Origin of the sequence: Nostoc sp. WHI, from assembly GCF_015714725.1 — a bacterium.
Classification (GTDB): domain Bacteria; phylum Cyanobacteriota; class Cyanobacteriia; order Cyanobacteriales; family Nostocaceae; genus Nostoc.
This window is the reverse complement of record NZ_WBKM01000121.1, coordinates 1-56,361: the sequence shown is the minus strand read 5'-3', so window position 1 is coordinate 56,361 and position 56,361 is coordinate 1. Positions and strand designations below refer to the sequence as shown.

59 protein-coding genes are annotated in these 56,361 nt (G+C 42.2%); 24 read left to right on the top strand and 35 right to left on the bottom strand.

The annotated features are described in order from the left end of the window. Window positions 1-69 precede the first annotated feature (69 nt). Complete coding sequence (locus tag F8S12_RS12500) at window positions 70-333, bottom strand: ParB N-terminal domain-containing protein (RefSeq protein ID WP_196515949.1); 264 nt, start codon at window positions 331-333, stop codon at window positions 70-72. Window positions 334-448: 115 nt separating this feature from the next. On the opposite strand from F8S12_RS12500, the gene F8S12_RS12495 reads away from it, so the two are divergent. Continuing rightward, the gene (locus F8S12_RS12495) at window positions 449-2,116 is read left to right on the top strand and encodes a SpoIID/LytB domain-containing protein (protein ID WP_196515948.1); all 1,668 of its coding nucleotides are present in this window, start codon (window positions 449-451) and stop codon (window positions 2,114-2,116) included. A gap of 788 nt (window positions 2,117-2,904) precedes the next feature. On the opposite strand, the gene F8S12_RS12490 is transcribed toward F8S12_RS12495, so the two are convergent. Both F8S12_RS12490 and F8S12_RS12485 read right to left on the bottom strand, forming a co-directional pair. Beyond that, window positions 2,905-3,204: a ferredoxin gene (locus tag F8S12_RS12490; RefSeq protein ID WP_196516594.1), complete on the bottom strand. Its 300-nt coding sequence runs from the start codon at window positions 3,202-3,204 to the stop codon at window positions 2,905-2,907. A gap of 487 nt (window positions 3,205-3,691) precedes the next feature. Continuing rightward, window positions 3,692-4,882, bottom strand: coding sequence for an RNA-guided endonuclease InsQ/TnpB family protein (locus tag F8S12_RS12485; RefSeq protein ID WP_196516593.1), 1,191 nt, complete (start codon window positions 4,880-4,882; stop codon window positions 3,692-3,694). Window positions 4,883-5,065: 183 nt separating this feature from the next. Here F8S12_RS12485 and F8S12_RS12480 point away from each other — a divergent pair, with 183 nt between their 5' ends. The 3 genes from F8S12_RS12480 to F8S12_RS12470 all read left to right on the top strand — a co-directional run bounded on the left by F8S12_RS12480 (window position 5,066) and on the right by F8S12_RS12470 (window position 7,883). Next, a complete protein-coding gene (locus F8S12_RS12480; protein WP_196516600.1) occupies window positions 5,066-6,082 on the top strand; it encodes a Gfo/Idh/MocA family protein in 1,017 nt (338 codons plus the stop codon). Continuing rightward, window positions 6,082-6,870 (top strand): type I methionyl aminopeptidase, encoded by a 789-nt coding sequence (gene map / locus F8S12_RS12475; RefSeq protein WP_196516592.1) that lies wholly within the window; start codon window positions 6,082-6,084, stop codon window positions 6,868-6,870. Before F8S12_RS12480 ends, map begins: the two co-directional genes overlap by 1 nt. Window positions 6,871-7,211: 341 nt before the next feature. Then, entirely contained in the window at window positions 7,212-7,883 is a 672-nt protein-coding gene (locus tag F8S12_RS12470) for a rhomboid family intramembrane serine protease (RefSeq protein WP_196516599.1), read from the top strand. A 43-nt stretch (window positions 7,884-7,926) separates the two neighbouring features. Here the strand turns inward: F8S12_RS12470 and F8S12_RS12465 are convergent, their stop codons facing one another. From F8S12_RS12465 to F8S12_RS12440, 5 genes are all read right to left on the bottom strand, one after another. Then, window positions 7,927-10,101: a GumC family protein gene (locus F8S12_RS12465; protein ID WP_196516591.1), complete on the bottom strand. Its 2,175-nt coding sequence runs from the start codon at window positions 10,099-10,101 to the stop codon at window positions 7,927-7,929. A gap of 410 nt (window positions 10,102-10,511) precedes the next feature. Further along, window positions 10,512-11,867, bottom strand: coding sequence for a polysaccharide biosynthesis/export family protein (locus F8S12_RS12460; RefSeq protein WP_196516590.1), 1,356 nt, complete (start codon window positions 11,865-11,867; stop codon window positions 10,512-10,514). Window positions 11,868-12,098: 231 nt separating this feature from the next. After that, window positions 12,099-12,821 (bottom strand): cyanoexosortase B system-associated protein, encoded by a 723-nt coding sequence (locus tag F8S12_RS12455; protein WP_196516589.1) that lies wholly within the window; start codon window positions 12,819-12,821, stop codon window positions 12,099-12,101. Between the two features lie 443 nt (window positions 12,822-13,264). Further along, window positions 13,265-14,158, bottom strand: coding sequence for a cyanoexosortase B (gene crtB, locus F8S12_RS12445; protein WP_196516587.1), 894 nt, complete (start codon window positions 14,156-14,158; stop codon window positions 13,265-13,267). Between the two features lie 72 nt (window positions 14,159-14,230). Beyond that, window positions 14,231-15,415, bottom strand: coding sequence for a DegT/DnrJ/EryC1/StrS family aminotransferase (locus F8S12_RS12440; protein ID WP_196516598.1), 1,185 nt, complete (start codon window positions 15,413-15,415; stop codon window positions 14,231-14,233). Window positions 15,416-16,072: 657 nt separating this feature from the next. Between F8S12_RS12440 and F8S12_RS12435 the strand changes: the two genes are divergently transcribed. Further along, the gene (locus tag F8S12_RS12435; RefSeq protein ID WP_196516597.1) at window positions 16,073-17,620 is read left to right on the top strand and encodes a GAF domain-containing sensor histidine kinase; all 1,548 of its coding nucleotides are present in this window, start codon (window positions 16,073-16,075) and stop codon (window positions 17,618-17,620) included. Between the two features lie 252 nt (window positions 17,621-17,872). Next, window positions 17,873-19,291, top strand: a complete 1,419-nt coding sequence (locus F8S12_RS12430) for an IctB family putative bicarbonate transporter (RefSeq protein WP_196516586.1) — start codon at window positions 17,873-17,875, stop codon at window positions 19,289-19,291. 76 nt (window positions 19,292-19,367) lie between these two features. On the opposite strand, the gene F8S12_RS12425 is transcribed toward F8S12_RS12430, so the two are convergent. Together F8S12_RS12425 and smpB are read right to left on the bottom strand one after the other, a co-directional pair. Then, window positions 19,368-19,655 (bottom strand): WGxxGxxG family protein, encoded by a 288-nt coding sequence (locus F8S12_RS12425; RefSeq protein WP_196516585.1) that lies wholly within the window; start codon window positions 19,653-19,655, stop codon window positions 19,368-19,370. A gap of 183 nt (window positions 19,656-19,838) precedes the next feature. Further along, window positions 19,839-20,306, bottom strand: a complete 468-nt coding sequence (smpB, locus tag F8S12_RS12420; protein ID WP_196516584.1) for an SsrA-binding protein SmpB — start codon at window positions 20,304-20,306, stop codon at window positions 19,839-19,841. Window positions 20,307-20,801: 495 nt separating this feature from the next. On the opposite strand from smpB, the gene F8S12_RS12415 reads away from it, so the two are divergent. Further along, window positions 20,802-21,485, top strand: a complete 684-nt coding sequence (locus F8S12_RS12415; RefSeq protein ID WP_196516583.1) for a response regulator transcription factor — start codon at window positions 20,802-20,804, stop codon at window positions 21,483-21,485. 38 nt (window positions 21,486-21,523) lie between these two features. Here F8S12_RS12415 and F8S12_RS12410 read toward each other — a convergent pair whose 3' ends face one another. The 5 genes from F8S12_RS12410 to murC form a co-directional block, all read right to left on the bottom strand. Further along, window positions 21,524-22,465, bottom strand: coding sequence for an RNA-guided endonuclease InsQ/TnpB family protein (locus F8S12_RS12410; protein ID WP_230967973.1), 942 nt, complete (start codon window positions 22,463-22,465; stop codon window positions 21,524-21,526). 66 nt (window positions 22,466-22,531) lie between these two features. After that, on the bottom strand, window positions 22,532-23,017 hold the full coding sequence (locus F8S12_RS12405; protein ID WP_196516582.1) for a low molecular weight protein-tyrosine-phosphatase: 486 nt from the start codon (window positions 23,015-23,017) through the stop codon (window positions 22,532-22,534). Between the two features lie 657 nt (window positions 23,018-23,674). Further along, entirely contained in the window at window positions 23,675-24,022 is a 348-nt protein-coding gene (locus tag F8S12_RS12400) for a YbaB/EbfC family nucleoid-associated protein (RefSeq protein ID WP_196516581.1), read from the bottom strand. A 250-nt stretch (window positions 24,023-24,272) separates the two neighbouring features. Continuing rightward, window positions 24,273-25,319 carry a UDP-N-acetylmuramate dehydrogenase gene (murB, locus tag F8S12_RS12395; RefSeq protein WP_196516580.1) on the bottom strand — a complete coding sequence of 349 codons (1,047 nt, stop codon included), beginning with the start codon at window positions 25,317-25,319 and terminating at the stop codon, window positions 24,273-24,275. Window positions 25,320-25,442: 123 nt separating this feature from the next. Next, entirely contained in the window at window positions 25,443-26,906 is a 1,464-nt protein-coding gene (gene murC / locus F8S12_RS12390; RefSeq protein WP_196516579.1) for a UDP-N-acetylmuramate--L-alanine ligase, read from the bottom strand. Window positions 26,907-27,309: 403 nt separating this feature from the next. Between murC and nadD the strand changes: the two genes are divergently transcribed. Both nadD and F8S12_RS12380 read left to right on the top strand, forming a co-directional pair. After that, a complete protein-coding gene (nadD, locus tag F8S12_RS12385; protein WP_196516596.1) occupies window positions 27,310-27,960 on the top strand; it encodes a nicotinate (nicotinamide) nucleotide adenylyltransferase in 651 nt (216 codons plus the stop codon). A 116-nt stretch (window positions 27,961-28,076) separates the two neighbouring features. After that, on the top strand, window positions 28,077-29,090 hold the full coding sequence (locus F8S12_RS12380; RefSeq protein ID WP_196516578.1) for a type I glyceraldehyde-3-phosphate dehydrogenase: 1,014 nt from the start codon (window positions 28,077-28,079) through the stop codon (window positions 29,088-29,090). Window positions 29,091-29,233: 143 nt separating this feature from the next. On the opposite strand, the gene thiL is transcribed toward F8S12_RS12380, so the two are convergent. Beyond that, window positions 29,234-30,256, bottom strand: a complete 1,023-nt coding sequence (gene thiL / locus F8S12_RS12375) for a thiamine-phosphate kinase (RefSeq protein ID WP_196516577.1) — start codon at window positions 30,254-30,256, stop codon at window positions 29,234-29,236. 88 nt (window positions 30,257-30,344) lie between these two features. On the opposite strand from thiL, the gene F8S12_RS12370 reads away from it, so the two are divergent. Together F8S12_RS12370 and F8S12_RS12365 are read left to right on the top strand one after the other, a co-directional pair. Next, a complete protein-coding gene (locus F8S12_RS12370) occupies window positions 30,345-30,926 on the top strand; it encodes a Uma2 family endonuclease (protein ID WP_196516576.1) in 582 nt (193 codons plus the stop codon). Window positions 30,927-30,976: 50 nt separating this feature from the next. Further along, entirely contained in the window at window positions 30,977-31,558 is a 582-nt protein-coding gene (locus F8S12_RS12365; RefSeq protein ID WP_196516575.1) for a Uma2 family endonuclease, read from the top strand. A 53-nt stretch (window positions 31,559-31,611) separates the two neighbouring features. On the opposite strand, the gene F8S12_RS12360 is transcribed toward F8S12_RS12365, so the two are convergent. Then, window positions 31,612-32,718 (bottom strand): peptidylprolyl isomerase, encoded by a 1,107-nt coding sequence (locus F8S12_RS12360; protein ID WP_196516574.1) that lies wholly within the window; start codon window positions 32,716-32,718, stop codon window positions 31,612-31,614. A gap of 295 nt (window positions 32,719-33,013) precedes the next feature. Here F8S12_RS12360 and efp point away from each other — a divergent pair, with 295 nt between their 5' ends. From efp to F8S12_RS12345, 3 genes are all read left to right on the top strand, one after another. Further along, the gene (gene efp, locus F8S12_RS12355; protein WP_196516573.1) at window positions 33,014-33,571 is read left to right on the top strand and encodes an elongation factor P; all 558 of its coding nucleotides are present in this window, start codon (window positions 33,014-33,016) and stop codon (window positions 33,569-33,571) included. Between the two features lie 90 nt (window positions 33,572-33,661). After that, complete coding sequence (gene accB, locus F8S12_RS12350; protein ID WP_196516572.1) at window positions 33,662-34,216, top strand: acetyl-CoA carboxylase biotin carboxyl carrier protein; 555 nt, start codon at window positions 33,662-33,664, stop codon at window positions 34,214-34,216. Between the two features lie 62 nt (window positions 34,217-34,278). Further along, complete coding sequence (locus tag F8S12_RS12345) at window positions 34,279-34,632, top strand: ArsR/SmtB family transcription factor (RefSeq protein ID WP_196516571.1); 354 nt, start codon at window positions 34,279-34,281, stop codon at window positions 34,630-34,632. Between the two features lie 74 nt (window positions 34,633-34,706). On the opposite strand, the gene F8S12_RS12340 is transcribed toward F8S12_RS12345, so the two are convergent. Together F8S12_RS12340 and F8S12_RS12335 are read right to left on the bottom strand one after the other, a co-directional pair. Then, window positions 34,707-35,324 carry a GerMN domain-containing protein gene (locus tag F8S12_RS12340; protein ID WP_196516570.1) on the bottom strand — a complete coding sequence of 206 codons (618 nt, stop codon included), beginning with the start codon at window positions 35,322-35,324 and terminating at the stop codon, window positions 34,707-34,709. A gap of 327 nt (window positions 35,325-35,651) precedes the next feature. Next, window positions 35,652-37,466, bottom strand: a complete 1,815-nt coding sequence (locus tag F8S12_RS12335; protein WP_196516569.1) for a proline--tRNA ligase — start codon at window positions 37,464-37,466, stop codon at window positions 35,652-35,654. Between the two features lie 204 nt (window positions 37,467-37,670). Between F8S12_RS12335 and F8S12_RS12330 the strand changes: the two genes are divergently transcribed. The 3 genes from F8S12_RS12330 to F8S12_RS12320 all read left to right on the top strand — a co-directional run bounded on the left by F8S12_RS12330 (window position 37,671) and on the right by F8S12_RS12320 (window position 40,287). Next, window positions 37,671-38,240, top strand: a complete 570-nt coding sequence (locus F8S12_RS12330; RefSeq protein WP_196516568.1) for a Uma2 family endonuclease — start codon at window positions 37,671-37,673, stop codon at window positions 38,238-38,240. A gap of 138 nt (window positions 38,241-38,378) precedes the next feature. Next, the gene (locus F8S12_RS12325; RefSeq protein WP_196516567.1) at window positions 38,379-38,642 is read left to right on the top strand and encodes a hypothetical protein; all 264 of its coding nucleotides are present in this window, start codon (window positions 38,379-38,381) and stop codon (window positions 38,640-38,642) included. Between the two features lie 262 nt (window positions 38,643-38,904). Further along, window positions 38,905-40,287 carry a 1-acyl-sn-glycerol-3-phosphate acyltransferase gene (locus F8S12_RS12320; protein ID WP_196516595.1) on the top strand — a complete coding sequence of 461 codons (1,383 nt, stop codon included), beginning with the start codon at window positions 38,905-38,907 and terminating at the stop codon, window positions 40,285-40,287. 86 nt (window positions 40,288-40,373) lie between these two features. Here F8S12_RS12320 and F8S12_RS12315 read toward each other — a convergent pair whose 3' ends face one another. Then, window positions 40,374-41,162 carry a Uma2 family endonuclease gene (locus tag F8S12_RS12315; protein ID WP_196516566.1) on the bottom strand — a complete coding sequence of 263 codons (789 nt, stop codon included), beginning with the start codon at window positions 41,160-41,162 and terminating at the stop codon, window positions 40,374-40,376. Between the two features lie 291 nt (window positions 41,163-41,453). Here F8S12_RS12315 and F8S12_RS12310 point away from each other — a divergent pair, with 291 nt between their 5' ends. The 3 genes from F8S12_RS12310 (at window position 41,454) to F8S12_RS12300 (ending at window position 42,208) form a co-directional block, all read left to right on the top strand. Further along, complete coding sequence (locus F8S12_RS12310) at window positions 41,454-41,681, top strand: type II toxin-antitoxin system Phd/YefM family antitoxin (RefSeq protein WP_196516565.1); 228 nt, start codon at window positions 41,454-41,456, stop codon at window positions 41,679-41,681. 63 nt (window positions 41,682-41,744) lie between these two features. Continuing rightward, on the top strand, window positions 41,745-41,948 hold the full coding sequence (locus F8S12_RS12305) for a hypothetical protein (protein WP_196516564.1): 204 nt from the start codon (window positions 41,745-41,747) through the stop codon (window positions 41,946-41,948). Further along, window positions 41,945-42,208: a type II toxin-antitoxin system RelE family toxin gene (locus F8S12_RS12300; protein ID WP_196516563.1), complete on the top strand. Its 264-nt coding sequence runs from the start codon at window positions 41,945-41,947 to the stop codon at window positions 42,206-42,208. Before F8S12_RS12305 ends, F8S12_RS12300 begins: the two co-directional genes overlap by 4 nt. 45 nt (window positions 42,209-42,253) lie before the next feature. Here F8S12_RS12300 and F8S12_RS12295 read toward each other — a convergent pair whose 3' ends face one another. From F8S12_RS12295 to cysE, 9 genes are all read right to left on the bottom strand, one after another. Continuing rightward, entirely contained in the window at window positions 42,254-42,838 is a 585-nt protein-coding gene (locus tag F8S12_RS12295) for a Uma2 family endonuclease (protein WP_196516562.1), read from the bottom strand. A 169-nt stretch (window positions 42,839-43,007) separates the two neighbouring features. Beyond that, entirely contained in the window at window positions 43,008-44,399 is a 1,392-nt protein-coding gene (locus F8S12_RS12290) for a hypothetical protein (RefSeq protein WP_196516561.1), read from the bottom strand. Window positions 44,400-44,647: 248 nt separating this feature from the next. Further along, on the bottom strand, window positions 44,648-45,187 hold the full coding sequence (locus F8S12_RS12285; protein WP_196516560.1) for a (2Fe-2S) ferredoxin domain-containing protein: 540 nt from the start codon (window positions 45,185-45,187) through the stop codon (window positions 44,648-44,650). Between the two features lie 149 nt (window positions 45,188-45,336). Further along, a complete protein-coding gene (gene nifT / locus F8S12_RS12280; RefSeq protein WP_196516559.1) occupies window positions 45,337-45,540 on the bottom strand; it encodes a putative nitrogen fixation protein NifT in 204 nt (67 codons plus the stop codon). Beyond that, complete coding sequence (locus F8S12_RS12275; protein WP_094327372.1) at window positions 45,515-45,802, bottom strand: nitrogen fixation protein NifZ; 288 nt, start codon at window positions 45,800-45,802, stop codon at window positions 45,515-45,517. The genes nifT and F8S12_RS12275 overlap by 26 nt, the downstream gene beginning before the upstream one ends. Further along, window positions 45,789-46,922: a homocitrate synthase gene (nifV, locus tag F8S12_RS12270; protein WP_196516558.1), complete on the bottom strand. Its 1,134-nt coding sequence runs from the start codon at window positions 46,920-46,922 to the stop codon at window positions 45,789-45,791. The genes F8S12_RS12275 and nifV overlap by 14 nt, the downstream gene beginning before the upstream one ends. 371 nt (window positions 46,923-47,293) lie before the next feature. Continuing rightward, a complete protein-coding gene (locus F8S12_RS12265) occupies window positions 47,294-47,491 on the bottom strand; it encodes a DUF2949 domain-containing protein (RefSeq protein WP_196516557.1) in 198 nt (65 codons plus the stop codon). Window positions 47,492-47,778: 287 nt separating this feature from the next. Beyond that, window positions 47,779-48,024 carry an Asr1405/Asl0597 family protein gene (locus tag F8S12_RS12260; RefSeq protein ID WP_196516556.1) on the bottom strand — a complete coding sequence of 82 codons (246 nt, stop codon included), beginning with the start codon at window positions 48,022-48,024 and terminating at the stop codon, window positions 47,779-47,781. Between the two features lie 80 nt (window positions 48,025-48,104). Continuing rightward, on the bottom strand, window positions 48,105-48,860 hold the full coding sequence (gene cysE, locus F8S12_RS12255; protein ID WP_196516555.1) for a serine O-acetyltransferase: 756 nt from the start codon (window positions 48,858-48,860) through the stop codon (window positions 48,105-48,107). 946 nt (window positions 48,861-49,806) lie between these two features. On the opposite strand from cysE, the gene F8S12_RS12250 reads away from it, so the two are divergent. The 3 genes from F8S12_RS12250 (at window position 49,807) to F8S12_RS12240 (ending at window position 52,366) form a co-directional block, all read left to right on the top strand. After that, complete coding sequence (locus tag F8S12_RS12250; RefSeq protein WP_196516554.1) at window positions 49,807-51,153, top strand: NAD(P)/FAD-dependent oxidoreductase; 1,347 nt, start codon at window positions 49,807-49,809, stop codon at window positions 51,151-51,153. A gap of 576 nt (window positions 51,154-51,729) precedes the next feature. After that, a complete protein-coding gene (locus tag F8S12_RS12245; protein WP_196516553.1) occupies window positions 51,730-51,840 on the top strand; it encodes a WD40 repeat domain-containing protein in 111 nt (36 codons plus the stop codon). 250 nt (window positions 51,841-52,090) lie between these two features. Then, window positions 52,091-52,366 (top strand): prevent-host-death protein, encoded by a 276-nt coding sequence (locus F8S12_RS12240; protein ID WP_196516552.1) that lies wholly within the window; start codon window positions 52,091-52,093, stop codon window positions 52,364-52,366. Window positions 52,367-52,506: 140 nt separating this feature from the next. Here the strand turns inward: F8S12_RS12240 and F8S12_RS12235 are convergent, their stop codons facing one another. Beyond that, window positions 52,507-52,647 (bottom strand): type II toxin-antitoxin system HicA family toxin, encoded by a 141-nt coding sequence (locus F8S12_RS12235; protein WP_196516551.1) that lies wholly within the window; start codon window positions 52,645-52,647, stop codon window positions 52,507-52,509. A gap of 272 nt (window positions 52,648-52,919) precedes the next feature. Between F8S12_RS12235 and F8S12_RS12230 the strand changes: the two genes are divergently transcribed. Continuing rightward, complete coding sequence (locus tag F8S12_RS12230; protein WP_196516550.1) at window positions 52,920-54,545, top strand: PQQ-dependent sugar dehydrogenase; 1,626 nt, start codon at window positions 52,920-52,922, stop codon at window positions 54,543-54,545. A 238-nt stretch (window positions 54,546-54,783) separates the two neighbouring features. Here F8S12_RS12230 and F8S12_RS12225 read toward each other — a convergent pair whose 3' ends face one another. The 5 genes from F8S12_RS12225 to F8S12_RS12210 form a co-directional block, all read right to left on the bottom strand. Continuing rightward, window positions 54,784-55,008, bottom strand: a complete 225-nt coding sequence (locus tag F8S12_RS12225) for a type II toxin-antitoxin system HicB family antitoxin (RefSeq protein ID WP_196516549.1) — start codon at window positions 55,006-55,008, stop codon at window positions 54,784-54,786. Next, the gene (locus F8S12_RS12220; protein ID WP_196516548.1) at window positions 55,005-55,229 is read right to left on the bottom strand and encodes a type II toxin-antitoxin system HicA family toxin; all 225 of its coding nucleotides are present in this window, start codon (window positions 55,227-55,229) and stop codon (window positions 55,005-55,007) included. Before F8S12_RS12220 ends, F8S12_RS12225 begins: the two co-directional genes overlap by 4 nt. Before the next feature lie 23 nt (window positions 55,230-55,252). After that, window positions 55,253-55,501 carry a DUF6887 family protein gene (locus tag F8S12_RS12215; RefSeq protein ID WP_196516547.1) on the bottom strand — a complete coding sequence of 83 codons (249 nt, stop codon included), beginning with the start codon at window positions 55,499-55,501 and terminating at the stop codon, window positions 55,253-55,255. After that, a complete protein-coding gene (locus F8S12_RS42300) occupies window positions 55,485-55,676 on the bottom strand; it encodes a DUF6888 family protein (RefSeq protein WP_442946799.1) in 192 nt (63 codons plus the stop codon). Before F8S12_RS42300 ends, F8S12_RS12215 begins: the two co-directional genes overlap by 17 nt. Before the next feature lie 88 nt (window positions 55,677-55,764). Continuing rightward, on the bottom strand, window positions 55,765-56,361 hold a 597-nt coding region (locus F8S12_RS12210), incomplete at its 5' end, for a HEAT repeat domain-containing protein (RefSeq protein ID WP_196516546.1).

Below are 56,361 nucleotides of genomic sequence, written 5' to 3'. Positions count from 1 at the left end.
TATTGGGCATTGGGCATTGGGCATTGGGCATAGGTAGGTTATTCTCCTTGTCCCCCGGCTCGCCACTCTCTATGCCAAGTGCATCTTCAAAACGCTGCGGTTAGCTTTACGGACTCTGGCTAAAATGGTTTCTTTGCCTAAACGCTGGCAAGCTTCATACCGATGGCAACCAGAAAAGCCATAATATTGTCCATCTACTTCTAGGACATCAATGGGTTCTTGCTGCCCAATCTCCGCAATCGATTCCATTAAAGCTTGCACTTTATTTGGATCGTTTGCACGGGGCAACGGCCGTTTAATTTGGTTTAATGGAATCGATTGGACTCTGACCATAAAAAGTTTATCCAACTATTTCTGTTTTGTGTCTCTAGCTAAATCATAGTCATTATGACTTCATTTTGCAACTAATGTTTGGAGCAAAACTGGTAATGGTATCATTGGAGCATTCATGCGACAAAAACACCGAACTAAAAAGCAATTGGAAAATCAGCTCCAACGCCGCATCAAGGGGCAGAATGAGGCAGCCATGAAATTTTCGTTTTGGCGTTTTTCCTACACTGTACTGACAACATTTTGCCTTTTGGGACTGACTGCTGCATCAGGGCCTAAGAGCGACATCCGGGATGTAGAACTGAAAATTGGGATTGTGCAGCGATTTGGCGAACAACCCACAGCCAAGCTGCAACTGGAACCAACAAAAGGCGATCGCTTAAAACTAAAATTTAAAACGGGCAACAAGCAGCAAGTCCTGGTTACTAAAAATCCTGTAAAGCTGGAAACTCTCATGCAAGCTTTACCCCAGGCAGCAGTTGAAGAAGTGATAGTTTTAGGCACATACCGTACTTTTGAAACTGCGGAAGACAGCGCTAACAAATGGCGTTCTCAAGGAATGAAGGTAGAAATAGCCCAGCCAGAACGCTGGCAGGTTTGGGCGAAACGGGATGTTTACAGCACTCCTTTACTGCGACGCTTGTTATTGCAGAACATCCAAGCTGCTACTCAAGAAAAAGTATATCTTGATACTAAGATTTTAAAACAAGTGCCGCGCGTGAGTTTGGTGGTGGATGGCAAGCGCTACAGCCAGAATGGTTTAGAAATCAGCACTGATAAAAACTTGATTCGGGTGAATAAAACCGAAAAATCAGAGAATGCTCGTCTTTATGCAGGGCGACTGAATTTGCAGTCAAATGCCTATGGCACATACACTCTAGTTAATCAAGTACCCTTAGAAACTTATTTGCGTGGAGTTGTACCTTACGAAATAGGCACGGATGCACCAGCAGCAGCGCTAGAAGCCCAGGCAATTCTCGCCCGCACTTATGCCTTGAGAAATTTACGCAGGTTTGCCGCAGATAACTATCAGTTATGTGCTGACACTCACTGCCAAGTTTATTATGGGCTGAATGGAGCAGCTGCCAAAACAGACCGAGCGATCGCTTCAACTAGAGGCAGGGTACTAACTTATAAAGACCAGCTAGTAGATGCCCTGTATTCTTCTACTACTGGCGGCGTTACCGCCTCTTTCAGCGATGTCTGGAATGGTGAAGATCGTCCTTATCTCCGCCCTGTACTGGATGCTGCGACTAATTTTTGGAACTTGTCTAAGCAGAGTTTAGCAGATGAAAAGAACTTCCAAAAGTTTATTAATAGGCAACAAGGATTTAATGAAAGCAAGTGGGATATGTTTCGTTGGCACAAGGAAACCCCGTTAAAGGATATTACCAAGGACTTGCAGAAGTTTTTGCTGGTGAAAAGTAGTCCGCATGGCAAATTTAAAACAATTCAGGCTATGGCAGTAGTTAAGCGAAGCCAAAGTGGACGTATCCTCGAACTTGCAGTTAAAACGGATAACAGTACCTTTATTCTTCACAAAGACGAAGTTCGCAGTGCCTTTGCCGCTCCTACAAGCACGCTTTTTTACATAGAACCTTTGAATAAAGGCAAATCAGAACTGTGGGGATACGCCTTTATTGGTGGTGGATTAGGACATGGAGTAGGCTTGAGTCAAACTGGCGCTCAAAATTTAGCTAAATTAGGTTGGTCGAGTCCGAAAATTCTGCAATTTTACTATCCCGGTACTCAGATTCAAGTTCTCAGTGAGGAGATTAAGCTCTAAGCTATTCACTATTCAAGTTGCATCTTTAGAGGATGTTTGAAAAGTCCTCTTGTCGGTATCAAAAGTTTTAGATCCCTCTAAATCTCCCGATAAATTGGGAGACTTTGATTCCGGTTCCCCCTTTTTAACCTACCGTGTACACACAAGTCTTTCCTAAAACCTCACCCTGGTTATGCTACGCAAAACCTGTCCCTCTCCTTAGTAAGGAGAGGGATGTCCGCCAGGACAGGGTGAGGTTTTCCAAGGATTTCGGGTAATTCGATGACTTGTGGAGAGGGATGTCCGCCAGGACAGGGTGAGGTTTTCCAAGGATTTCGGGTAATTCGATGACTTGTGGAGAGGGATGTCTGCCAGGACAGGGTGAGGTTTTCCAAGGATTTCGGGTAATTCGATGACTTGTGTGTACACGGTAGCCTACAATGGAGGGGGCAATGATCCCGATTAGTAATGAAATCTAATTGCTTATATAACGATAAGCTTTAATTATATAATTGTTGGCCGACAAAGAAAAGCATAAAAGCCCCTAGACTTCTCATACTAGAGTTCAATAGTCAGGACATTTATTTATCTTGGCTCTTAATGTATTAACTCAATAAATATATCAATGAAGCAGAAGCAGGAACACAGTCAATCTTATGTTCCTGCTTTGTTATGAAATTAGGCTTTTTGTCAAAGTATCTTGAAAAAACATAGATAGTATGAGGAGATTATATCCCCTAGATGCGCTGCTTCTATTTTTTCAACATCAGTAACTCTTGCAAGAGATTTATCGTTGAGGCGCCTAACCCTTAGTAGAGTTCTTCTTCTTTGTGAGTTTCGATTGTTACGTCAGAGCTTGGGTAAGCGACACAGGTTAGCACATATCCAGCTTCTATTTGATCGTCATCTAAGAATGACTGGTCACTCTGATCAACTGTACCTGATACGAGTTTCCCGGCACAGGTCGAGCAAGCGCCAGCGCGGCAAGAGTAGGGCAGATCAAGACCAGCTTCTTCAGCAGCATCTAGAATATATTCATCATCAGGAACATCAAGTGTTGTGTTAAGCCCTATGGCCTCGTTGATTAGGGTGACTTTAAAAGTAGGCATTGAGTAATCCTCTCTTTTTGAAACGGCAGTGTAAGTTATCCTAAAGCAAAGTTTACAGCTGCCCTATGTGATTAGCGGCTGATTGAAATTTGCTTCAATTCTGATACTACGAGAAAAATTAAACAATATAACTGGAAATTTAACGCGATTAGTAATGAAATTTAGTTACTCAATCCAGATAAGTTTTATTTATATATTTATCCACTTAATGAGGCTGTTATTAAAGAAACTATCTTCTAAGTAAAAAAACGTGAATGGAATTGATGCCACTTATATTTGAATTCCCTTCCAATTGGTTTTTTCTGCCTACTGTTCCCTTCTGTTGTGGTCGATGCTGTGCGTAGCAAACTTTAAGAGTAGGGGTACGAGAACGTACTTCTAACTTGGTTCAAATCAAGTCTCATGCCTCCTTGAAAAAGAGGTAAGGAGCAGGGGGAAGGACGAAGTTTTGACACTCCCCGCTCTAAAGAGACGGGGATTCTTGGATCTATGACAAAACTTGCTCAAGCAGGTTTTCACCAACTGGAGTAGGGGTTTCATCTCCCCAAGCGTTACTTGCATCTAGTGCAAAGGTTCCCGTATGCCCTACGGTACCCAATCCTCGACTAAGGATATTTCTCGCTGCGTTTTCATTACGATCCATTACACAACCGCACAAACATACGTGTGTCCTGGTAGATAAAGTTTTCTTAACAACTTCACCGCAGCTAGAGCATTCCTGGCTACTGTATTGCGGATTAACCGCAACCGTGACGCGCTTAAATACTTTACCGAAGTACTCAACCCAGACACGGAACTGATACCAAGATGCGTCATTAATGGACTTGGCTAAACAATGATTTTTCACCATGTTTTTAATCCTCAAGTCTTCATAGGCTATCAAGTCGTTAGACTGAACTACGCACCGTGCTAATTTCACAGCATGGTCTTTACGTTGCCTACTTATTTTGAGGTGGCGTTTTCCTAAAATCTGTCTTGCCTTGCCTCTGTTTTTTGAGCCTTTCACTTTTCTGGAAACACGACAATGTGAACGCTTAAGAACTTTTTCGCCTTTACGCAGAAACTTAGGATTCTCAATTACTACGCCGTCAGAGTCGGTGTAGTATTCCTTCAAACCGACATCCAGCCCAACTGTATTACCAGTTGGTTCTATATTTTCAGAACGGTCTACATCAATGCAAAATTGAATATATACACCATCGGCACGTTTTACCAACCTCACCCGTTTTATTTGGTTAATTTGATAGAAGTGCAAGTCACGAGTACCTTTGAGTTTTAATCGTCCGATACCTTTTTTGTCAGTAAAGGTGATAGATTTTCGATTATCTGCAAGCTTCCATCCTGACGTTTTGTATTCGACAGAACGACAATCTTTCTGGAACTGAGGATAACCTTTTAAACCAGGAATACCTTTCTTGCAGTTGTCATAAAACCGAGAGATAGACGACCATGCTCGTTCGGCACTAGCTTGTCGAGCCATTGAGTTGAGTTCATTAGCAAACGGAAAGTTAGCCGCAAGTACAGCACAGTATTTCTGCAAATCGTTTTTACCCGTGCCTAAAACATCCATCCATAACCGAATACAGCTATTACGAATAAACTTTGCAGTCCGAATCGCATCATCTATTGCTGTGAACTGCGCTGACTTCCCATAAGCTTTAAACTCAAAAACAAGCATCTTTCCACCTCTTATCTTATACTACCATATTTGGTATAAGATTAATTAAAAATAGAATAAAAAGCCGTCCTACAAGCACGGGGCTTTAGACCCAACTTTTCGGTAAAGTAGTTGGATTCTCTATAAAGAAAAAATCCCACTACTAGAAACGTGGGAGGATCAAAAACAGAACTAGTGAGGATCATGTATAATCCAGAAGCAGCTTTGGAAAAAGCAAGAGTGCGTGTAGGTTTGGTAGGTACTGGGTATGCGGCAAAGTTTCGGGCTGAGGCATTGCTGCATGATGAGCGATCGCATCTAGTAGCAATTGTTGGTCATACCCCGGAAAAAACAGAAACCTTTGCCAAAGAGTACCAGATTGAAGCATTGAGTTCTTGGCAACAGCTAGTAGAGCGCGAAGATGTAGACCTGGTGGCAATCTGCACTGTGAATCGAGATCATGGTGCGATCGCTAGTGCAGCCCTTACCAACGGCAAACACGTAATTGTAGAGTATCCTCTTTCTTTGGATGTGGTCGAAGCTGAGGAACTAATTGCCTTAGCCAAAGCCCAACAAAAACTCTTGCACGTTGAACACCTGGAACTTTTGGGTGGTTTGCATCAAGCTTTGAAGCAAAACTTAGCCAAAATTGGTGAAGTGTTTTATGTTCGCTACAGCACCATCAATCCCCAGAATCCTGCACCCCGCAAATGGACTTATAACCATGAGCTTTTTGGTTTTCCCTTAATTGGTGCACTATCCCGCCTACATCGCCTCACCGATTTATTTGGTAAAGTATTTACAGTCAACTGTCACCAGCGATATTGGGAAATAGAACCCGAATACTATCAAACCTGTTTCTGCACTAGTGAACTGTGCTTTACCAGTGGACTTTTAGCCCAAGTAATTTATGGCAAAGGCGAAACTATTTGGCAATCAGAACGCAAGTTTGAAGTTCACGGTGAAAAAGGTGGTTTAATTTTTGATGGTGACACAGGATTGTTTATCCAGCCAGGGGAAACAACACCTATAGAGGTTGGCCCTCGCCGGGGTTTGTTCGCTAAAGACACGAGTATGGTGTTAGACCATCTTTTTGATGGCACTCCTTTGTACGTTACCCCAGAGGAGAGCTTGTATACCTTAAAGGTTGCTGATGCTGCACAAAGAGCTGCACACACAGGGTTAACTATGTTTATGAAAGATACTTTAGATAAAAGTTAATGAAAACCGAACAAAAAACTGAACTAATTGTTATTTTATCCCAACGAGAATTAGATAAAATGCGTCAAGCTGGACGTTTAGCAGCCAAACTTCTCCAGCATCTTGAACCGTTGGTGAAGCCAGGGGTTAGCACTCTCGAAATCAATGATGAAGCCGAACGTTGGACGCAAGCGCATAAAGCAAAAAGCGCCCCCCTTGGCTACAGAGGCTATCCTAAGTCGATTTGCACTAGTGTAAATGAGGTAATCTGTCACGGCATTCCCAATGCCAAGCAAATTCTCAAAGAAGGTGACATTATTAATATTGATGTTACCCCAATTGTTGAAGGTTATCACGGCGATACATCCAAGACATTCTTTGTCGGCACACCTTCCCCAAAAACGAGAAAGCTGGTGGAGGTGACAGAGGAATGTCTCCGCTTAGGTATTGCTGAAGTTAAACCAGGGGCCCGCATTGGCGACATTGGTGCAGCCATTCAAGAGTATGCTGAAGCACACGGCTTTTCTGTAGTCCGAGATTTTGTTGGACACGGCATTAGTAACATTTTCCATACTGCGCCGGATGTTCCCCACTATGGCACACGCGGTAAGGGCAAGCGCCTTAGACCAGGGATGGTTTTTACCATCGAGCCAATGATTAACGAAGGCACTTATGAAGTTGAGCTTCTCAGTGATAAGTGGACTGCTGTAACGCGCGATCGCAAGCTTTCTGCTCAATGTGAGCATACCTTGGCTGTAACTGAAGATGGCGTTGAAATTCTCACCCTACCTGAAGGCGAGAATTACTAGATTGTTAATAGGGCGGTTTTTATTTAATAAAAACCCAACCGTAAAAACTTTTACCAAAGCTATTAAAAGACTTGGTTCTGGTACAACTATTGCACGCCGAGATTTTAAAGTAACTTCAGGATATGACGAATCAAAATCCTTGAGATATTTATTAAAAAAAGCCAAACTATAGGCGTTGATTATTTCTGCGCCTCTCTGGCTATTAATTGAATCAACAGGAAACAGCAGTGCGTCAATTATTTCCTGCGGATATAAGTTTGAGAATATTGAGCGTAGTAGAGGTGTGTCGTTCAGCCTAACAAGCTATATTGCAGTTAGACAATAAATTAGGAAAAATACCTGTGTTTCCCCTCTACGACGAAAATCCGACGCGAATCACCCCGTATTTCACCTACGGGTTAATTGGCATGAATATTTTAGTTTTTATTCATGAGGTAAGCCTGTCAAATGCACAATTAAGTCAGCTTTTAAGTCAGTATGCGGTAGTGCCTCAAGAGTTAACCACCGATTTTAGTAGAGAGTGGATAACATTATTTACGTCGCAATTCTTACACGGTGGTTGGTGGCATTTAATCTCTAATATGTTGTTTCTCTGGGTTTTTGGCAACAATATTGAAGATCGATTGGGTCATTTCAAATATCTGATTTTTTATTTAGCATGTGGTGCTCTAGCTGCCTTGTGCCAATGGTTTATTGGCATAAATTCTGAGATTCCTTCCTTGGGAGCAAGTGGTGCAATTTCTGGGGTTTTAGGTGCGTACATTATCCGCTTTCCCCAGGCTAGAGTTATGACCTTAATATTTTTGGGCTTTTTCTTCACTACAATCAGAATTCCAGCACTAGTCATAATTGGACTTTTCTTTGTGCAGAATGTGATATCTGGTCTTGTTACCCTCCAAGCAGCCGCTAACATGAGCGTGCAAACTGGTGGAGTTGCCTATTGGGCACACATCGGTGGTTTTGTTTTTGGGGTGATTCTTGCTCCCCTATTTGGGTTGTTTAGACGTGACTAATAGGCATTTTAAGCCTCTTTTTCATTCTCTATTTTCCATGCTCCTATGTTTTCCTGGGACGCGCTGCAACTTCTTCTGATTCTTCGACAATTCTCGGTTCTACCTCAGATGAAAACGTTTCTACAGGTAAAGCAACGATGATATCAGCGCCATTGATAATTGCCCCCAATAGTCCCAGTTCAGACTCAACCAATTGATCAATAGCTTCACCCAACATGTTCTCTTGTGTATAATTTGGTCGTGCCACCAGTACCATGCCATCAGTGTAGGGTTGAATTAACAAAGGGTCATTGGATATGCTGAGGGGACTAGTATCTAAAATGACTAAATCAAAACGCTCGCGGACATCCTCCATCAGCCGCCGCATTTCGCTTGATTCAAGAATAGCAGCAGATTGCCGCACAGGACCAGGACTCGGAAGAATGTATAAATTTTCTACATCGGGAACCAAACGAATACATTCACTCAAATTAGCGTAATAACGCAGGGGTTCAATAGTGGCGTCGGGATCAGGAATTACTTTCAAGGACGTACAACGGGAAGGCGATCGCAAATCGGTTTCGATAATCAAGGTTCTTTTACCAGCACGGGCCGAAGCTATACCCAAGTTATAAGCACTTGCCGTTTTACCCTCTTGGCTGCTAGTGCTAGTAATCAACACCACCTTTAAGTTTTTACCACCAATCCGGCGTAGATTACTACGGAACTTCTCATAAAATTCTAAATAAGGAGAATCCTGGGAAAGTACCACCGGCACTGCATCTTTATCTAAATCATCAACTGGCATTAAAGGCAATTCTCCCAATAGTGCCACTTCCCGTTGCTTGAGACTCTCGCGGATATCCTCCCTGGTTTTGAAAGTCCCTTCCATTGCTCCCAACAAAAACACCACCCCGCCACCAATCAACACACCTAAGAAACCACCCACAGCAAGGGTAATAGGTACACTCTTAGGAGGTTTGACATCGACAACTACTGTGGGGCGTCTGGCAATGCTGAGGCTGCTGGTGGTTTCTGCCTCTGCGGTTTTAGCATCGGTTAGCTTCACCTGCATTTGGTCATAAATGGCTTTTTTGAGTCCAACCTCCTGTTCTAAACGCGATCGCTCTAATTGCTTATTGGGTATCAAAGAATACTCTCGTCGGAGTCGCGCTTCTTGTTGAATTTCTTGGGCTAGTTGTTGTTGCAGCGTTTCCCCTTGGGTTTGCAAAGACACCATTTGGTTTGCCAATTGCTGCCGTGCTGGATCTAAGCTGCTTTGGGTACGAATACCTGCAATGTTACCCTGGAGCGGAGCTGCCACACCAGCACCGTCTAGAACCTCAGATGCACGTTGTTGCAGCAATTCCTCAGCAGCTTGTTTCTGACGCCCCAACTGAACCATCGTTGGGTGTTCAGGTCGCAAATCTTTTCTGAGTACGGCGATTTGTGACTCGCTTTGATAAATTTGCGCTCGCAAGTTACCAATAATTGGATCGGCACTCAAAGCAGAAGAAATATAAGCTTGTCCAACTGTTAACCCTAACTTATTTTCTAAACTGCGAACTTGACCATTAACTCCAGAAATAGTTAATTGAATTTGCCGTTGGAGATTTTGGCTGGAAGTAATGGCACTTAGCAAACTGCCATTCTCTGCTGCTAATATTGCTGTTCGCTCTATGCGATCGTACTGTTCCAGCTTCTTCTCAGCAACTTGCAGTTCTCGTTTCGCTTGTGGTGTGCGATCGTTAATTTTTTGAATAATTGCTTGTAGTCGCCCAGTATTGATATCACTGCTCAACTTGATCATTGCTTGCATCAGCTCTGCCAAGACCTCTGTAGCTCGTTTGGCGTCACTATCTACATATTTCAATTCCAAGATACTAGATTCTAATTCTCCACTCCTGGGGTTTTTTTTAGGTAGAGAAAGGACGACACTGCTACCGAGCTGTTTCGGTTTGACATTCACTTTTTCTGCCACTGCCGCAATTATCTGATTTGATAGTAAAACTTCCGCATTTAGTTCCTTTCCTTGCTGTTGGATTTCACTACCAGTTGCAGAAAAAGAAACTGGTGGCCCACTATAGGTAAGTGCGCCAGATGCTATATAGCTAGTAGGTGGTTCTGGTTGCACAGCTACGACTGTTGACCCTACTACAACTAAAGCAAAACTAGCTAATCCAATCCACTTGTACTTATCAAAAGCAATAAGATAGCGCTTAACAATTGGTGGGGTCATGGTCACTTCGCTCCAATTCAAAATTCAAAATGACGCTTGCAGACTCGCTCTAAGCGTTGGCGCAGCCTCTCGTAGAGAAGCCATGCCGTTCGCCTAGCGTCTCGCAGAGAAGGCTTTACGCTGCGCTAACAAAATTCAAAATCAGGAAGCACCAAACTAAAGATAGTGGCTTTGATACAAGGACGCTATCAACTTCCTACTGTATATAGCGTTTTCTATCTTGGTGAGGTACACTCTTACGAGTAAATCTCTTGCTAGATAAAGGTTTTTGTGTACTTCATGCGAGTGAGAACGGCTATATCTCGGTTGATATCTTTAATATTTTTCCATTAATTAATTCAAATAGAAGTTGAAGAAGTGGCTGCCTCCACTCCAAACTATTTCCAGATTGTATCCTTCTTTTCTAATCACTAATTTGAATTACCGCCACCGAAGTTGTCAAAAAACCGCAGAAAGGATTGAACATTGAAGAAAGGTTGGGTAATGGTAGTCAAGAAATTAGTAATTCTACCGATGAGGTTCCGACCGACAACAAGAACATCATTATCTTGAAGTGATACGTTTTGGGACGCATCGCCTCCTAAAGCTTTTTTAGCATCAAGTTTTTGGGTAACAGCTTTACCTTGTTCCGGATCAAAGCGAACCAGAGCGATGTCCCGAAGGTTAGCAGTATCGAGATTTACTCCTCCCAAAGCATCGACAAATGTACTGCCGTTAGGCAGTGCTTGAATGGAAATACCTCCAGCAGCATAGTTCAAAACCCGGACTCTAATCTGTGGTGTGGCCAAGGATGAACGTGCTACCAAATTGCGGTCATAACTGTCCTCATTACCAACTTCACGACGGGGGACGAGTATCGCATCTCCGTCTTGTAAGCGTAAATTAGGTATTGAACCGCCATTTTGCAGTGCTGCATATAAATCAATAGTTTGCGAAATCACGGAACCATCGATTAACTTCCGGCGTACTTGCACTTGTCGCAGGTCTGCATTCAATGTTGAACCACCAGATATTAGCAAGGCATCAGCAACGCGGGGTGTTGATGAATTAATCGGATAAATTCCTGGTCGAAATATTTCTCCGCTAATGGTAACTTGAACTGGCCGCGTCCCTGCCAAAGATACTACCACGATCGGATCTGGTAAAACGCGACTTAAACCCAAGCGAATTTTTTCTTGAGCTTCTTCTAAAGTTAAACCTTGTAATGACACTGTTCCCACTTGCGGCACTACAATGTTGCCTTCTGGACTAATTACAGCTTGAAAACTCAAGTCTGGACGCTGCCCTGCTAGTCCTAAAACTATTACTGGATCAACGACATAACGATTTAAACCCAAGCGAATTTTTTCTTGAGCTTCCTCCAAAGTTAAACCTTGTAATGACACTGTTCCCAGTAGAGGCACCACAATGTTACCTTCTGGATTAATTACAGCTTGAAAGCTTAAATCTGGAAAGCGCTGAACCGCAACACTAATTCCATCTCCTATTCCTAAGCGGTATGGGCCAGGAGGACGCTGAAGCACAACGCCAATTGTGTCTCCTGGTCCCAAGAGGTAGCGGCTGAGTTGGGGGGAAATTTCGTCATTTGCATCTGGAGGTACAACCTCAGTACCTGGCACAGGCGAAGGGGGTTGTCCTGGTGATTGTCCTGGAAAAGGCTGGGCAACGACAAGTTGAATAGGTGTTGTTAAGAAAACTCCTATTTGAAGACTGACAAAACACAGGGCGCTGAATGCACGCATATAAGAACTGGTATCTATGAACATCAGTGCAGGGAAATTGACATAAGAATTAGTCGCGCCGATTGGTTATCTTACTCTAAAAATGTTCTCAATGTGTCTTTTTTCTGCAAGTATTTACCAAAAAAAAGGAGAAAAATTTTGCCAATTTTAATTTAAAATTTCATGTTTTTAACATCTTTATAACTTAATTTCAGCTTGACTGTTATTGGAGAGATACTTCTGATGAATTCTGCAAAAATGTATCTGTAACAGACTCTACAAAGGGCCTGCCATTAATGCAGCTTGCACTGTTTCTCCGATAGACTGGGCTAAAGACCAAGATGTTTCTACCTGCCCCAAAGGTTCCATTGGAATCAAAATACTCACGCCCACCCAAGGAGTGCGTTGCTTACGCCATTGTGCTGATTGATCTGCCAAAAACCAGTTTAAAGGTGATGGATTTCCGCCGTCTGGCATAGCGTACCATTGCAAAACAGCAAAGGTTTGCTGTGGTGTGGAGGCGCGAAAGAACCTAGCTTCTACTTTATTTTTGACATTAGAAGTTAAATTTGCGGGCGGTTTCACAGTAAATTCAGCAGAGCGATATTGAGCTACATCCCACTTTCCCCAACGTGACCTTCCCCAGCCGTTAACGTCTGTCCACTCTACCTGTGGTTGATCCATAGGCCCATTTTGCGGCAGTAAAAGCAGGATTGCCTGGGATTGGGAACCTTCTTTTTTAATTACCTGCAAAGACCATTTATGTTCGCCAATTTGCTGTTCTGCTTGTTCACTAGTTTGCCAACCAGGAAGGGTTAAACCAGTTTTGCGGATTTGCCTTAATTCGTTGAGGGTAGTAACAGGTGGCGGCTGTTTCCATTGCCACTGTCCTGTCAGATATCCGGGAATTCCTCCCATCGCCAACAGCAATAGCAATAACAAAAGTGCTGCTACCTGACTCAATTGGTTTTCCTTGAAAAACTTAGAGAAGGAAATCATCAGTAAAAATTGTAATACTTAGGCAAAATTTTACTTTATAAAATCACACCATGAGTTCAGTAATATTTATGACTTACGCATCAGCGACAAAAAATTAAGGGAATGGGCAGAAATCAATTCAAAATTCAAATAGGACTTACGCAAAATGACACGCTGTAGGGGCAATTCATGAATTGCCCCTACCTGAAAATCACGGTTTCGGCTATTATTTGCGTAAGTCCTGTCAAAATTCAAAAAAAGACTGGGGGAGATGTAGCTTTAGCTTCCCGCAGGGTGGGAGATGAGAGGGATGGGAAAATCTCAATGCCCTTTAGGAGTGCTGAGTGCCGAGTGCTGAGTAGCGAGTTGGGAATCTCACTTCTTTACTCAGAACTCGGAACTCGGAACGGGCTAAACCATAGCTATCCGCTAACGGAACTGTTTTTGCCCAATGCCCAGTGATTCTAACTTTCTCCTTCTTGCTGAGTTTCTAGAGATGCTGAGAAATAGCTATTAATCCAATTCAGTAAGGGCACTAATGACACCAGCATACAAGCAGAGTAAAGATCACCGCCCCAACCCTCATGCAGCCATATAAAAGCTGCTTCTTGACCTGTGCCGTGAAAGAAAGTCAGTAAAGTATTACGAATGATATTTGCAATAATACTAATTATCACAGCAATAGATAAAAAGGACATAGTTGTGCGGCGTGAAGACAAAGAGCCTGTCCAATAAAGCAGCATCAAGCCGACGTAGAGAGTAGTAAACAGCATTTTCAGCCCTGCACAATAGGGGGCGACTTCCACAATCCGTCCTCCCACGTAGAGATTTATCTCATCTACAATTACTTCCATACCAAATTGATTGAGTATAAAGCCTGCCGTACCAGCGATGAAGCTTTGAAGGGGCAAGGTATAGGGAGCAATAAGGTAGGGTACTGCGGTTGGGGTTGCCAGAAATACTAGTAGCAGGGGAAATCCTTGCGATCGCAAACCCGACATTCCCTTATACCACAGGCACAATCCTGCCAGAATAACGGGTAAGGAAAGGTTAACCCACTCTGTAACACCACTAAGATAGAATACTGCCCCTAATGACAAGAAAACAGCGCCTAAAGGATGGATCGTATCTGGCAAGCGGTTCCATTTTTTCCGGTTCATCCAGCCTATATAAGCAGCAAATGGTATACCAATAATCCCGTGGCTGAAATATTCGTGTTCTGTACTGATATTTTTATGCAGCCAACCATTTAACCAGTGTAACAATATAGGACTATAAAGCAGTAGCAAAACGCCCAAAATGGCTAGATTTAATAAGCCTGAGGCGTTTCTGTTTTTAACTTGTTGCTGGAGTGCCATGATTTTAAGTAATTTAAAAACTGTCAGTAATTAAGTCCTAGAGGGTGAGATGTTTCTGTCATTGAATTAACTTCAGACTACCACGCTGCCAAGGTCAGTAGGTAAGGGTTCATTTGCCTGAGAAATTGTTGAGACTGCATGAGCGATCGCTGCTACAACTTCTTTGATTTGGCTACTGTTCAAACCAGGATACATCGGTAATGATAATATTTGCTTTGACAACTTCTCTGCTTGAGGGAAATCTCCAGGCTGATAGCCTAAGTTAGTGAATGCTGGCTGGAGATGACAAGGAATTGGGTAATGAATGCCAGTTTGAATTCCCACTGCTGTTAGGTGTTCCTGGATCTGTTGACGTTCTATAGGGCAAGAATCATCAACTCTGATGACATAAAGATGATAAACGTGTCCTGTACCACTTTGGTTTTCTAGAGGAAATATCCCAGCAGATGCTAAGGGTGCTAGTTCGTTATCATACTCTTGAGCAATACTCAGGCGATCGCGATTCCACTTGGTTAAATATGGTAGCTTTTGGTGCAAGACAGCCGCTTGCAAAGTATCCAAACGGCTATTCGTACCTGATTCAGTATGAAAATACTTTTGCGATGCACCATAATTTCGCAAGCGCATCATTTTCTGAGCTACATCTAAATCTCGTGTCAGCAGCATTCCCCCATCTCCAAAGGCTCCCAAATTTTTGCTGGGATAAAAACTAAAAGCTGCTGCTATTCCTACTGAACCAGCGTAATATCCATCTCTTTGAGCGAGGTGTGCTTGTGCTGCATCTTCAAAAATTAGGATTTTGTAGGTATCGGCAAATTTCAATAGATCGCGTGGTGATACCATCTGACCATAAAGATGTACAGGAATAATTGCTTTGGTATGAGGCGTAATTGCCTTTGCTGCTGCCTCTAAGTCAATTAAAGCTGTTTGGCGATCGCAATCTACCAAAACAGGTTTAGCGCCAGAACGTAGCACCCCAATCAACGTTGCTACAAAAGTGTTTGTTGGTAAAATAACTTCATCGCCAGCCCCAATATTACACGCTTGTAATCCGAGAGCGATCGCATCTGTTCCTGATGCAACACCAACTCCATATTCTGTCCCACACACTGCCGCAAATGCTGCTTCAAAATCTGAGAGTGCTTGCCCTAAAATAAAATCTCCCTGTTCCAATACAGATTGGATTGCATGTTGCAGCTCCATTTGAATTGGTTCGTGTTGTAACTTCAGGTCTACAAAAGGAACTTTAATAGTCATTTTATTCATTACCAATTGTCCTCAAAACTTAAATATCAAAAAATTCTGCTTTACAAAATTTAATCTATTTTTGCTTTAACAGTAAAGTTTAGGTTGATTATATTTATGAAAAAAATACTAATTTTGTCATAAACAATGATTAATTTGGGGATTTTTCACGTAATTTGGTGCTGTTATCCCTAACTACAATGTTTTCCTATCATGGCAAAAAATAGAAAAGTCTGCACAATTTTCGGCATAAAATTGCAAGAGGTTTAATCTATCGGATAGAAAATTAGATAAACTATCTAGTACCGCTACGCAAAATTTGTAATTATGCTCGTACTCCTACGGGGAAAGAAGCTCCGCGCAATGTGCCGTTTTGTATTATTACCCTTAGCGTTAGCTTACCCTGGCTGAATCAAAATCTAACGCAGTTTGATTGCAAAATTTCAAGCAATAAAGGCTACACCAGTTCTAAATAAAGAATATCCAGCACCAGTCACTACTAACTAGTAGATACCGCATTGCCGACTTAATTGAAGGTGTAAAAAACTTTTGTCCCAAACTTGTTTGTCAGAGGCAAAATTAGGGAATGCTTAAAAATAGGAATTGATAACCTAGAAATAGGGCTTGTATCAATTGCAGTATCAAGAAATTATTAAGGTAGCAGTGGCAATGGTAGAGCCTGAAAACAAATTATTTGCCCTAAAGGATGGTTGGACTTCTCACGAGACAAGAGAACAACAACGCCTGAAAGCTTTGTCAGATTTAGGTTTGCGGCAATCAGAAACGATTCCGGTTTTTGAAGAAGCCACACAGACTGCTGCCCATTTTTTGGAAGCACCAATTTCCATATTGGGATTTGTAGATCAAGAACGCCATTGGTTCAAGTCGGCGGTGGGCTTATCTAGGCTGGGACTCATGAATAATTTGGCACAAAACCGCCAACTTTTACGCCGCGAATCCTTTTGCACCCAGGTAGTAGAGAGCTTTCAAATATTCGTAATTAATGATACACATAAACTTACAGATCCAGTACTTGCTAGCAGCAAATTGGTACAGGATTATGGCATTCGTGCTTACTTGGGAGCGCCATTAATTGATGCTGAGGGACATTGCTTGGGTGCATTGGCGGTGATGGATTTAGCGCCACGCAATTTTACAACCCGAGACATTGAGTTTTTACAAATCATAGCTCGTTGGAGCATGAGTGAATTTGAGCGTAACCGACTCCTGCAAGGGAGACTTGAATCAAGCACTCCGATATTTTCACTCAATGATGAGCGTAACGCTGAGAATAGAATCACCCCACCCACTGCTACTAAAGATAGCGACTCTATTTCTACCAAGCAACTGAAACTGGAACTTTTGGGTCAGCTAACTCAGGAGTTACGCACGCCCTTAACATCTGTACTCGGTATGGCTAGTGTTTTAGGACGTGAGATTTATGGGCCGTTGACGACTAAGCAAAGAGAATATTTGGAAATTATCCAACACAGTGGTCGGTACTTGCTTTCCCTAGTAAACGAAATTACCGAACTAGGAGTTATGGATGAAAACTCAACTGTGCTGAATCTAGCTCCAGTGGATATTGAAATGCTGTGTCAACAAGCTATCAATACCTTAGAAGAAGTAGCTAATCGCCGCGAACAAGATATTCGCCTGTCTATAGAACCAGGACGCAATCGCATTTGGACTTTAGATAAAGACAAGGTGCGGCAAATTCTGTATCATCTAGTTTTCAGTGTGGTTCAACTTTCGGCCACAGGTAGCATTGTTCGCATTCATGTCTCTTACAAGGAAGATACGCTCAACATTACTATTTGGGTTTCCCATCCGTGGCTTGGGGACGGTATAACTGAGGTTGATCCCTACTTCCGTCTCAATTCTTTGTCGCTGTTGGAGCTAACAGGTGAAGTAGCAACTTACAATACTCTTACAGGAAGCCAAGAACAATCAGCTACTTCATCAGTAGCAGTGGAAGATTCAAAAAACTTGAGTGATTCCCACTCAAAATTCTTTGCTGCTAGTTCAGGTATAAATTTAGTAAAATCACCTGGAAGTCTTTCTCGTGAAAGCTTAGGTCTATTGCTAAGTTGTCAACTGGCAGAATTGCATGGGGGACAAATTTTGATTCAAGGTTCACCAGAACCAGGATATCGTTATGTGCTTTCTTTGCCACTGCAACTGATGACTCCTACACAAGGAAATAGCGATGTCTGATGACAGTCAATAGGGGAAAAGTTACAGGTTAGAGGTGATAGGGAAAGATAAATTCATGCTTTGTTGTGTACTCAGTATATGAAGGGCTGTCTTGAATCTGAAGTACTTTTGGCTTAAAGGTAGTGGCTGATAGCTATGAATAACAGCACCATCACTAAGAAAGCAATCTAGATTATTACCTTTTTCTCGTCATACGCATTATGATCAATTCCAAGTTCTGCGTCGGCAGGCTAATTGCTCGCAATGTTTTTTATGAATTTAGTCTGGCAACGGTTTACTTTATCATATTTACCGCTCAAAGAATATCTTGCTACCAGTTACGTACACCGCTCTCTGGTGGGGCTGTTAAGTTCTTGGCGCCAAACTAGCATCTTGATCCAGTGGGGAGATGCGATCGCATCTGCTTTACTGAGCTTAGTATATGCCCTTGCACCTTTTGCTTCAAGTACGTTAGTGGGTTTGTTGCTGGTGGCTTGTGTAGGATTTTGGCTGCTGTTGACTTTATCTGATGAACCAGCCCTAACAAATATCTCGTCAGTCACTCCCATTCACCTACTGGTATTGCTCTACTGGGGAATTGCCGCAGTAGCAACAGCATTATCACCAGTGAAAAAGGCGGCACTCAACGACTTGGCAACGTTGACTTTGTATTTGCTACTATTTGCCCTTTGTGCCAGGGTACTGAGGTCGCCTCGCCTCCGGTCTTGGATTATCATCCTTTACCTGCACGTATCGTTAATTGTCAGCGTGTATGGGTTACGGCAATGGTTTTTTGGAGCCACGGCGCTCGCAACTTGGGTTGACCCACAATCTCCTTTATCTAAAACTACAAGAGTCTACAGTTATTTAGGCAATCCTAACTTGTTGGCTGGATACCTCCTACCAGCAGTAATTTTTAGCTTAGTGGCAATTTTTGCATGGCAAACTTGGCTCAAAAAAGCTTTAGCATTAACGATGCTGATTGTCAATACTGCTTGCCTGGTTTTGACTTTTAGTCGTGGTGGCTGGATTGGACTAGTGGTAGCAGTTTTAGCAGTGATGGCATTGCTAGTTTATTGGAAAAGCGTGGAAATGCCTCCTTTTTGGCGTACTTGGTTACTGCCGATTGTTTTAGGAGGCTTGATTGGGGTATTGGTGCTAGCGGTGATATTTGTAGAGCCAGTCCGGCTGCGCGTGTTCAGTATTTTTGCTGATCGCAAAGATAGCAGTAATAATTTTCGCCGAAATGTGTGGGATGCTGTCTTTGAGATGATTCGCGATCGCCCGATTTTCGGCATTGGCCCTGGTCACAACTCTTTTAATCAAATTTATCCCCTCTACCAACGTCCTCGTTACACTGCTTTGAGTGCCTATTCGATTTTTTTAGAGGTGGTTGTAGAAACTGGTTTTGTTGGTTTAGCCTTCTTTATTTGGCTACTAATTGTAACATTTAATACGGCATTCCTGGAAGTGCGACGATTACGACAATCCAGAAGTCTAGAAGGATTTTGGCTAATTGGAGCGATCGCTACTTTGCTGGGTATGATAGCTCATGGCACTGTCGATACTGTTTGGTATCGTCCCGAAGTTAATACTCTCTGGTGGCTTATGGTTGCCTTAATTGCCAGCTACTGGACACCTTTAGCTCCAAAACAGACAAATTCGATTAACTCAGAACGAGCAGTAAACTAATACCAAGAAGTCGTCAGTTGTTTCACTAGTGACAACTGACAACCAATAATTTTTGAATGAGTAAATTTTGAATTGTTTAATCTTTGTATGTAGTAGCCCCAGTAGCATTGGGGTCGCGGTAACGAGCTGGTTCGTCGTCACGCTTTCTCCCAGCTAAACCAGCTAAACCCAATAAACCAACTAATCCCAGCCAACCCCAATCAAAGTCGTTGCGATCGTCGTTAATGGTTGTCGTTGGAGTAGTATTTACTCCAGGGTCAGTAGTAGTAGTCGTCTGAGCTTGTGCGGATAGAGTTAAAGGCAAAATTCCCATACTCAAGGTGAGAATGCCAGCGCCAACAGCTGCGGTGAAATTACGTTTCATTGTGAAAGTTCCTTATAACATTCCGAAGTTACTCACCACTATATCGAGTCCCGACGTTAGCAAAATCAATCTATGGCCATAAACTAGGCATTTTCACAACTCACGCTGTGGATATAAAATATGCTTTTTACAGCAATCCATTTCTCACCCTAGTGTGGTAGTTTGGTGACACTAACCCTCACCTCAATAGTTTTTCATCGCCCGTTGAATGTCACGTTGGTCTTGGCGTCGTTTCAGGTCTTCTCGCTTATCGTAGAGCTTTTTACCTTTGCCAAGGGCTATACTCACTTTTACCCAGCCTCGTTTGAGATACATTTTCAAGGGGATTAAAGTTAAACCCTGCTGTTCGACTTTGCCAATTAGCTTGCGGAGTTCTTGGCGATGCAACAGCAGCTTGCGTGTACGGCGTGGTTCATGATTAAAATATTGTCCACTAGCGGTATAAGGCGAGATATGCACATTGATCAACCATGCTTCACCATTACGAAGCAAAGCATAGCCATCTTGGAGATTGACTTTACCTGCACGAATTGACTTCACCTCGGTTCCTGTTAATTCAATTCCAGCTTCATAAGTTTCCAGAATTTCATACAAATAACGGGCTTGACGGTTGTCGCTAATAACTTTGTAACCTTCGTTCTTGTCGCTCATTGATAATTTGTGTGCTTTAAATGTACCTAAAAAACTATTTGGATTAGCTTGTAAATTATAGGGTGTATCTTAGAACCGCTATCAATGCTGAACCATATATCACTAATTTAGCTTTTCTAAGTTCGTAATTAAAACTTTTCTGGCAACTTTAAGTTACCTGACACTAATAATCATTAGTGATAGGCTAGGGAATTATCACAAAGAGAGAATTCTGAGCGGAGGCTTCCGACGCTCAATAGTGCTTGTTCTTATTGATGAGTTGTTACAAATTACAAAGCTCTCTATGCCTCCCAAGCAGAGGGAGTCAAAGGTGAGTTACACTTCGTTAACCTGTCCTAAATATTTAAGATTTTCTTTATAAATAAGCCTTGAGGCAGTTATTAGCTGCTCATCCTGTCATAGTATGAAACATAGGAACACTATTCTTGCCTGTGTTCATTGATGGAGCACGTAGAAGCAAATTTCTAAGTAAAAAATACTAGGGGTGTATTGTCCATGCCCTTGACGATCCTTGTAGTGGATGATGATTTGGGCACTCGTCTGTCTGTTAGCGACTATCTTGAACTGTCTGGCTACTCGATGATCACGGCTAATGACGGTCAAGAGGCTTTGGTTATGGTGGATCAGCATCATCCTGATTTAATTGTCACGGATATCGTCATGCCACGGATGAATGGCTATGAATTGGTGCGTCGAGTGCGTCAACGACCAGTGTTTCGTCTATTACCTGTAATTTTATTAACAGCACGCACTAAGACGCAAGAAAGAATTCTGGGCTACCAGTCAGGGTGCGATTTATACTTGCCTAAGCCTTTTGAACTGGAAGAGTTAGCAGCAGCAATCCGCAATCTTTTGGAGCGATCGCAAATTATTCAATCAGAGTACCGCTTTTCTCATAAAGATAATTTGGGCATTTCCGCCTCGACAAAAACGGTAGACACCCATAATTCTCTGTCCACTCAAATTCACAAATCCCACTTGCATTCATCCCTCACTGATAGAGAACAGGAAGTCCTAGAGTTATTGACTCATGGTCTTTCTAATGCAGAAATGGGTCATCAGCTACACCTGAGTCCTCGAACAGTGGAAAAGTACGTTAGCAGTTTATTGAGAAAAACCTCAACCAACAACCGAGCGGAATTAGTGCGTTTTGCGATTAAGCATGGTCTAGTGGATTGACATCCTCCCCGCCGTAAACGGTCGGGGATTCCTAAGACTCACGACTTAGGTTTCTGTTTCTTTCCATTGCTGGTTTTTCGCAACTGCCCTTTAGACTCATGCCTATCAGGTCTTATGTTCGCTCCACAGACTGAAACTGCGAGTCCCGCAGCCAAAATATTCTTACTAGCGTTGATGTCTCTGTCGTGGTGTGTCCCACAGTTGGGGCAATTCCACTCTCTGATATTCAGAGGCAGTTTTTCAACAATGTGACCACAACTTCCACAGCGTTTTGAACTGGGAAACCATCGGTCAACAGACACAAAGTTACGACCATACCAATCGCACTTGTATTTAAGCTGTCTAAGCAGTTCACCCCAGCTAGCAGACGCTCGAAGACTCGCTAACGCTGCGCTATCACTAATTGAAAGAGCGAGTTTTTTGTTTTTGACCATATTCTTCACAGACAAATCTTCGACTGCAATCAATTGGTTTTCTCGAACCAGTCGGGTTGTCAATTTGTGAAGAAAATCATTACGAGCATCACTAATTTCTGCATGAACAATAGCTACTTTCAGTCTTGCCTTGTGGCGATTGTTAGATCCTTTTTTCTTGCGGCTAAGAGCAATAGTAGCTTTCCGCAATTTACGGCGTTTAGTCTTAAACGCTTGAGGATTAGCAATTTTTTCACCATTGCTCAAAGCAATCAAGCTGGTAATGCCCAAATCCAAACCAATTTGATTACCCGACTTAGGCAATGCCTCGATTGCAACATCCACCAGCATTGAAACAGTCCACCGTCCAGAGGGCGAGAGGAATACCTGAACTGTTGATGGCTCTGCACTTTCAGGAAGTTGTCGGCTCCATCGTATATCTAAAGGTTGAGCGCATTTGGCTAAAAATACTTTGCCATCTTTCCACCTGAAAGCAGCTTTAGTAAATTCAGCATTACCACCATGCCGGAGACGCTCCGCCTGCGGTGAGGAGTGAGAAGTTAACAAGATAATAGGTAAATCCTAACTCCTAACAAACGCGATTAATCGCGTCTCTACTCCTAACTCATAACTTTAGCTTATTGGTTTTTGGCTGGTAACGTATGTGAGCAGACCTTCACAAGCATCGATCAGTAAATCAATAACCTGGTTAAATCCCTCTTGACCACCGTAATAGGGGTCTGGAACTTCCTTCAAGGTGTGTCGAGAGCAAAACTCGCACATCAAACGCACTTTATGCTGATACTGCTTAGTTTGATCCAAAGTGAGGATATTTTTATAATTCTCTTGATCCATCGCTAAAATCAAATCAAAGTCTTGAAAGTCTGACTTTTGAAACTGGCGGGATCGACCACGCAGTTCAATTCCCAACTTTGTAGCAGCTGCGGCACTCATACGTCTGTCAGGTGGGTTGCCAACGTGATAACTAGATGTACCAGCAGAGTCACAAAAGATGTGTTTGCTCAGGCCAGCCTGCTCAATTAGGTGATTCATAATGTTTTCTGCCGATGGCGATCGGCAGATGTTACCTAAGCAGACAAACAGCAACTTGTAAGGCATAAATATTTATTTGTTGTCCTTAGTCATTTGTCTACAGCCATTGACCAAGAATTCATGACCCTTCAGGTGACGTTTCTACGTCGTTAACGCCAGTTGCTCATAGGGAAAACCCAGACGCTACGCGTTGCTTCGACCTAGCTAGGAGTAGCGGACTCGCTCTAAGCTTTCGCGTAGCGTCTCGTAGAGAAGCTATGCCGTTGGCGGAGCCTCTCGTTCGCGTAGCGTCTCCCCTTGGGAGAAGAAAAGGCTTTACGCTGCGTATCAGCCTTTGGTGTCTCACACACACCACTTGCTACAACGAGGGAAACCCCCGCAATGGCTCCCCCTCTCCCCAAGCTACGGTGTACACACAACTCCTAAAAACCTAACTTAATAAGGCTTTCCTCGTTCCTGGGCTGCCGCCTGGGAATGCATTCATTGAGTCTCTGGCTCAATGTCTAACTGGAGGCAGAGCCTCTAATCAGCCATTCCCATGCAGAGCATGGGAACGAGAGAACAATGGGAAATCGAGCTTTTTTCGACTTGTGTGTACACCGTAGCTCTCCCCAAGGGAGAGGCTAGCGCCTGCCGTAGGATGCCCGTTCGCGTAGGGTCTCCTTTAGGAGAAGAGCTGTAGGGAGAAGACCGCACTGGCTCATCAACGACTAATGCTTTTGACTAAAATCCAGGAAGTTCTAACCCACTGGTTAATTCTTCCATACGTTCCCGCATTGTTGCAGTGGACTTGTTGTAGGCTTCTTTCATTGCCACAGCTACGAGATCGGAAAGTACTTCTGCACCTTCTCCTAAAGCATCTGGAGAAATTTCTACCCGCTTGGGTTCTTGGTTACCACTGACAATCACCTTGACCAGACCACCGCCAGATTCTCCTTGAATCTCCATTTGCTCCAATTCTTCTTGGAGTCGCTTTGCGCCTTCTTGAACTTGCTGCGCTTTCTTAAAAGCTTCGGCCAATTCTTTCATTTTTCCTAAGCCAAAGCCGAATCCCTGTCCTTTTCCTGTCATAATTAGTTGTACGCGTGTGCGTTGAATAACAAATCAAATTCAATTATAGATGCGGTAAGTAATTTGCCTCTTTTTTTACCAATAATTAATGCTTCCTAGAATGGGCAATAGGGAGTAGAAAATATGCATTGGGGAGCCACTACGTTGGACGGGTTAAGAGGCTTGAAGCAAGTAGCATCATTGGGCATTAAACTTCTTCTCCACTATCGAGTCCCCACTTCCTAATTCCTTATTCCCTCAATTGAAAATTTTAACAAGCAGCTTGAAACTCTCCGAGCATTTTAACTTCTGCCTCTAACCGAATAGACCAACGTTCTTGTACCTGATGTTGGATGTGGCGAATGAGACAGAAGATATCGCTGGCTTTTGCCCCACCACGGTTAACGATGAAATTAGCATGGAGTAATGCTACTTGTGCTCCACCAATTTGGTAGCCTTTCAGACCAGTTTGTTCAATTAACCAACCAGCAGTGTAAGGTTTGGGATTGCGGAACACACTGCCACAACTGGGAAAGTTATATGGTTGGGTGGTCAATCGATGCTTTTTGTGTTGCTTGGTGAGCGCCACAACTTTTTCTGGGTCGGCACCTGGCGCGAGTTGTAAGGTGGCTTGGGTAACTATGGGTTGGCAACGCCTCTCCGTTGGCACATCTTCTCCATCAGGAGAAAGGGACTCGCCACCTTGCAATAATGAACTCCGGTAGCTATAACCTAGCTGATCGGGGGTAAGGGTTTCTAGTGTACCATTGGGTAAAAGTACCTGGGCACTAACTAACATATCTGCGATACAGCTATTGTGTGCCCCTGCATTCATGACGACGGCACCTCCGACTGTTCCAGGGATACCAACAGCCCATTCTAATCCTTGCCACCCCAGTGCTGCTGCCTCCCATGCCAAGCTGGGAATTGATTCTCCAGCTGCAACCGTTAATTGACCTGTTTTTGGGTCAAAATAGCTGTAGCGGAGATGACGAGTACTAATGACTAAGCCTGATATACCGCGATCGCTCACCAATAAGTTAGAACCTGCTCCCAGTGTTGTCACCGTTAAATCGCGTTCTTTTGCGTATTTAAGGCTTGCTTGCAGTGCTTCTAAGTTTCGGGGGGCAACGTACCAATCAGCTGCTCCCCCAACTCTATAGGAAGTAAACGCTGACAAAGAAGCTTGGGACTTGATCACACAATCAGTACTGGGTAAGTAAATTACTTCACTCTCCACCGAATTAGCTGTTTGGTGTTTCTTTGTATTCAAAGCAGAAACTGTGCAGACGTTTACATCTGCCTGAGAAATGCTCATCTTTACTTTAATTTTGGTAAAATTTTACATTTATTTACCGTAAAAATACGGTAATAGATTTAACTTTGGAACTGTTGCTATAAGGGCGCTTTACTCAGAAATAAAACTTCGCAAAGTTTCCACTTAGGATGTGGCTTTAGCAGGTTCGCAAAGTGTCGTCATGACTTCAGGAATTACCTGATTCAAGTTCCCAGCACCCAAAAACAACGCCAAATCTCCTGGGCGTAGTGTTTGTAGCAAGAACTCACATACTGAAGGTAAAGTTGGCTGATAAACTACCTGCGGATGCTGTTTAGCAATTTCCGCCGCTAGCTGTTCACCAGTAATTTGCCCTAAATTAGGTTCACCTGCACTGTAAATATCAGTCAGCACCACCAAATCAGCATGAGTAAAGGACTGGGCAAATTCTTCTAAAAAGGTAAGTGTACGGCTATAGCGATGGGGTTGGAAGATGGCAACTACTCTTTGCCCTGGTCTTGCCTGTAAACGTGCGGCGGCCAGAGTAACACGAATCTCGCTGGGATGATGAGCATAGTCATCAATGAAGGTAATGCCATCAACTTCACCACAGAACTCGAAGCGGCGTCTGGCTCCTTCAAAGGTAGCGATACCTTTGGCAATTGCTCCAAATTCTAAGCCCAGAGCGCGACCAACTGCCACTGCTGCCAAGGCATTACTGAGATTGTGCCGACTGAGCAGCCGCAAGTTCAACACGCCCAAAGCTTTGCCTCTTTCCCATACTAAAGCTGTGGTGCCATCAGCACGATAATCAACATTAGTAACGGTGTAGTCAGCGTCGGTATCTGAGTGTAAGCTGTAGCTGATTGTAGGTTGCAAGCGATCGCGCACTGTAGCACAGTCAATGCTACCTATTAACGTTTTACAACCCTTAGCAAATGTCTGGAAGATGTCAATTACTTCTTCTAATGTATCGTAATGGTCAGGATGATCGAGTTCAATATTGGTAATGATGCCAATTTCGGGAGCATGTTTTACCAGAGAACCATCTGATTCATCTGCCTCGGCTACCAAATATTGGCTTTGTCCCAATCGAGCATTACCTTCCCAAGCATTAACTTCGCCACCTACTAAAATCGTTGGGTCTAGACCTGCTTCCAGAAGCATATAACCGATCATGCTACTGGTTGTAGTTTTGCCGTGTGTTCCTGCCACTGCAATACTGTAGTAATCAGCAATTAAGGCTGCTAGTACATCTGAACGATGTAAGATTGGACAACCTAATTCCAGCGCTGCTTTATATTCTAAATTATTCGTGTTAATTGCTGTTGAACAAATGACTTGAGGCAGTTTTGAGTTAGTAGCAACAGGTAATTGTTCTGGTGAATTTAATACTACTGTATTCGCTAATACTTGAGGGCGAAAGAATTCAAGATTGCTTGCCTCTTGTCTATCAAAAATATGAGCACCGATAGATTCCAATTTGTGCGTAATGTGGTTTGGACGAAGATCCGAACCTGATACTGGAAATTGACGCTTAGTGAGAACGTATGCCAGAGCAGACATACCTATGCCACCGATGCCAATGAAATGAAATGGTCTACCACTAAAATCTACAGAATTACTCATTTATTGTTCCTCTTACACCACACCACACCATAATCACAAATGACACGCGTATCATAACAGGAATTTGATTTTTACCGTAACTACTCCTGTATCATGTTTATGTTTGATGCCCAAATGATGTTTCTGCTCTGGTTTTCCTTGTTCAAAATGATTTTACCTTGGTTAAAGGTTTTTGCTATTTCTGAACTGTTCTTAAGATTATTCTGAAAGTTTTGGTCGCATCGGGAAAGAAATTCTTGTAATGTCAAATACATATTTTTGGTTACCTTACTGGAGTTGACTACGATAGTACATTGTTAATGAAACTGATTTTAAATTGCATCAAGTCTAAGCGTGAATTGAGTACAATAGTACATTAGTAATGAAACTATTTTTCAATCGCATAAAACCCAGGCATAACTGGATGCAGCAACTAGCAATTTTTGGTGGCACATTTGATCCAATTCATTGGGGACACCTGCTCGTAGCCGAGACAGCTTTGCATCAAGTATCCCTCGAAAAGGTAATTTGGATGCCATCTTTAAATCCTCCTCACAAAAAAGCAGCTTTGTTTGAGCATCGTGTCAAAATGCTGCAATTAGCCATTAAAGATAACCCAGCCTTTACTGTCTCACGAGTGGAGGCAAATCGCTCTGGGACTTCCTATGCCATTAACGCGCTGTTCGACTTATCTGCTTCTTACCCAAATACTCACTGGTACTGGATTATGGGCTTGGATACTTTCCAAACCTTACCTCGTTGGTATCGTGGACACGAACTAGCACAAATGTGTGATTGGTTAATCGCACCCCGACTGCTAGGTGGTGAGACTATAACTCAAAGCAAATTAATCTGCAAGCAAGTGGAGCAACAACTCAGGGAGCAGTCAGATACCATTCACTGGCAACTCTTGAATATACCTTTAGTAGGGGTTTCGTCAAGTCTAATTCGCAAATTGTGCCGCGATAACTTCCTCAATACCAAGGGCGATCGCCAGTCAATTCGTTATTTAGTCCCGGAATCGGTTAGATTATATATCATTAACAACAATCTTTACTCCCCCGAATCTGAATAAATTGTGTGTTTTTTTATGGACACAACACTTTCTGGTTATAAGTACTTCCCCCCTTTGCGATATGATTGGGGTCAATGATATCAACATATAAGCATAAATACAGAGGGCAAGACACTGTGATTAGAGTTGCAATCAACGGTTTCGGGCGGATTGGACGTAACTTTGCGCGTTGCTGGGTGGGTAGAGAGAATAGTAAAATCGATCTTGTCGCTATTAATGACACATCAGATCCTAGAACCAATGCTCACCTGCTGAAGTATGACTCAATGCTAGGGAAGATCAAGGGTGCTGAGATTAGTGCCGATGATAACTCCATTCTCATTAATGGCAAGACCGTTAAATGCGTATCCGATCGCAATCCAGAAAACTTGCCCTGGAAAGATTGGGGAATTGACCTAATTATCGAAGCAACCGGGGTGTTTACTAGCAAGGAAGGAGCGCTCAAGCATGTGAATGCTGGAGCCAAGAAAGTTCTGATTACCGCTCCTGGTAAAAACGAGGATGGCACTTTTGTGATGGGTGTGAATCATCACGACTATGACCACAACATACACCACATTATCAGTAACGCTAGCTGTACTACCAACTGCTTGGCACCGATTGCCAAGGTGTTGAACGATAAATTTGGCATCATCAAAGGCACGATGACCACTACCCATAGTTATACAGGTGACCAGCGCTTGCTAGACGCTTCTCACCGGGATTTGCGACGGGCGAGGGCAGCAGCAATCAATATTGTACCCACCTCCACTGGCGCGGCAAAGGCAGTAGCGCTGGTTATCCCAGAGCTTAAAGGTAAGCTAAATGGTGTTGCCTTACGCGTACCGACCCCGAACGTCTCAATGGTAGATTTCGTAGTTCAGGTTGAGAAGCGTACTATTACGGAAGAAGTTAACCAAGCTCTTAAAGATGCTGCTGAAGGTTCACTCAAAGGCATTTTGGATTATAGCGAACTAGAATTGGTATCTTCCGATTATCAAGGTCATGATGCTTCTTCAATTGTTGATGCTAACTTGACTTTGGTCTTGGGTAATGATCTAGTAAAAGTTATGGCGTGGTATGACAACGAGTGGGGTTACAGCCAACGAGTTTTGGATTTGGCTGAATTGGTAGCTGAAAAGTGGGTTTAATTAAAAACAGGACTTACGCAGACAATAGCCAAAACACTGATTTTCAGGTAGGGGCAATTCATGAATTGCCCCTACGGCGTATAGTTTTGCGTAAGTCCTAAAAAAGTTAGGAGTTAGGAGTTAGGAGTTAGGAGTTAAAACTTCTAACTATTGAAGTGTTGAAATCCCTGGCTAAGACTTAGAACTTGGTCAGGGAATTTTTTTTGTTCGTCGTGCAATAATACTGTTGAGCCGGATGTAATGCTGCCCACGATCGCAGCACCTTCACCAAGATGTTGTACTAAAGCTGATGCTAACTCTTGTGGCAAACACAGCACTAATTCAAAGTCTTCGCCACCGTATAGAGCATATTCTAGCGCTTGCTCTTGTGTCAGCCAATGGTTAAAAGTTTTTGGTACAGGAATTTGTCTGCGTTCTAAGACAGCACCAACGCCACTGGCGCGGCAGATTTGGATAATCGCATCTGCCAAACCATCGCTGCTATCCATACCAGCAACGGGCATGGGGCATGGGGATGTTAAGATTTTCCAGAGGATTGGTAAGACATCTAATCGTGGATGTGGGCGTTGGTGTGCGCGGATTAGAGCCGTGCGTTCTGCGTCGTTGAGGTTTTGTCCCAATTCAGGATGTAAGAGCAGTTCTAAGCCAGCGTGAGAGGCTCCATGCACGCCTGTAACGACGATCGCATCCCCGACAACAGCAGCAGAACGGCGGATAATTTGACTGGGGTTAACTTGACCAAAAGCGGTAATTGCCAGAGTAGTAACAGGCGATCGCACAATATCACCCCCGACAATTGAGGTATTGTATTTTTGCAGGCATTCTGTCATTCCCTGGTATAGTCGCTCCACCCAACTCACCTTAACTTCACCAGGGAGTCCCAACCCGACAGTGATTCCCAATGGCGAAGCGCCCATTGCTGCTAAATCTGATAAATTGGCAGCAGCAGCTCGCCAACCAGCATCTTCTGGGGAAGTGGTGACGTTGCTAAAATGTACGCCATCAACTAGCACATCTGTTGTTACTACCAAAGATTGCTCTGGTGCAGTCTCAAACACTGCTGCATCATCTCCAATCATTTCTGGAGGACAGAAGCGCTGTAATCTTTCCAAAAGACCTTGTTCACCAATGTCTTTTACTTGTAGAGCAGATAATTCACTGTTCACAATCGGTTTTCCGGGTTGCAAAATTATAAGAAAACTGATGATTTATTTTACTGTTTAAGATAAAGGTATCGTTTAGGAGACAGTTGGCATGGTCAGTACACCAGTAACCAGCATCACCTTTGAAGAGTACTTAATCTATGATGATGGCAGTGATTTCCATTATGAACTGGTGGATGGCAAGCTAGAGCTAATGAACCCACCTACTATTCAACATTTTCTGATTGTCGATTTTTTAGATACTACCTTGAAAGCAGAAATCAAACGTCGTAGTTCTCCTTGGCTGTGTTTTCGGGAAAGTGGGGTGAGAACGGGTAGAAATAAATCTAGGTTGACTGATTTGTGTGTAGTAACACTGGAGCAAGCTAGAGAATTGTTGAATGCCTCAGCAGTATTTCAGTCACCGCCGTTATTAATTGTCGAGGTGGTTAGTCCAGAATCGGTGAAAAGGGATTATCGCCATAAGCGATCTGAATATGCGGCTTTAGAGGTTTCTGAATATTGGATTGTAGACTCACTGAAAGGAAAAATTTCGGTGTTACTACTGGAAGATGGATTTTACGAAGAAACAGTTTTTACCGAAACTCAGAAAATTGTATCACGGACTTTTCCCGAATTAGCGATCGCTGTTGATCAGGTATTTACTGCCGGGAATCTAAGTCACGGGAGTTAGAAGTTAGGAGTTAGATTTAAGATAAGGGTATCGTTTAGGAGACAGTTGGCATGGTCAGTACACCAGTAACCAGCATCACCTTTGAAGAGTACTTAATCTCTGATGATGGCAACGGTTTCCACTATGAACTAGTGGATGGCAAGTTAGAACTTATGAACCCACCTACTATCGAACATTTCCTGATTGCTAAATTTATTGAGCAAGAGCTAGATGCAGAAATCAAGCGTTGTAGTTCTCCTTGGCTCTGTTTTCGGGAAAGTGGGGTGAGAACGGGTAGAAATAAATCTAGGTTGACTGATTTGTGTGTAGTTACACTGGAGCAAGCTAGAGAATTGTTGAATGCCTCAGCAGTATTTCAGTCACCGCCATTACTAATTGTGGAGGTGGTCAGTCCAGAATCTGTGAAACGGGATTATCGCCATAAGCGATCTGAATATGCAGCCTTAGAGGTTCCTGAATATTGGATTGTAGACCCACTGAAAGCAAAAATTTCGGTGTTACTACTGGAAGATGGGTTTTACGAAGAAACAGTTTTTACCGCTACTCAGAAAATTGTATCACGGACTTTTCCCGAATTAGCGATCGCTGTTGAGCAGGTATTTACCGCCGGGAATCTGAGTCAGGGGAGTTAGGAGTTAGAAGTTAGTAATTGTTCTCCCCCTGCCTCCCCTGCTCTCTTTGATGATTATGCAGCTTGCGGCTCAATCAGATTTTCTATTCCCTGAACCACAGTTGCCGATTCAATTTTGTCACCCGCCTTTAGTTTATCCAAAACTTCTTTGCCCTCAGTGAGATAGCCAAAAACGGCATAACGACCATCCAATAGGTTGCGTCCGGCGGGGGTGAGTTCCGGTTCAAATAGGAAGAAGAAAAATTGCGATGAACCTCCATTCACTTCACTTTCGGGACGAGCCATTACCACTGCACCAAAAGCAGAGAAAGGCAGAACTGGCATATCAACGTAACGACCAGCTTCTTCTAGAGTAATGCCATAGGTGGGTGCTTTATCGCCCTCCACCAAGACTTCTAAGGGAATCGCGCGATATTTGCCCGTTGTTGGATCAATGAAACCCACGTCTTTTCCAGAGGGATCTCCAGTTTGCAGAAAGTAAGATTCTTCAGAACGGGTAAATTCTAAGCCATTATAAAAACCCCTCTGTACCAAATCGACAAAATTACCAGCAGTGACAGGGGCACTGTAACCGTCCACTACAAGGGTCAAATTGCCTTTGTTAGTTTTAAACTCTACAGTGGCACGACCTTTAAGTTGGGGTAAGTTACTGTACTGAGCAGGTACTTCAAAGGGGAATTTTTTCACCATTGACTCTTCTAGCTGAGTAACGAGATTTAGCAGTTTACCTCTCTCTTGCAGGATGTTTTCTTTATCTTTGCTGTTCGCTAATTCTTGCAGTTTACCCACGCCAGATTTTAACTCGTTAATCCAAACTTCGGCTTGGGGTTGGCGGTCTTCAAGAACGCTTGTTAAGATTTGAGAAGGTTTATCGAGAATGCGGGATGCTTTGCTGATGTCTTTGGAAATAGCACCCCACCGCCGATTTGCCCGGAGTTGGGCAGAAATATCTTCTAAACTGGCTTGTAGTTGCCGCACAGGTTTGTTATCTATCGGGAGTGCATACCGCAACAGCGCTCTGCCGTCAGTAATTGCATTGCCAGCTGGCAGCGCGGCGCTACTGAAGGGAGTCCACCCAACTGTAGTTATGCCTAAAAATATTGTTACCAGCAGTATTGCCATTAGGCTGTTCTTCAGCCAGGATTTTAATAAGTTAAGCATGGGATAACTCAAATGCAGCATTAAATTGTTGACTGGATGTAACCCATCAATAATCTTCCCACAGCATGAGTGCTGAGTCTTGAGTGCTGAGTGAAAAGAAATGCAAGTGCAGGGAGTGGGGAGTAAGAATTTTAGATTTTAGATTTTGGATTTTAGATTTAAATTTAATCCAAAATCGTCAATCCAAAATCCAAAATTGAATTGCCCAATGACTAATGACTAATGACTAAATAGCTAATTACCCCGCTTGAGGGGTACAATAAGTGCCGATTGTCTTTCAAAACTTGAAAGTTTCATGATCTCCAGTAACGATTTTCGATCCGGTGTTTCAATTGTATTAGATGGGTCTGTATGGCGAGTGATCGAATTCCTCCACGTCAAGCCAGGCAAAGGTTCCGCTTTTGTACGAACTAAGTTAAAAAATGTCCAGACTGGGAACGTGATGGAAAAAACGTTCCGAGCAGGGGAATCGCTGCCGCAAGCTACCCTAGAAAAAAGCACGATGCAGCATACCTATAAAGAGGGCGATGATTTCGTCTTTATGGATATGGAAACCTACGAAGAAGGCAGATTGACTCGCGCACAAATTGGCGATCGCGTCAAATACCTTAAGGAAGGTATGGAAGCCGAAGTTATTCGTTGGGGCGAACAGGTGCTAGGAGTAGAATTGCCTAAGTCTGTGGTTCTGGAAATTGTCGAAACAGATCCAGGTTTAAAAGGTGACACTGCTACAGGTGGCTCAAAACCAGCAACTCTGGAAACTGGTGCAGTTGTGATGGTTCCTCTGTTTATTTCCCAAGGAGAACGCATCCGAGTTGATACTCAGGAAGATAAATATATCAGCAGGGAATAACTTTCATCTCTACGGAGATATTTGCTCCCGATTGAAATCCCTGCCACACTTAAAATGCTAATTTACGGATAGGTCGAGGTAATAAAAACTGTGCCATTGGACTTTAATGAAATCCGCCAACTACTGGCAACTATCGCACAAACAGATATTGCAGAAGTCATACTCAAAAGCGATGACTTTGAACTAACAGTCCGTAAGGCTGTGAGCATTAGCAATCAGGTTTTGTCGGTAGGTCAAGCCACCTTAGGCGGTGTGGTAGGTTCGGGCTTGTCGGGTTCATCTGGGGGAAACCAGGTGAGCGCAAGTCAGGTAACGGAGGTGTCCACATCTCGCGTGTTTGAGAATACTGGTACTAGCACACAAGTGCAACTGTCAGTAAATCCTCCCTCAATCATTGATCAGAGATTAGTAGAAGTGCCTTCCCCAATGGTAGGAACGTTTTATCGCGCTCCTGCGCCGGGGGAAGCGGCATTTGTAGAAGTGGGCGATCGCGTCCGCAAGGGTCAAACAGTCTGTATCATTGAGGCGATGAAGCTGATGAATGAAATCGAAGCCGAAGTCTCTGGACAGGTGATGGAAATTCTTCTCCAAAATGGTGATGCCGTAGAATATGGTCAACCTATGATGCGAATTAACCCAGATTAAGTATTAATCTATATATGAAATGAGTCATTGTTAAAACTTTCAGTCCTTGCGGGTTAATCCTGATGAAACAAGCGTTGCCTTTACCACCAGAAGTGGTGCAACAAGTAGCTGAATACTTCAGTCTGTTAAGTGAGCCGATGCGCCTGCGGCTGCTACACTTACTACGGGATGAAGAAAAATGCGTGCAAGAGTTGGTAGAGGCAACACAGACTTCTCAGGCAAATGTGTCAAAACACCTGAAAGTAATGTGGCAAGCAGGTATTCTTAGCCGCCGCAGTGAAGGAACTTGCGCCTATTACCGGGTAGAAGATCAAATGATTTTTGATTTGTGTAATCGGGTTTGCGATCGCCTCGCCACAAGGTTAGAACAGCAAGCCCGTAACTTTCGGGTGTTAAATAGTAATCGGCAAGCTTAACTAAGAGTTATGAGTTATGAGTTATGAGTTATGAGTTAAAACTCCTCACTCCTAACTTCTAACTCCTAACTTTTTTAAAGCGGATAATTTTTCTGAAAGCTTTCACGAGTTAGTGGCTGTTGCAACTCTACACCCTCACCGCCTAAAACATCCAACGGTTTGCCGTTAATGTCAATGTAAACCTTGGCTTTTGGATTTAAAGTTGTCGCAGTGTAAACAACTTGTCCCACCCGACCCATCATTGAAGTGCTACCACCACCACTGGTAAAATCTTCAGATAAATTAACGTGAACTTCATCATTTTCCGTCTTCAGCCCCAATAGTTTGGTTCCTTTGGGAATAGTTGTCGAATCTGTCCCTTCTGTTGGCCCTGCTAACAAACTCTGGAAAGCTGCTTCTAAAGGCTGGTTGGAGCGTACAGAAGCTATTTTAAGAGGCTGGGGAACCAAAGCAACATTTTTGTCATTTTCCTTTGATCTGAGCCAATAAACGTTAGGGGTTTGCTCATTAACTGGCTGCCTAGTTGATGGCTGTGCTGGCTGTTCGATGCGCGCAGAGGGGTTTGATGGTGTAGGAGAATTGCTGGACTGTGAGGTAAACCAAGCCACACCGCCACCCACTGCTAAAACCACTACTGAGACGGCTGCAATTACGCCTGAAGAAATACGATTAGATCCTTGTTGGTCTTTCATGTTCAAAACCTTCCTGACTGAGGGCTGAGATGGTGGTTATGTGAGGAGCAGCCTGATTAAGGACGATAGTTATAACTGAAGAGTTTCCCCCAACCGGGAGGAGACTTTATGCCTCAAAATGCGATTATTTTTAATTTTGCAAATCTCTAACTCCATTTTAGAATTTTTACTTTTTATCCGTCACCTGCCAAATTATATAAATCTCATTCTTTCTGGAGATGTTGAAGATGAAATTTACAACGCAGAGGAACGCTGAGGAAAACGCAAAGGAACGCAAAGTATTTATTACAAAAGCCCCTCCGCGAACCTCTGCGCTTCCCTTTGCGTTTAATTTTTACCCTCTATTGCTTCCGTAATCCACTTATGAAGTGTAGTTGTAACTTCCTCAATGACAATTTCTTGAGAGTTACGGGTTGCTCTTTCTACAACTTCGACTTTGCCATTAGCGATCGCACGTCCGGTTACAATTCTATAAGGTATGCCAATCAAGTCAGCGTCTTTAAATTTCACTCCCGCCCTTTCATCGCGGTCATCGAGTAGAGTTTCGATTCCCGCTTGATTAAGTTCTGTGTAAAGTTTTTGGGCGATTTCAATTTGTTGAGCATCTTTAATGTTAGGAATTGTGACGATCGCGTGATAAGGTGCGATCGCAACTGGCCAAATAATCCCATCTTTATCGTAAGATTGCTCTACGGCAGCTTGTGCTAATCGTGATACACCTACACCAAAACAACCCATAAATAGCGGCTTTTCTTCACCCTGTTCATTGGTATAAGTTGCTCCCATCGCTTGGGAATATTTAGTGCCTAATTGGAAGATGTGACCTGCTTCGATTCCACGGGCGCTTGCAAGAATTTGTTCTGGGTTGTGGATGGCGCGATCGCCTGGTCTGGACTTCCGCACATCTACTACACTGCTTGGTAACTTAAGTTGCTCATTCCAATTAGCACCAACTACGTGATAACCAGCTTCATTGGCACCTGTAACAAAGTTTTTTAAATCAACGACTGTTTGATCCACCAAGCGTAAAAATTTGGGATGGATCTGTTTATTGGCGGCAATATAATCATCTGCAATATCTGGGGCAATGTAGCCTAAAGGTAGAGATTTCGCTGTCCATGCTTGTTGGGCTTCTACATTTGGTACATTCAAACTAATAATAGTTTTAGCACCATATTCAGGAGCTAGTTTAGTCAGTTCATTTTGCAACTTGACTTCATTAACTTCTTGATCGCCTCGAATGCTCACCAGAACCAACACCGTTATACCGTTATCATAAACTGTCTGATAAAGGACATTTTTCACTAATTGAGTGGGAGAACAGTTGAGGAGTTGACAAACCTTTTCAATGGTTTCTGTTCCAGGTGTATCGCGTTTCTCATAAGTTGTAAACCGTGAGCTTTCGGTGTCAATTGGTAAAGAAACAGCCTTTTCTACGTTGGCGGCGTATTTACCATCCTCAGTGTAGAGAACTTCATCTTCACCAGCTTCCGCCAAAATCATAAATTCTGTGGAACCAGAACCGCCAATTGCACCAGAATCAGCTTCCACTGCTCGAAAAGCTAAACCAGAACGCCGCAGAATATTGCTGTAGGCTTTATACATATCCTGGTAAGTTTCTATGAGGCTGGCTTCATCGGCATGGAAAGAGTAGCCGTCCTTCATGATAAACTCTCGTCCACGCATCAAACCAAAGCGGGGACGAATTTCATCGCGAAATTTGGTTTGAATTTGGTAGAGATGTAGTGGTAGCTGACGATAAGAGCGAATCATATCACGAGCGATCGCAGTAATAACTTCCTCATGAGTTGGCCCTAATCCTAATTGTTGCTCACGGCGGTCAATCAGGGAAAACATGATCCCCTCAGCTTTCGTATAAGTGTCCCAACGTCCCGATTCCTTCCATAAATCAGCAGGTTGTAATTGCGGCAAAAGACATTCTTGTGCGCCTGTAGCATTCATTTCTTCCCGGACAATTTGGGAAACTTTTTGCAGTACCCGCCACATCAACGGGAGATAAGCATAAATACCGCTACCGATGCGACGAATGTAGCCTGCACGGAGTAATAATTTATGGCTGGGAATCTCAGCATCAGCCGGATCATCCCGCAGTGTAACGAATAACATTTGTGACAGTCGCATCGTTTATTCCCTTTCCAGAATCTCTAATTTGTTTATAAACCACCGGACGATTAGAAATCGCGGACACACAAACTCTCGTTCGCCTGGCCGGACTAAGAAGTTATCCTAGTTTTGGAACCTGCATTGTGAGCGCGATCAGCATCTTACAGCCGTTAAGATATGGCATAATATAATCCTTGCAACTATTTAATCTAGGTCTAGGTTATGAGTCATTTGACATTAAAACTAGACACTGTTCACCTAAGTGACGAACAATTTTATCACTTATGTCAAAACAACCGCGAATTTAAATTTGAACGCACTGCCAAGGGAGAATTAATCATCATGTCCCCCGTTGGAGGAGAAAGCGGCAATCGAGAAGCAGATTTAATTATTGATTTGGGAATTTGGAATCGGCAAACTGCCCTCGGTTTTACCTTCAGTTCTTCTACTATATTTAAGTTACCCAATGGTGCTGACCGTTCGCCAGATGCAGCTTGGATTCAACGAGAACGATGGCAAGCACTTACACTTGAACAAAGACGCAAATTTCCCCCCATTGCACCCGATTTTGTCATTGAATTAAGGTCAGCAACAGATGATTTGGAAATGTTGCGTTCCAAAATGCAAGAGTATATGGATGCAGGCGTGCAATTAGCATGGCTGATTAATCCCCAACAGCAGCAAGTGGAAATTTATCGCCAAAAACAAGATGTGGAAGTGCGAAATCTGCCCACACAATTATCGGGTGAAAATATATTGTTAGGATTTAGCTTGAGTCTATCTTGTTATTAATATTTGCGGCGTTGTTGAATGAAAGTATGAATTTATCTCACGCACTGGCTCCTCTGCAAGTGGCTTCCCGCAGGGGTAGGAATAAGGGTTTCAGAGAGTTATTGCGTAAGTCCTAACTAAGTTGATAAGCACAACTTGATGGCGCATACTTTGTTTTGCCTGGAAATCACGGGAGATACCGCTCCCGTCATGAGAGATACCGCTCCCATAAGTTCGGGAACCGCTCCCGTCATGACAGATACTGCTCCCATAAGTTCGGGAACCGCTCCCGTCATGACAGATACCGCTCCCATAAGTTCGGGAACCGCTCCCGTCATGACAGATACCGCTCCCATAAGTTCGGGAGCTGCTCCCGTCATGACAGATACCGCTACAGTTGCAATATTAATAACTACAGCTTAAGTAAGTAGGCAGTGATTGCGAAGGTCGTGTTCGCGGAGCGTCTCCAAGAGTTGCAATCTCGAAGTCTTGCGATTGCTTATCTTCTCTAATAAAGGCTGTGCAAACGAGACGCTGCACGTAGTTTGCTTATTTGCAGGAGTACGCGACCCTCGCAATGACAAATGTATATTTAATGTTGACTAACTACTTACAGCCGTTAAGATATCTTAAAAGAAATAACACCGGGCGATTAGAAATCGCGGCACCTTTAGGAGAAACTACTTTGGCAGATGTAATTTATCAAGCACAAGCACCCTTAGAATTTATTCCTCCGGCCTTTAACCCGTTATTTCTACGAGTTGTCCATCTGTTGCTACCCAGTTGGATAAACTGGCAAACAGCTATTACCCAAATTGAAGCAGACAACGTAGAGAATTTGGTGGATCTTTATCAACAGTTTCAAGATGGTAAAGTCCGCTTTATGTTGGCATTTCGTCATCCTAAAACAGATGATCCATTTTGTTTGACCTACTTGCTGTCTCAACTCGTGCCGAAGGTAGCGCGATCGCAAGGTACAATACTACAACTTCCGATTCACGCTCATTTCATCTACGATCGCGGCATTCCTCTATGGGCCGGTTCCTATGTAGGTTGGATTGCTTCTCGTTTAGGTGGTACTCCGATTCAGCGCGGTAAAGCTGACTGGACGGGGTTACGTTCGGCGCGTGACTTGTTTGCCAATGGGAAATTCCCGATGGCGGCTGCGCCAGAAGGTGCTACCAATGGTTTATCAGAAAATATTAGCCCCCTAGAACCTGGTATCGCCCAATTAGGCTTTTGGTGTGCTGAAGATTTGCAAAAAGCTGGACGTGATCAACAGGTTCTAATTGTACCAGTTGGGATTAAATATAGTTACGTTGATGCTCCTTGGGATGCGATCGCCAATCTTTTAAGTGAATTGGAAGCGGCTAGTGGTTTACCTGTGAATCCACCAGAACTTGCTTCCGTAGAGTTGCTTTATCCTCGGTTGTTGGCTTTGGCAGAACATTTACTTTCGTTGATGGAAGAATTTTACACCCGGTTTTATCATCAAAAGCTGGCAGATCCCAAGATTGTCGCTGGGCAAATTCCAGATAGAAATGAAGCGTCAGCAGTTCGTTTGCAAGCTTTGTTAAATGCGGCACTGTTAATATCAGAACAGTATTTTGATTTGCAGTCAAAAGGTAATTTAACTGACCGATGTCGGCGGGTAGAACAAGCCGGCTGGAATTATATATTTAGAGAAGAATTTAAGGATGTAAAAGGAGTATCTGCTGTAGAAAGAGCTTTAGGCGATCGCGTTGCCGAAGAAGCGAATGCGCGGATGTGGCACATGCGTTTAGTAGAAAGTTTTGTGGCTGTTTCTGGGAATTATATTCGTGAAAATCCAACAGCAGAGAGGTTTGCTGAGACAACTTTAATTTTAGGGAAAATGATCTCTAAAATCAAAGGTAATAAAGCTGTACAGCGTCCGCAATTGGGTAAGCAAAAAGTCAAAATTACTGTGGGTAAACCCATATCTATTTCTGAGCGTTACTCGGCGTATCAAGGAAATCGTTTGGCTGCTAGACAAGCTGTTGCTGATGTGACAAATGATTTGCAACACGCATTGGAAGAATTGATTTAAAAATGAAGATTAAACGTAAAGACACAATTAATATTCATTGCGTCTTTACTTAGTTTATGCAACTTAAATATTTTCTTTAAAAGAAACTACTCAGGTAATTCGCCAAAGCGATCGCGGTAACGCTGTAACAACTGTTCTACTAATTTGCGTTGCTGTTGTTCCTGTTCTGCACGAATACTTTCTTGTTCTGCACGAATACTTTCTTGTTCTGCGCGAATACTTGCTTCTTCAGCACGAATACTTGCTTCTTCTGCAAGTTCTTCTGGAGTGGGAAATCTATTACCTTGTTCATCAAACCAGTATAGCCACTCGCGCTGCCATCCTTCATGGATACCTTGACTTCTACCAATTCCCAAACCTATTTCAGGCATCCAGGCGGGTTCACCAAGGTGACGCACATATTCACCTTTTTCTAGTCGATAAACTTCAAAAGGTTGATGCTTGTCGCGCTGATAATAATCAGGGTTATAAGTTACATAATACAACACGCCCAACTTGGCATAATCGGTCTTTTTCTTGTCGTATTCTCCCCCATAAGTTTGTGAAACAACTTCCAACACCAATGTAGGAGAAACGTTATTTTCTTCTAACAAAACATAGCTTAACCGTCCCTTGGGATCATTCTTACGGCGTGGTACTCCTATGCTTAAGAAGCCATCAGGAATTATAGGAGTTCGCCGAATTTGACCTGTACGATCATAAATGCCCATATTAACACCAAAAAACCAGTCCCATCGGTCTTGCCAAATTAAGGCTAAGATTGCTTTTAATAAGTTGGGAATCAGGTTTTGTAGTTCATTATCCACAGGCGTATCATCGGAACAAGGTAACTCTTCTGAGGAAGGAAGATACTCAGGTGTGTTGTAGTCTAGCATGACGATTTATAGTGAAAATCTATGAATAAACGTCCGCTGACTTCACCTTAAGAGAATATCAGTATCAGCGGTAAATAGCAATAATACCCTATTCATTATATAAGACCTTATAGCGCGTGTACACGCTATAATAAAATTGAGCGATGGTCTTTTAAAAATAATTTATAGATCAATAGACCTTGGTGCGTCATGCTGTAAACACATTTTAAGGCGGTTATCTTCAGCAACAAATCCCAGTTTTATAAGACAGTGAAATTCAGTCTTGAAATAGTTAATTAAATAGTGAAAGTCATGCAACAGATTACTATCGACACAGCATCACAACACTTACACGAATTAATCGAAGCAGCAATCAATGGCGAAGAAATTATCATCACCAAAGATGAGCAGCCAGTGGTTAAGCTAACTCCGGTGATTCCAGAGAAAAAACGCTCTCTTTTATTTGGTAGTGCCAAAGGTTTGATTACAATAACAGATGACTTTGATAAGCCATTAGGAGAGTTTCAGGATTATATGTAATGGAGATAATATAATCACTCAATCGGAAATTAATTAAAAGTTTTGCAGTTGCAGAGGTTAATTATGGAAACTACAACTAAAAGACAAGAGTTGTTAAAAGCAATCAATCAAAGACTAGAACAAGCTTATGAAGACACTTTAGAAGATGTTCTAGAACTGTTAGACATTAGGAAAGTAGAGGATAAAGAGGATATTAAAGCCTTTGAAGAAGCTGAAAATGAACCTACTATTACTTGGGAACAGTACAAACAAGAATTAGAATCGTGACTTATCAAATAGAAATTTCTAATAGGGCTGTAAAACAATTAAAAAAATTATCTGCTGATATTCGAGATAGAGTTAACGAGAAAATTTTAGAACTGGCTGACAATCCCCGTCCTAGCGGCGTTGTCAAGCTAGAAAATACCGACAATAAATATCGTATTCGTATTGGCAATTATCGGATTTTATACGAGATTCAAGATGATGTGCTGATAGTTAAAGTTGTTAGGGTAGGACATCGAAGAGATGTTTATCGAGATGAGTAGATTGTCAAGTTAATACTAATTTTTTAATCTGCTTTTGCAGCGATTTTAAAATAACATCCCAGAAAATATCTTAGATAAATCGAGTGACAATTCAGGGAAACATGGCAGATGAACTGATTCATTTGGCAGATAAATCAGTTTGCGGCGATAACCAAATTTACCTTGCAAAGCTTGATAAGGTTCGCTATAGCATTCTAGATAATAATCTACTAAATTATATATCCAATAATCAGAAATACCTGCTTCTGCATAAATAGGTAGCTTTTCTTCTTGGTCATATTTTAAGGATGAATCAGCAATCTCAATTAAGAGTAAAATATCAGATGGATTGGGATGATTCCCTAGATAGTCATCATCTCTATTTTTTGCAATTACTCTATCTGGTTCAGGCTCACTGTTGTTAGATAAAGTAATTGGTTGTTGTCCTCGCAGGATTGCGCGATCGCCTACTAACTTATATAATTCTCTCTCTAGGCGTGTTTCACAAACAGAGTGCGGTGTACCTTTAGCAGCCATCTGGACTATTTCACCCTTAATTAGCTCTACTCGCTCATCCTCCTCGAAAAAGCCGAGTTCAGCTAGCCGATGATATTCAGCTATAGTAAAGCGTTTAGCAGTGGTAAGGCTCATAACAATTACGAGAATGCAGAGTTATTTGCATCTTAACCTTAGAACTGAATCTGGCGTTGCTGAAATTAAGTATGATTTACTACCCATCCAATTTATAACCCTGTTTGTAGACGCAAAGCGGCTTAATACAAGTAATAATTATACTTAGAATCAGCAATGTCCTGAATCCTTACACCAATTTTTTTTGAGCTTGGATATCACGGGCAAACCAAAATATAATTGCTCCTAAGGCTGGTAAAAGCGTTACACCGACAGTTGTACTTGGAATACACAATAGGATGCTAGTAATCACGAATCTTTTTGAATGTATGTTTAAAGCTGCAACTCCCAGCAGTACAGAGGAATACCAAGAGCAATACCAAGGAGCAGCAAATAGAAATAATATTAAGGTAATCCATCCTATGTTTATACTAAGATTAGTTTCAGAATATTTTTTTTTCCAATATGGTTTTATCAGAATAATCAAATAAGAAAGTACAAATATAGAAAACATTAGAGATTTAAATATTGAGAAGAGATTCTGTTGGAAACTTAGAGAAAAGTTGAGAATTTTAAAACTTATTAATTTCTTAACTAAAGCATGTAATGAAGCACTTACTTTTCCTTCAACCCCAGGATTTAAAAGGCTTTTCCAAGCATCTACTGTAGGCAAAGCTATAAGATAAGCTGCAAAAATTATAGCTACAGAGATACAAATAGCACTGAATAAAATTTTCCAACGTTTTTGCTTAATTAAGTAAACAAAAACTAAAGGCAGCCAAATAATTGGTAATGTTTTAATTAGAAAACCAATCCAAGCTGTAACGATCGCAGCTATATAATTACGATTTTTGAGGCATATTACTAAAATAATTAAAGCTGTAGAAATAAAGACATCAATATGTGCATTTATAACCTGCTCATATAGCAGAAATGGGTTAACTAAATATGCAATTGTTACATTAACTTTATGAGGAGAGTTTTTTAAATGCCGCCATATTAAGTAAGCATTTAATATATGGAATAAAAGACATATTAATTTAAATACATAAATTCCTAAGCTAGGAGTAATTGCAACGAAAATAGCGGAAAACGTAAAAAATAGTTGAGATACAGGCCCATAAGTTGAAGTCTGTTTCCAGACAAGAAATGCAGACAACTTTGAAGTAAATGTGCCTGCACCATTAATAAAAGGGTTAATTCCATTTAAATTCATCAAACCATAATGCACATATAAATTAACATCGGTACTTATTGGATAACTTATCAAGGCAATTAACAAAAAAAATGAACTATTTTTTAGTATTTTTATAAAAGTTATATCTGTTTGTTGATTTTTATTTATTATTAACCACAGAATATATATAATATTTAAACACAAGTATTCTATAACTGTTCTTAGTTTGTCAAAATTGTTAGAAAAATCACGTAAATATTTACCTGTGGAATTAGCTAAAGAATCAAGATTAAAAGAATAAGCTCTAATTGCTAATTCTCCACATAATACTAATGACAAAACTATGGCAAGACCTAACAATATTTGGTTTATTTGGTTTTTTCTCATATAAGGAAAATTATTCATATTTACCCTAAGATAGGTTGGCAGAAAAATATTGTGTTTTGCGTCTACGCTCTATTACTGATGCTGAATACTCCTTGTTAACGAGGGACGAAAGACCTATTTTCTCACATTTGGTTTTTTTTTGCAAACCTACTTAGAACTAGCCTATGCCGTCATTGGCAGACAATAGCAACAACAAATAGGGGTAAAAATTTTACCCCTACAAAGTCGTGTATTATTTTAAGAATAGCTAGAAAAGGTTAGTACTATTAACTTAAGTGACTTTCTAGCAAAGATGCGATCGCATCGGTAGAAATATTCTTGTATTTCTTGTTACCAATTTCTAAAACCCAGTTGGGGGCGCTGCTACAGCATTTTTGGCAGCTAGTATATTCAATGATAACTTTGTCTAACAAATTGCGATCGCTCAAAGTTTTTTCTAATTCTGATAATAACTCTTTACCACCACGCTTGAGGCAACCAGACTTTTGACATACCATAATCCTCGCTTTGGGTTGAGGTGGTAAATCTTGATTTGGACACCCATCCATTGGTGTCACCCGATAGGCTTTGATTTTAATTTTACTTGTGTGCGAGTCTAACTTACTATGAGCAAAAACCCGAATTTGCTGACCAGGAACTAAGGATAAACTTAGAGAACGGCGCAACTCTTTAGGCAGTTTAATTTCTACATTTCCAGATGGAACTGCCAATTGCAAGTATTTATATTTTCCTGGTTCACCACCAACAAAACCTAATAACTGTCCCTCAAGATTCAATTCTGATAACGTCAAATACTTGTCACCCATGATTGATAAAAATTTGGGAGTGGGGAGTGGGGAGTAGGGAATTAAAAGTTAGGAGTGGGGAATAGAGAATTAAAAATTAGGAATTAAGAGTTAAGAATCATAACTCATAACTCATAACTCCCTACTCCCTACTCCCCACTCCCCATTTTTTAAGCGAGGCGTTTAGCTTCTACAGTTTTGGGTAAATTGGCTGCATCTGGCAATTCACTAAATTCCAATTCCCAACCATTTGCTAGGGTGAGAATCTTGCCATCATTTCCATCGGTTTGTTTGACGACTTCTTCTTCAAGGTCTTTCTTAGCAACGTAAACTACTAAGGTGCCGGCGTCATTCATGCGTAGCATTACTTTCATGAGATTCCTCAACAGATTCTAGTTCTTTTTTCATACAGCCGACGACGAACCCTGTTTCTAAGAAATGCACAGCATAGATATAGGAAGTCTGCAAATATGTGCCTATACTCGCTATGTAGCCGATATCTCCCTTGTTTACTAAAACTTGGCCGACTTCCTTACCGGGAAAAGTACCATCGTTTTTTAGCAGTTTACGAACTCTTACTTTTTCACCAATTTCAAAAGCAGGTGGTAGGTTTAGTTCTAATTCATCGCGTTGCATGAGAATACCTCTGTTCTCTGACCAAATTCAATAGTTCTTCTGTCGTCAAACTGCGTTTTTTCTGTACCGATTGATGGCGCACTGCGTCTAAAACAGACTGGGTTTCTTGGGAGTTCAAGAAAATGCCATGCTGCTCTAGCAAGTTTGAAACCAAATGCCGTCCAGAATGTTTACCTAATACTAAGCGCCGTTCCCAACCCACTTCTTCGGGAGCAAATGGTTCGTAGGTGATGGGGTTTTGCAATACTCCGTGAGCATGGATGCCAGATTCGTGAGCAAAAGTATTTTCGCCAACGATCGCCTTCCAGGGTGGTACACTAGCACCGGATGCGGCAGCAACGAGTTGAGACAGTTCCAGCAAACTGGGAGTGTCAATGCCCAAATCGATGCCGTAAATGCGTTTGATAGCCATGACAACTTCTTCTAATGCTGCATTTCCTGCTCTTTCACCTAATCCGTTGACTGTGGTATTCACGGATGAGGCTCCGGCTTTGATACCTGCAAGTGCGTTGGCAGTTGCCATACCAAAATCATTATGCGTGTGGATTTCTAGGGGAATCATCAAAGCTGAAACCAGCCGTTGGACTTTGGTGTAGGTGGTGAAAGGGTCAAGAACTCCTACGGTGTCGCAGAAGCGAAAGCGGGATGCACCCCATTCTTGGGCATAAAGCGCTACATCTAAGAGGAAGTTTTCATCAGCCCTGGAAGAATCTTCTCCGCCGACTGCTACCCAAAGACCTTGATCGAGAGCGAAGCTGATAGAGTCTTTGAGTTTTTGTAAACTTACTCGCCATTGACCGTGAAATTTAGTGGCAATTTGGATACCAGAGACGGGAATGGCAATATGCACTCGATTCAGACCGCAAGCGATAGAAGCCTTAATATCTGAAATGACAGCGCGGTTCCAGCCCAAGAGTTTTGCTTGTAAACCCAAGTCAGAAATTGCGGCGATCGCTCGTGTTTCTTCCTCACCCATTGCCGGTATACCTACTTCTAATTCCGGTATACCAATGGCATCGAGAAACTTAGCGATCGCTACTTTTTCTTCTAGGTTAAAAGCAACACCTGCTGCTTGTTCGCCATCACGTAATGTCGTGTCATTAATTATGATTTGATTCATTGCAAATATCCCTCTGTTGGAAGTATTCTTAATATCCTTTCTCTCTACAATCCCTAGTAATGGTAAATGCTAAAAATATCACAATTCATAATGTAGGATATATGATCCTTAATTATTGTCCAATTAGTAGCATCACATCTGTATGGCAGGGAACTAAAACCATGTATAATTTACTAATCGTTTTTACCGATGTCAGTTGAAATTTGTTCGAGTAGCAATGAACTAATATAGCTATTAGCAAATCCGGAACAAAGCAAAACACAGAATCCAGCAATTAAGGATGTAATCATCTTAGTGACCTCATATTTTCTAGAGCATTGGTGTGTAATTTAGGCAGGTAATGATATTCAAAGTTAAAGGATACAAATTAGTTAACTTTGTTCTGCTAGCCAATCAAAAATCTTTCCTAGCTGTTCTAAGTCAACTAAACCATACTGCCAGAGAAGCATCGGTAGTGGGCCATTTTCTAATTCCCGGTGTCGCAGAGCTACAGCAATATCAGCATTTGAAAGTTCAAGTTCATTGTGCAAAAAGTTGAGGAGTTTTATATTTCTGTTACGAGTCGGCATAGTTGAACTTTAAATTTATTAATTTGGAAAAGAGTTAAAAATTAGAAATTCCAATTTAATTTGGTAATTCCGCCTTTTTAATTGTCGTTATATGTCAGGGAAATTTCAGATTTAGCAGACTAGATAAAATCTAAAACTCGACTAATCTTTCTCAGTTTGCAACAAAATCTGCTAGCTGACAGTAACTTCAACTTCTAAACTCATTCGAGGTTTGTGCATCTATGAACAAAAGGGGGAGTGGGGAGTAGGGAGTGGGGAGTAGGGTATGAAAAACTTTTCATTTTTACTCAGGATTCATCCCTGTAATGCCAGCAACGCTCTAGCCACTCTAATAATTCGTGACGAGAAGCAAGAAATTGCATAACCGTACTGCGAATTAGAATTGCTTCTAGCAAATTGTTCACTTCCACTCGTAAAGAACCATCGGGGGGACAGGAACTCTTAATTTTTAACTCTTGCAAACGGTGATAGATTCGCCAGCGATCGCTCAAAGGAATCTGCAATACTTGATCGCCTAAAGTATGATTTGTCATTTGTCCGTTGTCCTTTGTCATTTGTACGTTGTCTTTTCTCATTTGTCCGTTGTCATTTGCAAATGACTAATGACCAATGACTAATGACTCTTGACTTCTAAAGTTTGCAGTTGTTTTTCGAGTTGCTCGATCCGCGAGAGCAAAGAACGAATCACGGTTGCTTCCACATCGGGTAGCTTTCCATGTTCTAAGGGAGAAAGGCTGGCGCTTTTATTCCGAGAAATAATTCGGCCGGGAACTCCCACCACAGTGCGATCGCTGGGAACATCCCGCAAGACAACCGAACCTGCACCAATACGGACGCGATCGCCAATTTGCAGATTACCTAAAACTTTCGCACCCGCCCCAATCACAGCATTTTTACCCACTGTGGGATGACGCTTACCAGTTTCTTTACCAGTTCCGCCAAGGGTGACGCCCTGATAAATCAGTGTATAGTCGCCGACGATCGCAGTTTCGCCAATCACAACACCCATTCCGTGGTCAATAAACACGCCTTGACCAATCTCTGCACCTGGGTGAATTTCAATTCCGGTCAAAAATCGCCCCAAATGAGAAATTAAGCGGGGGATAAAACTCACTCCTCGACAATGTAACCAGTGAGCCAGACGATGCAAACATAGCGCGTGCAATCCTGGATAGCAAAACACCACCTCTAGCCAATTCCGGGCTGCGGGATCGCGCTCAAAAATAATGCGAAAATCACTCAATAATGGCTCAAAAAAAACGCCAGAGAGTAAATTTTTCAGCATAGATGTATGGGCAGAATTCTGCGTTTTGGTAGTCTGGCGTAGCCCGTCGTAGACATCGCTAATATTGTCTAAAGACTGTTGCATCGGTAATGTCTATCTGGTAGAAAGAGTTATCTGCTATTTTTATGCTTATATCAGGCGACTTCCAACTAGATAGGAAAACTAATGTTGATTGGATTTATTGGATTGATTAATGTTGTACTCAAACGCCGAAACCCCTACTCAAGATAAACTTAAAATTTGTCTTGGGGTAGGGGCGCTAGTCTTTAACAATAGGGGTGTTAGTATTTTTTGGGCAGGGTTAAAGAATTTCTGTACTCGCTACAAGAAACTTTACCTGTAAGCCTTGGCAAACATTTCATCAAGATATTTTGCAATATATTAAGCTGTACTCAGATGCACTCAAACATGAGTTAAATGAAACTACAAATCGTTTTTTGTATACGCTACTACTATTAGTATCTTATTATTTGGTTGGACGAATAACAGATTTCTTTATTTTCTTTTAGGATTTGCTGTCTGTATGTATGCATACGTTTCAAAATATAGTTATCGCTCATAGTGAATATCTTATTGTTGAAGGAAAGCAGTTCAATGAGTGCAAATAGACCTGCTTGCCGAATTCATAATTACTAAACTTTTCTCTCTTGATAATGACCCATCACTAATCAATACGGTTCGGATAAGATCCCCCCGCCTGTGGCGACCCCCTTAAAAAGGGGGTAAAGGAGGAAAAAAGCCCCCCTTTTTAAGGGGGGTTGGGGGGATCTCCGAGAGCCAAACATATTAACCGAACCGTATTGCATCACTAATATCAATTTGAAAAATGATTGCTACAGATGGACAGAGAAACCCAGATACAGTAAGCGGTTTCCAATCCAAAATCTAAAATCTAAAATTCAAAATGGTATAACTTTGAATACTTTTATTATTTTTTCAATTGTTCTAAATAAGCAGCAACCTCTATCATAATGCTGTTACATCTTTGTTAAGAATAGTTACAGCTTATTAACACAAGGAAATATTTCGTATGGTAGTTGCACTTAATAATAATGCACCACATCAGGTTGTAATCGTTGGTGGTGGTTTTGGTGGACTGTATGCAACAAAGGCTCTGAATGCAGCGAATGTAAATGTTACTCTCATTGATAAACGTAACTTTCACCTATTTCAGCCGCTTTTATATCAAGTTGCTACAGGTGCGTTAGCACCTTCTGATATTTCTGCACCATTGCGATCTGTATTTAGCAAAAGCAAGAATACAAAGGTGTTGTTGGGAGAAGTAAATGATATTGATCCAAAAGCGCAACAAGTTACTTTGGGTGATGAAGTAGTACCTTATGATACATTAATTATCGCCACAGGTGCTAACCATTCCTATTTTGGTAAGGATGACTGGAAAGAAGTTGCTCCTGGCTTGAAAACTGTGGAAGATGCGATAGAAATGCGTCGCCGGATATTTGGCGCATTTGAAGCAGCAGAAAAAGAAACTGATCCAGAAATTCGCCGTGCTTGGTTGAGTTTTGTGATTGTGGGGGGTGGCCCGACGGGTGTAGAATTAGCAGGTGCGATCGCTGAGTTGGCATACAAAACTCTCAAAGAAGATTTCCGCAGCATCGACACTTCAGAAACGAAAATTTTACTATTACAAGGGGGCCCTCGCATCCTCCCACACATGGCGCCAGAGTTATCGGCATCAGCAGCAGTATCTTTGCAAAAGTTGGGTGTGGAACTCCACACTCACACTAGGGTGACAAATATTGAAGGTGATATCGTTACTTTCAAGCAAGACAATGAATTTACAGAAATTGCCTCAAAAACTATATTGTGGGCAGCAGGTGTCCAAGGTTCCCCAATGGGGAAAGTCTTAGCAGAAAGTACAGGTGTAGAGTGCGATTACTCTGGGCGTGTAATTGTAGAACCTGACTTGTCTATCGAGGGTTATGCCAACATTTTCGTAATTGGAGATTTAGCTAACTTCTCCCACCAAGATAGTAAAGTCTTACCTGGTGTTGCACCTGTCGCTAAACAACAAGGAGAGTATGTAGGTAAACTAATTAAACAACGGCTTAAAGGTCAGACTTTGCCACAATTTAATTACAACGATGTGGGTAGTTTGGCGATGATTGGGCAAAATTTAGCTGTTGTAGATTTAGGCTTAATCAAACTCACAGGCTTCATTGCTTGGGCATTTTGGCTACTAGTTCACATCTACTTCTTAATCGAGTTTGACACTAAATTACTAGTAGTATTTCAGTGGGCGTGGAATTATATTACTCGTAATCGTCGCTCTAGATTGATTACAGGTCGAGAAGCTTTTGTAGAACCAAAAACTGTTAACAATACGGTGCAACAGGCTTCTGTGACACCTCTGTAACTTCAAATCACAAGGGGCTATTGAGTGATGAGTGCAGTGTGGTGGCAAATCTTGGGCGAAGATTAGCTGTTCCAGGAAAAGAATATGGGGATGATATCAAGTTCGGCAAATCACTTACGATATGTCATTGCGAATGCAACGAAGTGGAATGAAGCAATCGCAAAGTTTTGGGATTGCCACGCGACCCTCGCAATGACATAAGTCTTAAGTCGAACATGATATGAAATACCGCCCTAAGCAATTTTGGCAATTTGGCATCTCATAACTTCGAGTTGCAGTTTCAATGGAGATATCAACACAACGGGACAGTAAAGAAGTGTACGGGGGATAAGGTAAAACTTTCCGCTTCTGGTGTCCCAGCTATGCCAGTTGTCAAATGAGTGCTGTAGAATAGCTCTACATAATTGATACAGCGCTCAACAGAGTTCAGTTCCTGCTCTGCAACTGGCTAGAAATCAACAAAACCAAATATAGCCCAGATGGCTAAACCCTTGTCAGTGGTAGTCTTGACAGTTTCTACCAGAAGTAGGTCGTGCTTAAGCGATAATAAATACATTTGCTTATAGATGCACAGTTATGATCTGCGGGCATTCTGACTCGGTTTATTCCGTCGCCATTAGCCCAGATGGCAAAACCCTTGTTGGTAGTAGTTGGGACAACACCATCAAAATTTGGCGGCTACCTTAGTGTTAGCGGTAGCGGGGCGTTTAGCCCGTGCTGAGTTAGCTGTTTTGAGTATTTAGCTGAAAACACAAAAAATAAGTAAAATTTACCAACAACACAGCCTGATTAATCCTGATTATGCTCTGTCTCGACTCTTTGAGCGATGGAGAAGTACTAGCAAGCGATCGCAGATTAATCAAGATTATCTGGATCTATGCCAAGCGATATCTAAAGTTACGTTAAGTTATAATCAGCAGTCCAACATTTAAAACAAATGAACTGGAAACTTGACGAAGCACAACAAAAACTGCCAGAGGTGATTGATGCTATTGCATCAGAACCTCAATTAATCTTCAAGCAGGACAAATTAGTTGCGGCGATCGTAGAACCTAAACTTTTTCAAGCCTTCCTTGCTTGGCATCAGCAACAAAAAGTCTCTTCCTTCGCAGATGCTTTTGTAGAACTACGTCAAATCTGTGCTGAAGAAAATTATATTTTAGAGACACCTGCACGATGTAGCGATCGCCCTATTCCATTTGCTGAAGAATAGTATGAGCTTTCTCTGCGATACTAACATTATCAGTGAATTATAGCAGTCCTAAATCATTTGTGAAAATTCTATATCTCTTTCTTCTTTCTTCCCTTTGTGTCCTTGGCGTTCTTGGCGGTTCGTTTCCTTATTTATATTTTTCACGACTCATTTAGGATTGCTATAGTAACTCTCCCAGGTATGAGAAGATGATACCAATTAGTGTGGCTATCTTTACCAGGACGGTAGGTAAAGCCTGCTTGCAGCAATAAGCTTTTGAGTTCTCTGATTTTCTTGGGCATATACTCAGCTTACATTTACCCTTCCCACTGCTGTAACTTCCCCTGAGTAAATTCCCGGACTTTCTAAGTCAAATTATTTTCTGTGCGTAGGCGCAGCCCGTCGTAGACATCGCGCAACCGTGGTTAGGAAAAATAGTAGTAGATAAACTTCCCTAGCGGAGTATTGTCAAAAACTAGTATCTTTGGTTAACTTTATTTTGACTCTCGAAAAAATCGACCAGCCGAGAGTTATATGTAACATACATCACTACAACACTAAAAGGAAGTTCAAAATGGTTATGTTTGCTGTAAATCCAAAACAGATGCTCGGACGCATATTATCCGCATCGCTAGTTAGCTTAACAGCCTCATTTACTAGTCTGATATCTTTACAGGTTCTTCCCACCGCAGCATTCGGTCAAGCACCGCCGGCATCTGTTGAAACTAAGGTGAAAGTGCCTACTACAATGGACACTGCGCCCTTCAATATTAGCCGTTACTTGAAAGTGCCGCCCAACTTCTCCATCTCTGTTTATGCTCGAATTCCCAAAGCTCGCTTTCTAGCAGTAGCTCCCAATGGCGATCTTTTAGTGTCGCAGCCCACTACAGGTAAAGTGTTAATTGTCCGGTCAAATGGCAGCAAAGACCCAATTATTTCTGACTTCGTAACAGGTCTGCGCAAACCACACGACATTGTATTTCACACCATTGGCAGCACCACATACGTTTATATCTCCGAGACTCATCAAATTAACCGCTTCATCTACAAATCTGGAGATTTAACCGCGAAAAATCGCCAAGTTGTCATAGCTGGCTTACCAGACAGCAGCACCTCAGAACTGAAAGGCGCTTATGGTCACGAACTGAAAAATATTGCACTTGATAACAACCACAAACTATATGTGTCCATCGCCTCTACCTGCAACGCCTGCTTAAAAGATACTGTTAGTAATCCAAAGCGCGGCGCGATTTACCAATACAACGCTGATGGCAGCAATCCGCGGCTTTTTGCCCAAGGCTTACGCAATGCAGAAGGACTGGCATTCTTGCCTGACACAAATGACTTCTGGGTAGCCGTCAATAATCGAGACAACATCGCCTACCCCTTCAACGATAGTACTGGCAACTACGGTAAGATTATCCCGTCCTACGTAGACGACCACCCCCCAGAGGAGTTTACGCAAGTTAGAGATGGTGGCAACTACGGTTGGCCATTCTGTAACCCCAATCCTGATACGCCAAATGGCCTGAACAATATGCCATTTGACCGCGATTATCAGTTCAATGCTAATGGAAATGTTAATTGCAATGCGATGGACAGGATTGACAAGGGTATCCAAGCGCATTCGGCGCCGTTGGGATTAACCTTCTTACAAAATACGAACTTTCCCAGCTTGTATTCAAATGGGGTAGTAGTGGGGCTGCACGGTTCATGGAATCGACGGAAAAAAACGGGCTACAAAGTAGCTTACTTCCCTTGGAAAAGTGCGACAAAGCTCCCAGGAAACCAGATAGATTTAGTTAGTGGGTGGGTAGTTACAGCAACGCAAGAAGTCTGGGGGCGACCCGTGGATATGGCAGTGGATAAGCAGGGGAATATGTTAATCTCCGATGACTACAGTGGTACTATCTACAAGCTCTCTTACACACCGCCACTTGCACAAGTTCAAGTCTACAAAGACTCTAACTTTGCTGGAGTTTCCCAGTCTTTTCCTACGAGTCCAGGAGTATATAAAGCCAACCAAGGTAATTTAAGTGTCGTTGGTAATGACGCTATTAGTTCATTACGCGTGCCACCAGATACAGTAATACGTGTATGCACAAATGAAACTGGTGGTGTATGCCGTGAGTATAGTGCTGGTAATTATGGATCTATCGGAGACTTAGATAACACAATATCGTTTATAGAGGTCAAATAGCACCAAATTTTCTTTGCAAATTTGGGATGCTCCTCTGCTCCAGCTAAACCAACCACTCAGTTTATAAGCCTCGCAATGACATATCGTAAGTGATTCAGCGGACATGACATAACACAGTATTTTCTGGCGTTGCTGATTAATGGGATGAATTTTGTTTCGCGCAAAGACGCAAAGAATCTATCTTTAGTTTTGAACAAAAATCTCAATTCATCCCGCAAATATGCAACGCCTATTTTCTTTATGCAACTTTCAAAGACTTTCCTAGCGTTTTAGGCTCTGGTAAAGGTTCACCGTCAGCCAAAGATGATTCAATCAGCATTTCTAAGACTTCTTGAGCATTTTTCAGAGCATCTTCGTAAGTCTCTCCGTGAGTGCAAGGCTGCATTATATGTGTAAACTCAGGAAGGAAAACCACATAACATTGGTCTTCTTCTGACCATTGAATCACGATTGTATATTTCATTCTTCTGTCTCCTCGTCTTCTTTCATTTTATTTAATTCTTCAAGTGCTTCATTAACTTGCTTTTCTAAATAAGGTTTGGCATCACTACCATCTTTACCAGCAATAATGATAGCTTTAGGCAATTGCGGATGCATCCATTTACTATGGCTACCCTTTGCAGGTTTATAAGTAAACCCTGCTTGCAACAACAAGCGTTTAAGCTCTCTAATTTTCTTGGGCATAACCTCAGCTTACATTTTTATTCTTAACTTTGAGAATCTTGCTTGCTTTGATTTGCTTGCTCAATGCGTTGCTTAATTGCTTCTTCTGCAATGCGAATATTTTCTTCTATTGGCGTACCGTCTTCAGTCACCATTGGCCCGTACCAAGTTGCTTCTGAGTCAGGAGGATTACGGCGACTAAATAAAACACGAATAGCCTCATCATCATCTCGGTGTGCAAGTATATAAGCCGTTAGTTCTTTGTTGGTCAGTGTTTCAAAGTTCGGTTTCATTTAAAAACCTCCAGTTTCCATTATGGGGTATGATAATTTGAAGATTTTCACCTGCCAAAATATATATGTCTCTAGTTTGGATATTAAAACGAAACAGGTGAATATCTTTGTAGGTATTAGATAACATTTGGCAGACTCGCACACAGGCTTGTGCTTGTTCATTGGTTGGGTTTATTGTCTGTTCCTCAATTGTGACATAGATAATAGTAAGCTTTTTTTGCTTTGAGTTCTCTGATTTTCCTGGGTATATACTCAGCTTACATTTACCCTTCCAACTGCTTTAACTTCTTCTGTGCAAATTCCCGCACTTGCTCATCTGGGTCATTCTTGGCTCTGTCGCGCAACAGTGGTAAAGTCTGGTCATGCTGAGGAAATTGCTTGATAATTATCTCTAGTGCAATGCGCCGAGGATTAGTTTCATCCTCTTCTTTGCGCTCAAAGGAATCATTAACAGCGCAGTTGTGGTATGTGTCAAACAACTCAGGCTGATATTTAAAGTATTTAGCTAATTCTTGGACTGCTGCACCTCGCACATCGTTGTCATCATCCTGGGTAGCGCGTTCTATGAGGATGGATTTGGTTTCGGGGTCATCTTTGAAGTGATTCGCTAATTCTTGGACTGCTGCACCTCGCACAGAGTAGTTATCATCCTTGGTAGCGCGTTCTTTGAGGAAGGATTTGGTTTCGGGGTCATCTTTGAAGTGATTCGCTAATTCTTGGACTGCTGCACCTCGCACATAGTTGTCATCATCCTTGGTAGCGCGTTCTTTGAGGAAGGATTTGGTTTCGGGGTCATCTTTGAAGTGATTCGCTAATTCTTGGACTGCTGCACCTCGCACATAGTTGTCATCATCCTTGGT

What these genes read in the sequence shown, in the direction of transcription:
- F8S12_RS12500 (WP_196515949.1), bottom strand. Translation starts at nt 333, where the DNA reads ATGGTCAGAGTCCAATCGATTCCATTAAACCAAATTAAACGGCCGTTG.
- F8S12_RS12495 (WP_196515948.1), top strand. Translation starts at nt 449, where the DNA reads ATGCGACAAAAACACCGAACTAAAAAGCAATTGGAAAATCAGCTCCAA.
- F8S12_RS12490 (WP_196516594.1), bottom strand. Translation starts at nt 3,204, where the DNA reads ATGCCTACTTTTAAAGTCACCCTAATCAACGAGGCCATAGGGCTTAAC.
- F8S12_RS12485 (WP_196516593.1), bottom strand. Translation starts at nt 4,882, where the DNA reads ATGCTTGTTTTTGAGTTTAAAGCTTATGGGAAGTCAGCGCAGTTCACA.
- F8S12_RS12480 (WP_196516600.1), top strand. Translation starts at nt 5,066, where the DNA reads ATGTATAATCCAGAAGCAGCTTTGGAAAAAGCAAGAGTGCGTGTAGGT.
- map (WP_196516592.1), top strand. Translation starts at nt 6,082, where the DNA reads ATGAAAACCGAACAAAAAACTGAACTAATTGTTATTTTATCCCAACGA.
- F8S12_RS12465 (WP_196516591.1), bottom strand. Translation starts at nt 10,101, where the DNA reads ATGACCCCACCAATTGTTAAGCGCTATCTTATTGCTTTTGATAAGTAC.
- F8S12_RS12460 (WP_196516590.1), bottom strand. Translation starts at nt 11,867, where the DNA reads ATGTTCATAGATACCAGTTCTTATATGCGTGCATTCAGCGCCCTGTGT.
- F8S12_RS12455 (WP_196516589.1), bottom strand. Translation starts at nt 12,821, where the DNA reads ATGATTTCCTTCTCTAAGTTTTTCAAGGAAAACCAATTGAGTCAGGTA.
- crtB (WP_196516587.1), bottom strand. Translation starts at nt 14,158, where the DNA reads ATGGCACTCCAGCAACAAGTTAAAAACAGAAACGCCTCAGGCTTATTA.
- F8S12_RS12440 (WP_196516598.1), bottom strand. Translation starts at nt 15,415, where the DNA reads ATGACTATTAAAGTTCCTTTTGTAGACCTGAAGTTACAACACGAACCA.
- F8S12_RS12435 (WP_196516597.1), top strand. Translation starts at nt 16,073, where the DNA reads ATGGTAGAGCCTGAAAACAAATTATTTGCCCTAAAGGATGGTTGGACT.
- F8S12_RS12430 (WP_196516586.1), top strand. Translation starts at nt 17,873, where the DNA reads ATGAATTTAGTCTGGCAACGGTTTACTTTATCATATTTACCGCTCAAA.
- F8S12_RS12425 (WP_196516585.1), bottom strand. Translation starts at nt 19,655, where the DNA reads ATGAAACGTAATTTCACCGCAGCTGTTGGCGCTGGCATTCTCACCTTG.
- smpB (WP_196516584.1), bottom strand. Translation starts at nt 20,306, where the DNA reads ATGAGCGACAAGAACGAAGGTTACAAAGTTATTAGCGACAACCGTCAA.
- F8S12_RS12415 (WP_196516583.1), top strand. Translation starts at nt 20,802, where the DNA reads ATGCCCTTGACGATCCTTGTAGTGGATGATGATTTGGGCACTCGTCTG.
- F8S12_RS12405 (WP_196516582.1), bottom strand. Translation starts at nt 23,017, where the DNA reads ATGCCTTACAAGTTGCTGTTTGTCTGCTTAGGTAACATCTGCCGATCG.
- F8S12_RS12400 (WP_196516581.1), bottom strand. Translation starts at nt 24,022, where the DNA reads ATGACAGGAAAAGGACAGGGATTCGGCTTTGGCTTAGGAAAAATGAAA.
- murB (WP_196516580.1), bottom strand. Translation starts at nt 25,319, where the DNA reads ATGAGCATTTCTCAGGCAGATGTAAACGTCTGCACAGTTTCTGCTTTG.
- murC (WP_196516579.1), bottom strand. Translation starts at nt 26,906, where the DNA reads ATGAGTAATTCTGTAGATTTTAGTGGTAGACCATTTCATTTCATTGGC.
- nadD (WP_196516596.1), top strand. Translation starts at nt 27,310, where the DNA reads ATGCAGCAACTAGCAATTTTTGGTGGCACATTTGATCCAATTCATTGG.
- F8S12_RS12370 (WP_196516576.1), top strand. Translation starts at nt 30,345, where the DNA reads ATGGTCAGTACACCAGTAACCAGCATCACCTTTGAAGAGTACTTAATC.
- F8S12_RS12365 (WP_196516575.1), top strand. Translation starts at nt 30,977, where the DNA reads ATGGTCAGTACACCAGTAACCAGCATCACCTTTGAAGAGTACTTAATC.
- F8S12_RS12360 (WP_196516574.1), bottom strand. Translation starts at nt 32,718, where the DNA reads ATGCTTAACTTATTAAAATCCTGGCTGAAGAACAGCCTAATGGCAATA.
- efp (WP_196516573.1), top strand. Translation starts at nt 33,014, where the DNA reads ATGATCTCCAGTAACGATTTTCGATCCGGTGTTTCAATTGTATTAGAT.
- F8S12_RS12345 (WP_196516571.1), top strand. Translation starts at nt 34,279, where the DNA reads ATGAAACAAGCGTTGCCTTTACCACCAGAAGTGGTGCAACAAGTAGCT.
- F8S12_RS12340 (WP_196516570.1), bottom strand. Translation starts at nt 35,324, where the DNA reads ATGAAAGACCAACAAGGATCTAATCGTATTTCTTCAGGCGTAATTGCA.
- F8S12_RS12335 (WP_196516569.1), bottom strand. Translation starts at nt 37,466, where the DNA reads ATGCGACTGTCACAAATGTTATTCGTTACACTGCGGGATGATCCGGCT.
- F8S12_RS12330 (WP_196516568.1), top strand. Translation starts at nt 37,671, where the DNA reads ATGAGTCATTTGACATTAAAACTAGACACTGTTCACCTAAGTGACGAA.
- F8S12_RS12325 (WP_196516567.1), top strand. Translation starts at nt 38,379, where the DNA reads ATGGCGCATACTTTGTTTTGCCTGGAAATCACGGGAGATACCGCTCCC.
- F8S12_RS12315 (WP_196516566.1), bottom strand. Translation starts at nt 41,162, where the DNA reads ATGCTAGACTACAACACACCTGAGTATCTTCCTTCCTCAGAAGAGTTA.
- F8S12_RS12310 (WP_196516565.1), top strand. Translation starts at nt 41,454, where the DNA reads ATGCAACAGATTACTATCGACACAGCATCACAACACTTACACGAATTA.
- F8S12_RS12305 (WP_196516564.1), top strand. Translation starts at nt 41,745, where the DNA reads ATGGAAACTACAACTAAAAGACAAGAGTTGTTAAAAGCAATCAATCAA.
- F8S12_RS12295 (WP_196516562.1), bottom strand. Translation starts at nt 42,838, where the DNA reads ATGAGCCTTACCACTGCTAAACGCTTTACTATAGCTGAATATCATCGG.
- F8S12_RS12290 (WP_196516561.1), bottom strand. Translation starts at nt 44,399, where the DNA reads ATGAATAATTTTCCTTATATGAGAAAAAACCAAATAAACCAAATATTG.
- F8S12_RS12285 (WP_196516560.1), bottom strand. Translation starts at nt 45,187, where the DNA reads ATGGGTGACAAGTATTTGACGTTATCAGAATTGAATCTTGAGGGACAG.
- nifT (WP_196516559.1), bottom strand. Translation starts at nt 45,540, where the DNA reads ATGAAAGTAATGCTACGCATGAATGACGCCGGCACCTTAGTAGTTTAC.
- F8S12_RS12275 (WP_094327372.1), bottom strand. Translation starts at nt 45,802, where the DNA reads ATGCAACGCGATGAATTAGAACTAAACCTACCACCTGCTTTTGAAATT.
- nifV (WP_196516558.1), bottom strand. Translation starts at nt 46,922, where the DNA reads ATGAATCAAATCATAATTAATGACACGACATTACGTGATGGCGAACAA.
- F8S12_RS12265 (WP_196516557.1), bottom strand. Translation starts at nt 47,491, where the DNA reads ATGCCGACTCGTAACAGAAATATAAAACTCCTCAACTTTTTGCACAAT.
- F8S12_RS12260 (WP_196516556.1), bottom strand. Translation starts at nt 48,024, where the DNA reads ATGACAAATCATACTTTAGGCGATCAAGTATTGCAGATTCCTTTGAGC.
- cysE (WP_196516555.1), bottom strand. Translation starts at nt 48,860, where the DNA reads ATGCAACAGTCTTTAGACAATATTAGCGATGTCTACGACGGGCTACGC.
- F8S12_RS12250 (WP_196516554.1), top strand. Translation starts at nt 49,807, where the DNA reads ATGGTAGTTGCACTTAATAATAATGCACCACATCAGGTTGTAATCGTT.
- F8S12_RS12245 (WP_196516553.1), top strand. Translation starts at nt 51,730, where the DNA reads ATGATCTGCGGGCATTCTGACTCGGTTTATTCCGTCGCCATTAGCCCA.
- F8S12_RS12240 (WP_196516552.1), top strand. Translation starts at nt 52,091, where the DNA reads ATGAACTGGAAACTTGACGAAGCACAACAAAAACTGCCAGAGGTGATT.
- F8S12_RS12235 (WP_196516551.1), bottom strand. Translation starts at nt 52,647, where the DNA reads ATGCCCAAGAAAATCAGAGAACTCAAAAGCTTATTGCTGCAAGCAGGC.
- F8S12_RS12230 (WP_196516550.1), top strand. Translation starts at nt 52,920, where the DNA reads ATGGTTATGTTTGCTGTAAATCCAAAACAGATGCTCGGACGCATATTA.
- F8S12_RS12225 (WP_196516549.1), bottom strand. Translation starts at nt 55,008, where the DNA reads ATGAAATATACAATCGTGATTCAATGGTCAGAAGAAGACCAATGTTAT.
- F8S12_RS12220 (WP_196516548.1), bottom strand. Translation starts at nt 55,229, where the DNA reads ATGCCCAAGAAAATTAGAGAGCTTAAACGCTTGTTGTTGCAAGCAGGG.
- F8S12_RS12215 (WP_196516547.1), bottom strand. Translation starts at nt 55,501, where the DNA reads ATGAAACCGAACTTTGAAACACTGACCAACAAAGAACTAACGGCTTAT.